The organism is Blautia sp. DFI.9.10, from assembly GCF_024461705.1.
Taxonomy (GTDB): domain Bacteria; phylum Bacillota; class Clostridia; order Lachnospirales; family Lachnospiraceae; genus Blautia_A; species Blautia_A fusiformis.
Genome location: NZ_JANGAA010000003.1, coordinates 57,341 through 111,916 on the forward strand (window position 1 = coordinate 57,341; position 54,576 = coordinate 111,916).

77 protein-coding genes (2 of these 77 only partly in view) are annotated in these 54,576 nt (G+C 46.3%); 5 read left to right on the plus strand and 72 right to left on the minus strand.

Features of this window, described 5'->3' with window-relative positions; all coding sequences use genetic code 11:
• The 65 genes from NE671_RS02550 to NE671_RS02870 form a co-directional block, all read right to left on the minus strand.
• Positions 1–208: the 5' portion of a hypothetical protein gene (locus NE671_RS02550; protein WP_256163617.1), read on the minus strand. It extends 44 nt beyond the left edge of the window; only the first 208 of its 252 coding nucleotides appear in the window; the start codon lies at positions 206–208; its stop codon lies beyond the left edge, outside the window.
• A gap of 61 nt (positions 209–269) precedes the next feature.
• On the minus strand, positions 270–554 hold the full coding sequence (locus NE671_RS02555) for a hypothetical protein (RefSeq protein WP_117687958.1): 285 nt from the start codon (positions 552–554) through the stop codon (positions 270–272).
• Positions 555–645: 91 nt separating this feature from the next.
• Positions 646–867, minus strand: a complete 222-nt coding sequence (locus NE671_RS02560; RefSeq protein WP_227081142.1) for a helix-turn-helix domain-containing protein — start codon at positions 865–867, stop codon at positions 646–648.
• The gene (locus NE671_RS02565) at positions 854–1,114 is read right to left on the minus strand and encodes a hypothetical protein (protein ID WP_117687957.1); all 261 of its coding nucleotides are present in this window, start codon (positions 1,112–1,114) and stop codon (positions 854–856) included. Before NE671_RS02565 ends, NE671_RS02560 begins: the two co-directional genes overlap by 14 nt.
• 3 nt (positions 1,115–1,117) lie before the next feature.
• Positions 1,118–1,645, minus strand: coding sequence for a hypothetical protein (locus tag NE671_RS02570; RefSeq protein WP_227081143.1), 528 nt, complete (start codon positions 1,643–1,645; stop codon positions 1,118–1,120).
• Entirely contained in the window at positions 1,642–1,962 is a 321-nt protein-coding gene (locus NE671_RS02575) for a hypothetical protein (protein ID WP_256163618.1), read from the minus strand. Before NE671_RS02575 ends, NE671_RS02570 begins: the two co-directional genes overlap by 4 nt.
• Positions 1,963–1,974: 12 nt before the next feature.
• Entirely contained in the window at positions 1,975–2,391 is a 417-nt protein-coding gene (locus tag NE671_RS02580; protein ID WP_227081145.1) for a hypothetical protein, read from the minus strand.
• A complete protein-coding gene (locus NE671_RS02585; RefSeq protein ID WP_227081146.1) occupies positions 2,391–2,603 on the minus strand; it encodes a hypothetical protein in 213 nt (70 codons plus the stop codon). Before NE671_RS02585 ends, NE671_RS02580 begins: the two co-directional genes overlap by 1 nt.
• On the minus strand, positions 2,603–2,869 hold the full coding sequence (locus NE671_RS02590; RefSeq protein WP_173878327.1) for a hypothetical protein: 267 nt from the start codon (positions 2,867–2,869) through the stop codon (positions 2,603–2,605). The genes NE671_RS02585 and NE671_RS02590 overlap by 1 nt, the downstream gene beginning before the upstream one ends.
• Positions 2,870–2,880: 11 nt before the next feature.
• On the minus strand, positions 2,881–3,300 hold the full coding sequence (locus tag NE671_RS02595; protein ID WP_227081147.1) for a hypothetical protein: 420 nt from the start codon (positions 3,298–3,300) through the stop codon (positions 2,881–2,883).
• On the minus strand, positions 3,300–3,464 hold the full coding sequence (locus NE671_RS02600; protein ID WP_158563048.1) for a hypothetical protein: 165 nt from the start codon (positions 3,462–3,464) through the stop codon (positions 3,300–3,302). Before NE671_RS02600 ends, NE671_RS02595 begins: the two co-directional genes overlap by 1 nt.
• An 81-nt stretch (positions 3,465–3,545) precedes the next feature.
• Complete coding sequence (locus tag NE671_RS02605; protein WP_227081148.1) at positions 3,546–3,710, minus strand: hypothetical protein; 165 nt, start codon at positions 3,708–3,710, stop codon at positions 3,546–3,548.
• A 719-nt stretch (positions 3,711–4,429) separates the two neighbouring features.
• Positions 4,430–5,986, minus strand: a complete 1,557-nt coding sequence (locus NE671_RS02610) for a phage tail tip lysozyme (protein ID WP_256163620.1) — start codon at positions 5,984–5,986, stop codon at positions 4,430–4,432.
• Between the two features lie 53 nt (positions 5,987–6,039).
• Complete coding sequence (locus NE671_RS02615; RefSeq protein ID WP_101872209.1) at positions 6,040–6,360, minus strand: hypothetical protein; 321 nt, start codon at positions 6,358–6,360, stop codon at positions 6,040–6,042.
• 22 nt (positions 6,361–6,382) lie between these two features.
• Positions 6,383–6,733: a hypothetical protein gene (locus tag NE671_RS02620; protein WP_101872208.1), complete on the minus strand. Its 351-nt coding sequence runs from the start codon at positions 6,731–6,733 to the stop codon at positions 6,383–6,385.
• A gap of 128 nt (positions 6,734–6,861) precedes the next feature.
• Entirely contained in the window at positions 6,862–7,212 is a 351-nt protein-coding gene (locus tag NE671_RS02625) for a hypothetical protein (protein ID WP_064786094.1), read from the minus strand.
• 38 nt (positions 7,213–7,250) lie between these two features.
• Positions 7,251–7,475: a hypothetical protein gene (locus NE671_RS02630; RefSeq protein ID WP_256163624.1), complete on the minus strand. Its 225-nt coding sequence runs from the start codon at positions 7,473–7,475 to the stop codon at positions 7,251–7,253.
• Complete coding sequence (locus tag NE671_RS02635; protein WP_064786096.1) at positions 7,472–7,915, minus strand: putative ABC transporter permease; 444 nt, start codon at positions 7,913–7,915, stop codon at positions 7,472–7,474. Before NE671_RS02635 ends, NE671_RS02630 begins: the two co-directional genes overlap by 4 nt.
• Positions 7,915–8,613, minus strand: coding sequence for a DUF4376 domain-containing protein (locus NE671_RS02640; RefSeq protein ID WP_256163625.1), 699 nt, complete (start codon positions 8,611–8,613; stop codon positions 7,915–7,917). The genes NE671_RS02635 and NE671_RS02640 overlap by 1 nt, the downstream gene beginning before the upstream one ends.
• Positions 8,573–9,829, minus strand: coding sequence for a Reverse transcriptase (RNA-dependent DNA polymerase) (locus NE671_RS02645; protein ID WP_256163626.1), 1,257 nt, complete (start codon positions 9,827–9,829; stop codon positions 8,573–8,575). The genes NE671_RS02640 and NE671_RS02645 overlap by 41 nt, the downstream gene beginning before the upstream one ends.
• 383 nt (positions 9,830–10,212) lie before the next feature.
• Positions 10,213–11,892, minus strand: coding sequence for a hypothetical protein (locus NE671_RS02650; RefSeq protein WP_256163627.1), 1,680 nt, complete (start codon positions 11,890–11,892; stop codon positions 10,213–10,215).
• A 10-nt stretch (positions 11,893–11,902) separates the two neighbouring features.
• A complete protein-coding gene (locus tag NE671_RS02655) occupies positions 11,903–12,757 on the minus strand; it encodes a hypothetical protein (RefSeq protein WP_256163628.1) in 855 nt (284 codons plus the stop codon).
• On the minus strand, positions 12,758–13,123 hold the full coding sequence (locus NE671_RS02660; RefSeq protein ID WP_256163629.1) for a hypothetical protein: 366 nt from the start codon (positions 13,121–13,123) through the stop codon (positions 12,758–12,760).
• Positions 13,089–13,220: a hypothetical protein gene (locus tag NE671_RS02665; protein WP_256163631.1), complete on the minus strand. Its 132-nt coding sequence runs from the start codon at positions 13,218–13,220 to the stop codon at positions 13,089–13,091. The genes NE671_RS02660 and NE671_RS02665 overlap by 35 nt, the downstream gene beginning before the upstream one ends.
• A gap of 15 nt (positions 13,221–13,235) precedes the next feature.
• Positions 13,236–16,469 (minus strand): phage tail protein, encoded by a 3,234-nt coding sequence (locus tag NE671_RS02670; RefSeq protein WP_256163633.1) that lies wholly within the window; start codon positions 16,467–16,469, stop codon positions 13,236–13,238.
• Positions 16,470–17,183 (minus strand): hypothetical protein, encoded by a 714-nt coding sequence (locus tag NE671_RS02675; RefSeq protein WP_173813351.1) that lies wholly within the window; start codon positions 17,181–17,183, stop codon positions 16,470–16,472.
• A 2-nt stretch (positions 17,184–17,185) separates the two neighbouring features.
• Positions 17,186–20,719, minus strand: coding sequence for a phage tail tape measure protein (locus NE671_RS02680; protein WP_256163634.1), 3,534 nt, complete (start codon positions 20,717–20,719; stop codon positions 17,186–17,188).
• Positions 20,720–20,951: 232 nt separating this feature from the next.
• Positions 20,952–21,560: a bacteriophage Gp15 family protein gene (locus tag NE671_RS02685; protein WP_256163636.1), complete on the minus strand. Its 609-nt coding sequence runs from the start codon at positions 21,558–21,560 to the stop codon at positions 20,952–20,954.
• A complete protein-coding gene (locus NE671_RS02690; protein ID WP_256163637.1) occupies positions 21,557–21,988 on the minus strand; it encodes a DUF6673 family protein in 432 nt (143 codons plus the stop codon). The genes NE671_RS02685 and NE671_RS02690 overlap by 4 nt, the downstream gene beginning before the upstream one ends.
• A gap of 19 nt (positions 21,989–22,007) precedes the next feature.
• The gene (locus NE671_RS02695) at positions 22,008–22,529 is read right to left on the minus strand and encodes a hypothetical protein (protein WP_064786117.1); all 522 of its coding nucleotides are present in this window, start codon (positions 22,527–22,529) and stop codon (positions 22,008–22,010) included.
• The gene (locus NE671_RS02700; RefSeq protein ID WP_064786119.1) at positions 22,519–22,962 is read right to left on the minus strand and encodes a hypothetical protein; all 444 of its coding nucleotides are present in this window, start codon (positions 22,960–22,962) and stop codon (positions 22,519–22,521) included. Before NE671_RS02700 ends, NE671_RS02695 begins: the two co-directional genes overlap by 11 nt.
• An 8-nt stretch (positions 22,963–22,970) precedes the next feature.
• On the minus strand, positions 22,971–23,348 hold the full coding sequence (locus tag NE671_RS02705; RefSeq protein WP_256163638.1) for a minor capsid protein: 378 nt from the start codon (positions 23,346–23,348) through the stop codon (positions 22,971–22,973).
• Positions 23,348–23,827 (minus strand): DUF6751 family protein, encoded by a 480-nt coding sequence (locus tag NE671_RS02710; protein ID WP_256163639.1) that lies wholly within the window; start codon positions 23,825–23,827, stop codon positions 23,348–23,350. Before NE671_RS02710 ends, NE671_RS02705 begins: the two co-directional genes overlap by 1 nt.
• On the minus strand, positions 23,811–24,212 hold the full coding sequence (locus NE671_RS02715; RefSeq protein WP_173813357.1) for a hypothetical protein: 402 nt from the start codon (positions 24,210–24,212) through the stop codon (positions 23,811–23,813). The genes NE671_RS02710 and NE671_RS02715 overlap by 17 nt, the downstream gene beginning before the upstream one ends.
• A 43-nt stretch (positions 24,213–24,255) precedes the next feature.
• Positions 24,256–24,447 carry a hypothetical protein gene (locus NE671_RS02720; protein WP_064786130.1) on the minus strand — a complete coding sequence of 64 codons (192 nt, stop codon included), beginning with the start codon at positions 24,445–24,447 and terminating at the stop codon, positions 24,256–24,258.
• Between the two features lie 10 nt (positions 24,448–24,457).
• Positions 24,458–24,805 (minus strand): hypothetical protein, encoded by a 348-nt coding sequence (locus NE671_RS02725; protein ID WP_256163640.1) that lies wholly within the window; start codon positions 24,803–24,805, stop codon positions 24,458–24,460.
• A 61-nt stretch (positions 24,806–24,866) separates the two neighbouring features.
• A complete protein-coding gene (locus NE671_RS02730) occupies positions 24,867–25,763 on the minus strand; it encodes a capsid protein (RefSeq protein WP_173813359.1) in 897 nt (298 codons plus the stop codon).
• Positions 25,764–25,778: 15 nt separating this feature from the next.
• Positions 25,779–26,465: a phage scaffolding protein gene (locus NE671_RS02735; RefSeq protein WP_173813360.1), complete on the minus strand. Its 687-nt coding sequence runs from the start codon at positions 26,463–26,465 to the stop codon at positions 25,779–25,781.
• Between the two features lie 334 nt (positions 26,466–26,799).
• Positions 26,800–27,111 carry a hypothetical protein gene (locus tag NE671_RS02740; protein ID WP_117963885.1) on the minus strand — a complete coding sequence of 104 codons (312 nt, stop codon included), beginning with the start codon at positions 27,109–27,111 and terminating at the stop codon, positions 26,800–26,802.
• 11 nt (positions 27,112–27,122) lie between these two features.
• Positions 27,123–27,617, minus strand: coding sequence for a DUF2829 domain-containing protein (locus NE671_RS02745; RefSeq protein WP_117963903.1), 495 nt, complete (start codon positions 27,615–27,617; stop codon positions 27,123–27,125).
• On the minus strand, positions 27,590–28,867 hold the full coding sequence (locus tag NE671_RS02750; protein WP_256163642.1) for a phage minor capsid protein: 1,278 nt from the start codon (positions 28,865–28,867) through the stop codon (positions 27,590–27,592). The genes NE671_RS02745 and NE671_RS02750 overlap by 28 nt, the downstream gene beginning before the upstream one ends.
• A 12-nt stretch (positions 28,868–28,879) precedes the next feature.
• Positions 28,880–30,307, minus strand: a complete 1,428-nt coding sequence (locus NE671_RS02755; protein ID WP_256163644.1) for a phage portal protein — start codon at positions 30,305–30,307, stop codon at positions 28,880–28,882.
• Positions 30,308–30,342: 35 nt separating this feature from the next.
• Positions 30,343–31,302 (minus strand): hypothetical protein, encoded by a 960-nt coding sequence (locus NE671_RS02760; protein ID WP_330588847.1) that lies wholly within the window; start codon positions 31,300–31,302, stop codon positions 30,343–30,345.
• Between the two features lie 424 nt (positions 31,303–31,726).
• The gene (locus NE671_RS02765) at positions 31,727–32,188 is read right to left on the minus strand and encodes a hypothetical protein (RefSeq protein ID WP_064786146.1); all 462 of its coding nucleotides are present in this window, start codon (positions 32,186–32,188) and stop codon (positions 31,727–31,729) included.
• An 8-nt stretch (positions 32,189–32,196) separates the two neighbouring features.
• The gene (locus tag NE671_RS02770; protein WP_227081161.1) at positions 32,197–33,102 is read right to left on the minus strand and encodes a ParB N-terminal domain-containing protein; all 906 of its coding nucleotides are present in this window, start codon (positions 33,100–33,102) and stop codon (positions 32,197–32,199) included.
• Positions 33,069–34,466: a putative antirestriction adenine methyltransferase gene (locus NE671_RS02775; protein WP_101872186.1), complete on the minus strand. Its 1,398-nt coding sequence runs from the start codon at positions 34,464–34,466 to the stop codon at positions 33,069–33,071. The genes NE671_RS02770 and NE671_RS02775 overlap by 34 nt, the downstream gene beginning before the upstream one ends.
• Positions 34,467–34,614: 148 nt before the next feature.
• Positions 34,615–35,115 (minus strand): hypothetical protein, encoded by a 501-nt coding sequence (locus NE671_RS02780; protein WP_117687932.1) that lies wholly within the window; start codon positions 35,113–35,115, stop codon positions 34,615–34,617.
• A gap of 284 nt (positions 35,116–35,399) precedes the next feature.
• Complete coding sequence (locus NE671_RS02785; protein ID WP_243284744.1) at positions 35,400–36,017, minus strand: MerR family transcriptional regulator; 618 nt, start codon at positions 36,015–36,017, stop codon at positions 35,400–35,402.
• 100 nt (positions 36,018–36,117) lie between these two features.
• Positions 36,118–36,366: a hypothetical protein gene (locus NE671_RS02790; RefSeq protein WP_233435063.1), complete on the minus strand. Its 249-nt coding sequence runs from the start codon at positions 36,364–36,366 to the stop codon at positions 36,118–36,120.
• A complete protein-coding gene (locus NE671_RS02795; protein ID WP_256163645.1) occupies positions 36,363–36,668 on the minus strand; it encodes a hypothetical protein in 306 nt (101 codons plus the stop codon). The genes NE671_RS02790 and NE671_RS02795 overlap by 4 nt, the downstream gene beginning before the upstream one ends.
• Positions 36,669–36,680: 12 nt before the next feature.
• Positions 36,681–37,313: a hypothetical protein gene (locus NE671_RS02800; RefSeq protein ID WP_256163646.1), complete on the minus strand. Its 633-nt coding sequence runs from the start codon at positions 37,311–37,313 to the stop codon at positions 36,681–36,683.
• Positions 37,314–37,480: 167 nt separating this feature from the next.
• Positions 37,481–37,945 carry a hypothetical protein gene (locus NE671_RS02805; protein ID WP_256163647.1) on the minus strand — a complete coding sequence of 155 codons (465 nt, stop codon included), beginning with the start codon at positions 37,943–37,945 and terminating at the stop codon, positions 37,481–37,483.
• Positions 37,946–38,635: a hypothetical protein gene (locus NE671_RS02810; protein ID WP_256163648.1), complete on the minus strand. Its 690-nt coding sequence runs from the start codon at positions 38,633–38,635 to the stop codon at positions 37,946–37,948.
• Between the two features lies 1 nt (position 38,636).
• Positions 38,637–39,653, minus strand: a complete 1,017-nt coding sequence (locus NE671_RS02815; protein ID WP_211133377.1) for a DUF1351 domain-containing protein — start codon at positions 39,651–39,653, stop codon at positions 38,637–38,639.
• A 13-nt stretch (positions 39,654–39,666) separates the two neighbouring features.
• A complete protein-coding gene (locus NE671_RS02820) occupies positions 39,667–40,095 on the minus strand; it encodes a RusA family crossover junction endodeoxyribonuclease (RefSeq protein ID WP_177290655.1) in 429 nt (142 codons plus the stop codon).
• Positions 40,096–40,104: 9 nt separating this feature from the next.
• Positions 40,105–40,500: a helix-turn-helix domain-containing protein gene (locus NE671_RS02825; RefSeq protein ID WP_101872440.1), complete on the minus strand. Its 396-nt coding sequence runs from the start codon at positions 40,498–40,500 to the stop codon at positions 40,105–40,107.
• Between the two features lie 19 nt (positions 40,501–40,519).
• Positions 40,520–41,173: a replicative helicase loader/inhibitor gene (locus NE671_RS02830; RefSeq protein WP_101872439.1), complete on the minus strand. Its 654-nt coding sequence runs from the start codon at positions 41,171–41,173 to the stop codon at positions 40,520–40,522.
• Positions 41,173–41,982, minus strand: coding sequence for a phage replisome organizer N-terminal domain-containing protein (locus tag NE671_RS02835; RefSeq protein ID WP_177290654.1), 810 nt, complete (start codon positions 41,980–41,982; stop codon positions 41,173–41,175). Before NE671_RS02835 ends, NE671_RS02830 begins: the two co-directional genes overlap by 1 nt.
• An 11-nt stretch (positions 41,983–41,993) precedes the next feature.
• A complete protein-coding gene (locus NE671_RS02840) occupies positions 41,994–42,791 on the minus strand; it encodes a PD-(D/E)XK nuclease-like domain-containing protein (protein ID WP_101872437.1) in 798 nt (265 codons plus the stop codon).
• A 13-nt stretch (positions 42,792–42,804) separates the two neighbouring features.
• Positions 42,805–43,644, minus strand: a complete 840-nt coding sequence (locus NE671_RS02845; protein ID WP_256163651.1) for a RecT family recombinase — start codon at positions 43,642–43,644, stop codon at positions 42,805–42,807.
• Between the two features lie 10 nt (positions 43,645–43,654).
• Complete coding sequence (locus tag NE671_RS02850) at positions 43,655–43,870, minus strand: hypothetical protein (protein ID WP_256163652.1); 216 nt, start codon at positions 43,868–43,870, stop codon at positions 43,655–43,657.
• Positions 43,863–44,156, minus strand: coding sequence for a hypothetical protein (locus NE671_RS02855; RefSeq protein WP_177290652.1), 294 nt, complete (start codon positions 44,154–44,156; stop codon positions 43,863–43,865). Before NE671_RS02855 ends, NE671_RS02850 begins: the two co-directional genes overlap by 8 nt.
• Positions 44,153–44,287 carry a hypothetical protein gene (locus NE671_RS02860; RefSeq protein ID WP_256163653.1) on the minus strand — a complete coding sequence of 45 codons (135 nt, stop codon included), beginning with the start codon at positions 44,285–44,287 and terminating at the stop codon, positions 44,153–44,155. The genes NE671_RS02855 and NE671_RS02860 overlap by 4 nt, the downstream gene beginning before the upstream one ends.
• A gap of 2 nt (positions 44,288–44,289) precedes the next feature.
• Positions 44,290–44,784, minus strand: coding sequence for a helix-turn-helix domain-containing protein (locus NE671_RS02865; RefSeq protein WP_256163654.1), 495 nt, complete (start codon positions 44,782–44,784; stop codon positions 44,290–44,292).
• A 28-nt stretch (positions 44,785–44,812) separates the two neighbouring features.
• A complete protein-coding gene (locus tag NE671_RS02870) occupies positions 44,813–45,232 on the minus strand; it encodes a helix-turn-helix transcriptional regulator (protein WP_177290640.1) in 420 nt (139 codons plus the stop codon).
• 234 nt (positions 45,233–45,466) lie between these two features.
• Here NE671_RS02870 and NE671_RS02875 point away from each other — a divergent pair, with 234 nt between their 5' ends.
• The 4 genes from NE671_RS02875 to NE671_RS02890 are packed head-to-tail and all read left to right on the plus strand — an operon-like array spanning position 45,467 to position 48,555.
• Positions 45,467–45,844: a helix-turn-helix domain-containing protein gene (locus NE671_RS02875; RefSeq protein WP_064786184.1), complete on the plus strand. Its 378-nt coding sequence runs from the start codon at positions 45,467–45,469 to the stop codon at positions 45,842–45,844.
• A gap of 41 nt (positions 45,845–45,885) precedes the next feature.
• Positions 45,886–46,209 (plus strand): hypothetical protein, encoded by a 324-nt coding sequence (locus tag NE671_RS02880; protein WP_064786186.1) that lies wholly within the window; start codon positions 45,886–45,888, stop codon positions 46,207–46,209.
• Positions 46,197–46,769 carry a hypothetical protein gene (locus NE671_RS02885; protein ID WP_256163655.1) on the plus strand — a complete coding sequence of 191 codons (573 nt, stop codon included), beginning with the start codon at positions 46,197–46,199 and terminating at the stop codon, positions 46,767–46,769. The genes NE671_RS02880 and NE671_RS02885 overlap by 13 nt, the downstream gene beginning before the upstream one ends.
• 52 nt (positions 46,770–46,821) lie before the next feature.
• Entirely contained in the window at positions 46,822–48,555 is a 1,734-nt protein-coding gene (locus NE671_RS02890; RefSeq protein ID WP_256163656.1) for a recombinase family protein, read from the plus strand.
• Positions 48,556–48,617: 62 nt separating this feature from the next.
• On the opposite strand, the gene queA is transcribed toward NE671_RS02890, so the two are convergent.
• From queA to ylxM, 7 genes are read right to left on the minus strand one after another with little or no spacing between them, the layout of a single operon-like run.
• On the minus strand, positions 48,618–49,643 hold the full coding sequence (gene queA / locus NE671_RS02895) for a tRNA preQ1(34) S-adenosylmethionine ribosyltransferase-isomerase QueA (RefSeq protein WP_256163657.1): 1,026 nt from the start codon (positions 49,641–49,643) through the stop codon (positions 48,618–48,620).
• Positions 49,644–49,645: 2 nt separating this feature from the next.
• A complete protein-coding gene (trmD, locus tag NE671_RS02900) occupies positions 49,646–50,398 on the minus strand; it encodes a tRNA (guanosine(37)-N1)-methyltransferase TrmD (RefSeq protein ID WP_015525216.1) in 753 nt (250 codons plus the stop codon).
• Positions 50,399–50,905, minus strand: coding sequence for a ribosome maturation factor RimM (gene rimM, locus NE671_RS02905; RefSeq protein WP_059085894.1), 507 nt, complete (start codon positions 50,903–50,905; stop codon positions 50,399–50,401).
• A 59-nt stretch (positions 50,906–50,964) separates the two neighbouring features.
• Positions 50,965–51,195 (minus strand): KH domain-containing protein, encoded by a 231-nt coding sequence (locus tag NE671_RS02910; protein ID WP_015525219.1) that lies wholly within the window; start codon positions 51,193–51,195, stop codon positions 50,965–50,967.
• A gap of 55 nt (positions 51,196–51,250) precedes the next feature.
• Complete coding sequence (gene rpsP / locus NE671_RS02915) at positions 51,251–51,496, minus strand: 30S ribosomal protein S16 (RefSeq protein WP_015525220.1); 246 nt, start codon at positions 51,494–51,496, stop codon at positions 51,251–51,253.
• Positions 51,497–51,541: 45 nt separating this feature from the next.
• Positions 51,542–52,894, minus strand: a complete 1,353-nt coding sequence (gene ffh / locus NE671_RS02920) for a signal recognition particle protein (RefSeq protein ID WP_256163658.1) — start codon at positions 52,892–52,894, stop codon at positions 51,542–51,544.
• 3 nt (positions 52,895–52,897) lie between these two features.
• Positions 52,898–53,221, minus strand: coding sequence for a YlxM family DNA-binding protein (gene ylxM / locus NE671_RS02925; protein ID WP_015525222.1), 324 nt, complete (start codon positions 53,219–53,221; stop codon positions 52,898–52,900).
• A gap of 359 nt (positions 53,222–53,580) precedes the next feature.
• Between ylxM and NE671_RS02930 the strand changes: the two genes are divergently transcribed.
• Positions 53,581–54,576: the 5' portion of a PucR family transcriptional regulator gene (locus NE671_RS02930; protein WP_256163659.1), read on the plus strand. The gene runs 543 nt beyond the window's last position; 996 of the gene's 1,539 nt are visible here — the first part of the coding sequence; its start codon is at positions 53,581–53,583; its stop codon lies off the right edge, out of view.

The following is a 54,576-nucleotide window of genomic DNA, read 5'->3' on the forward strand; positions in this document are numbered from 1 at the left end:
TCCCTTTTCCAATTCTGAACTTCTGCTTGTGTCCGCATCTGGTCCCCATATAATTGACAACCGTTCTTTCTGGAAACTCATGCTTTATGTACTGGATTATGTAATAATGACCATCTCCATGATGAACAACGTCTATGTATTTGTGCTCATTCCGGATGTTCTGGTATGTAGCCTTTTCAGTTCTGTTTGCTCTTGATCTCTTTGCCATATGTTTCGCTCCTTTGAATTATTACTTCGATTTTGCGAACCTTGCAGGTAAAAAAATAAGCCTACTTCCAACAAAGCTCTCTTACTTTGTCTGCTCGGCTACCAAATCCATACTTTTCAAGCATCTCCAAATCTGCTTTCACTGCTTCATCTTCCAGCGTGCATCCACAATCACTCAAAGAATACAGCTCATCTACGATTTCATCAGCAATGCTTTCTTCTCCAGCTTCCAGGGCTTTTTCAATGAACACCCACAGCATCTTCTGTGCTGCATCCCATTCCGGATAACCAAATTCATTTTTATCTCTTTCACTTAACAGGCTTCTGTATATTACTAATGCGTTCATCTTGACTACCTCCGTTTGTATCGTGTATTTGTTTTGTTATTTTGTAACTTTATTATACTTCGATAACTCGAACGTGTCAAGTGTTTTACTTCTATTTTTCAATTATTTTTACCAGGGCGATTTCATATCCCAACGCACTTACGATTTTCTCCAACGTGTCACAGCGAATACCGTATTTGCTTCTGGAAATAATCTGGTTCGCATACTGTCTGCTCACCCCGATTTTCTTTGCCAGGTCCACTGGTCGCAACTCCTCAACTTCCAGAACCTTTTTTATCAGCTCGTTGCAGTCAGTTCCTCTAATTTCTTCCATCCTCTACCTCTCTTTCAATCCAATCAGCAACTATCATTCCGCAGTTATCAGCTATCTGATACAGAATCTCCGTATCATCCCAGGTGTAATTGTTCAGAAAATCTGCCAGGCTCTCCCACCCCATTCTCTTCACAATCCGCTTCGCATCGTTCTTTTTAATCTCGAACCAGGTCAAGTGTTCATCCTTAAATCTGACGTCCCGGCATCTGTCCTGTACATAGGTTTCAAGAATCAGTCTTCCAAACATTTCCTACTCCTCCTCAAACAGCTTGCTTGCTTTCTGGGCCAGCATCTCATTTCTTCCGGATTTATCATCAAATATCCGGTGGCACTCCTTCAACAGCTTGTCTACTCTTTCCTGGGTTACTTCCAGGCCTGTACTCCGGATTGCTTCTTCCAGGTCTTCCAGATACCAATCTTCCCTGTACCAGATAGCGTTTGCCCTGCGGTAAATCTCATCAATTATCTTCTGGCGATTTTCCTCGGTTGCCTCCAACAGCCACTCAAAATTCAGTTTTCCATCCTTGGTTGTCGGATTGTACTTTCCGGAACATCTGCCCTGCCGGTCCGTTACATAGGTCTGAACGCCCCACCACGTTTCCGGTTCTTTATCTATGAATCCCTTTCTCTTCCACATTGCCGGAAGCGAATGCTTTCCATGCGTGTTTTCGTTCTTTCGGAACTCTACTACAATTTCCTCTCCCAACGCATTTCTGTCTGCGAAGGTAAACCACCAAACCGGCGGTACTGTATGCTCACACTGATATACTTTTCTCATTTTTCTGCTCCTTTCGCTAATGATTCAGCAATCGCCTCCATCATACTCTGCGATAATTCCAGATACTGCTCTACGATATAGAATTTAGCACTCTGCCCGTTCTCATCCCATATTTCAAAATACCGGAATCCCCTTTCTTCCTCGGCTTTATCCTCCTGCACCTTCACATACTCTCGTGCCTTGCTCTCAACGATTTCATCCAGTTTCTTCATGACCGCCTCCAGGTCAATCGACACATCCACCACTGTACACCCATTTGTAAATTCGTTCTCCCAGAACCCATGCAGGACATACACTACAATTTTCTTTTCCTCCATTCCGGTGTCCTCCTATCCGTAAATAACATCATCGAATATCGCATACTGGATAATCATGTCTGCCACTGTCGCATCTACCATGCAACAATCCAATTCATAGACTCCTTTGCTGCATCCTACAGAGTCTTCCGCATCCACCAGGATATTGTACGGCTTGTCTTCATCCTCCAGATACTGTTTTACTCCGCTGAGCAACTTTTCCTTGTTCAGTTCTCTCTTCTTGCCATCCACCGAATCATGCAATACCAGGACTCCTCCTCTGCTGATCTGCTCCGATGCAAATTCTCCGAGATACTTTCCTTTGACTTCTGCTCGCCTGCACCAGTAGCAAATACCGCCCTCCAGTGCCGTTGTAACAATATCGTCAATGTCCTCTGTGCTGATTCGCACGCTTATCTCAGCCTTGATTTCCTCATACTCTTTTCCCATCAGTCTTCCTCCTCATATCCTACTCTCTCTACATAGTTTACGCCGTCCGGCTCGCATTCAAATTCCGGACATAAAGAGAACCACAGTTTCTCCAGTTCGTTTATACCATTTGCGGTCAGCTCTGTTTCATCTCCATCGTTGAATCCGATTCTGTATACGCTCGACTTCTTGCCTTTTCTGACAATGCCTTTCGCTGCTCTTCTCAGTCTCATTACTCCTTTTCCTCCACTCCGGCGAACTCCAGGATTTTCTCTCTGGCAAATCCTTCGATTACTTCCAAGTAGTTTCCCGGCCACACATCCTTGTTCGGCTCATAGGTTTCTGTGAACTCATTCGCCCAGTCAACAAATTTCTGTTTCCAAGTTATGCTATCAATGTCTGTCAGTACCTCAAACAGATACTCACTCTCGCCTTTGAGCTGTTCCAGCATCATAGCAATCTCCATCAGATTTTCCGTCTGCTCGTTATATTCCAGCATCACGCCACCTCCTACTCTGTTCTTACTAAGCCGCCATTTGCAGATGCAATTCCAATGCTTCCAAGTTCGGAACAATCCGGAGCGTCCAAATTTGCCACATACGCAAGTGGAACTCTTCCTTCCAGGTCTTCTCTATCCAGTTCCCACTCCTCATCCTCTGCACTAACATACAGCAACGCCAGGCATCTTCCAAACACCATATTGCTCAATATTGCAGCGTATACAATACCGCCACTTTCTTCTTCCCAGTCGGTAACAGCTTTCTTCTCCTCATCGTTCAAATCGTACAGAATACCTGCCGTCTCAGATTTAAGGACCGTTCCCTGCTTTCTGAATTTTGTGATTGCCTGCGGCATCATTCCCAGGCGGCACATACGACCAACCGCTTCTTCTACCATTTTTGCTCTGTCCTGCTGATTCTTTGCATCCATTATTTCTTATCCTCCATTTTCTTCTCTAAATCTTCCAGTCCGAGTGTTGCATTTACGAATGCCAGCGCACATGCGGCTCCGATACATTCTCTGATTCCGGTTGAAACTCCGACAATCAAACACACCAGCATAGCCAGTGAAAACATTCTTCTGCTTTTCTTCATTTACTTTCTGCCTCCTCTGTGATAAACTTGGTAGCACGAGGAGAACTTGTCTCCCCGGCTACCGAGCTGTTTTTCAGAACATTACTTGAACCAGGTCAAAACTGCCGTAACAACTGCTATCAGCATTGTTACTATGGAAATTACGATATGTGTCCAGCATTCATAAATTTCAATTTTGGTCTTCTTCAACTGCTCTGAAAGCAGCTCTTCTTCTTTTTCTTCAATCCTGTGTTTTCTTTTTCCCAACGGGCAATTCCTCCTTTCTCATTTGTTCTGTCCTCTGCATTCCTACGGGGTTGGAACCGTCTGACAAGCATATGTACTATTCCATCAACCTTGCCGCCTGCATTACTTCGTATCGTGTATTTGCTTTGTTTTTTTGTAACTTTATTATACTTCGATAGCTCGAACGTGTCAAGTGTTTTACTTCTATTTTGCAATTATTTTTCGAGCTGTCGAATTAGTGCGTGTAGCATCTTTGCAACGCAAAGTGCTATTCTTTTTTATCTCTTTATCTATCTTTATCTCTATCTCTTACTCTATCTCTAATTATGGTGTAGAAATCATGTAAGAAACCTTACAAGGTTTTATATAGGAAATGTTTTTTACTTCGATTTTTCGACTTATTCACATTATCAACATTCTTCCTGTGGATAACTTCGGAACTCAGATTGAACTTTGCAGAACCGCATTTTCAGCATATATGGCTTTAACATCGTACACGCTTCTATACCGGCTTTTAGCTCTTAAGCATAAGTTAGTATCTAAAAACGTCTATCGTTGCTCAGGCACATTTCGTCAAATTTGAAGGGGATTTTTTGTGAATTTTGTATATTGATTTATTCTGCGGACTTGCTCCGAAATAAAAAAGAAGCCCCGGCGTGATACCGGGGCAATGTGACATATTTTCCTTTTTTGACCATAAGAGGTGTGCTTAATTTTCTTAGTTCCTTGCCTTAAAGGCATTATTTGATGTATACCTTGCCATCGTAATAAGCAGCCATCCAACCGCTCGGTGCTTTCATCCAGATATCGTTTCCGACATTCCGAACTTCCTGGCACGTTACGACCGTTCCTGCATCCAGGCAGCCATCATTGTCCTTATCGTGTTTCTGGCCGTCAGCCGTCAACTGCGAATGTTTCTTTGCGCTGTAGTTTGTTCCTGGACCTGTACGAACTTTCAGTTCTACCTGCAAAGTGTACTCATGTCCAGCAGTGTAAGACGGAGTGTTCTTCTTTTCCGGAACACTGGCTGCTGTCTTTCCGTTGTAAGCAGAAACCAGCTTGCTCTTAGATGCCGGTCCGTACTTGCCGTCCTGCTCCAAACCGTAAAATGCCTGGAACGCAAGCAGAGCTTTCTCTGTGTCTCCGCCAAAAGAACCGTCTACTCCGGAACTTCCGCAGGAGAATCCGCAACCGATCAGCATTTTCTGCATTTCTTTTACTGCGTCCCCGGAATCGCCTTTCTGGAGATAATTTCTCACATTAACCGTTCCGGATGCAGATGCTGTCACTCCGGTGTAACGGTACACATGAATCCACGGCTTATTGTAATAGCTGCGGATGCAGATTTCTCTACCGGTCTGATCTCCAGACTTTCCTCCTGTGACCGTTCCTTTCTCGTTGATACTTGCGTGCACCAGTTTACCATTTCCGCAGTAGAATGCTGTGTGTCCATTTCCGAGCAGGACATCTCCACGGATCATTCCGCTACCGGTTGCCAGATCCACGGATTTTACAACATCCTTGAATCCGATTTTTGGCAGAACCTCCGGCATGTTGCCTGTATAGGTTGCTCCGCTTGACTTTGCCGGGATTCCGGCCTCTTCCAAACATCTGATTACCAGCCCGGAACAATCGTAATTCGGTTTGCCCCAACGGTCTACCTGGTCGTAACCGTGTGAATCGTCCAGGGCGATTGCCTCTGCTCTTGCTACTGCATTTTCAATTTTGCTCACTTTGTTTTCCTCCTTCTTCTGATTCTGGTAAATCTTTAAATACTGCTCCCCGTAAGAAGCCCTTGTTTTCTTCACTGCCGAACCGGTATTCGTCGGAGCCTCGAACTTAACCAGAAAGATATCAGACGCTTCCTGTACTGATGTCGCTGTCTGTAATACCTTCCAGACGCTCTTATAGCTCTTCTGCAATTCGCTCAGCATATACTCCGTCTGCGCCTTCGCATCTCCGATGGACACTCCTCTGGACTTGACCAGATCGTAAAGGCCGGCCTTTCTTCCGGCAGATGTCCACTGGCAGAATCCGTAACCGTACTGCCTGGAATCTCCCAACGGATGCAGGAACAACGCTCTCGTTATCTTTCCGGAGTCTACTGCTTCCGTGTAGGTATCGTCCGTGTATTTATAGTTCAATTTCTTCTCGCAGAGATTTTCCAGATTCCGGGGATTCGCTCCGGATTCTGCGTAAATATTCCCCATAGCCGCACATGCACCATATATCGTGCAACCAGCAGCCATCAAAGCGTCAAACAAAATATCTGTGTATGTATTCCGTTCTATTGCCATTTGTAAATTCTCCTTCATTCATAAAAAAGGGGCAGGGATTTCTCCCCACCCGGTCATAAGTATGTGTCCTCTTCTGGGTCCATCTCATCATCATCTTTCGGATGCAACTGTCCCATCTTGTCCATCAGCAAAAATGTCAACGGAACGAACACCGCAAACAAAATTACCAACGGCCAGAAGATTCCTGCTATCAGCAGCAACACTATCACAAGCGGATAATTCGGCTTGTTTGGCTCATAATACATGCCATTGTCCTGGCAGTATAGTTCTTCGTCTTCATCTTCCATCCGGCACAGTGTCCGGATACCCCAGATATAGACCGGCTGACACAGCAAAATCCCCAAAAGGTACACCAATAGGATTTTTAAGCCCATAGCTCCTCTCTCCCTTCTCCGATCAGTTCTGAGAGCCATTTACCTTTCCATCGTCCAAAAGGTCCTTAACTTCCTTGAACCACCAGTCAATAATTTTCAGCAGCACCTCTTCGGACATGATTACCTGCAACCACTTAGGCAGCAATCCTCTTGCCTGCTGTACTACCCATTTCAGTTTCTGTTCTCCCTGGCCGGACTCTTTGTAGATATGTTCAGCGTGCAGGAACAGCTCGTACACCTCTTTACGGATGCCCTCCAGTCCTTTCGCTTTCGCATACTGATATACGACCACTGCTGTTATAACGACCAGCACTGCGATCACCAGGATCAGAACCGGAATCGGCACCTGGTTTAAAAAATTCAATAATTCCATAGAATCAATCCTCCTAATATGCTTTGTAATCTCTTGATAGTTCCCTGTATCGTTTTTAATTGTTTGAATGGGGAAATTATTGCCTAACCGCTATACGAGCGGATATGAGGCAAATACAGCCTTCCATTTCATTCCCCTGTGATATGGTTTACTCCCTGCCTTGTCAGAAAGTTCTCCAGATCATGTTTCTGCTCCAGCTCATAGTCTAATGCGGCGTGCATGTCCCCGTTGCACTTCGCATCCGGGATTCTCTGTACTGCTTTGGCTGTTGCCTCCGACAAACAAAGAGAACCGTCAAGAGCTTTCAGCATCATGTACTGTAACTCCTCACGGTTCTTCTCTTTGTCATCCTGTTCTTTTTGTCTGCGTGCCCGTTCGTCTTTCTCCGCTTCTGCACGTTCCTGGATCCGTCTTTCCAGTAACCAGAAACAAAATGCTACGATGGCAGATGGCACACCGGCAGCTATCAATAACTGCATTGGTTTCTCCTTTCTGATTTTACTTCGGATTTTCAGAACTAATCTACTTCCGTGGCTCTGCTCGTATCCGCATAGGCTGTCCGTCCTCTGCTCTCAAATGTTATCTCATCATCGTCACAGTCTGCATACTTCCGGCACGCATACTCAACAATGTCAAGATCTGCCTCTATTTCTTCCAGGCTCTTTGTCGGTGTTCCCTTGACCAGAAATACCAGGTCATAGATTGCCGACCAGAGCTTTGAGATAATCTGTAGCTTTGTCATTCTCTTTCTCTTCTCTCTTCCTTCTTCCGGAATAGGTGGTAATGCGGCTTCTCTTCTCCGAAAAATACCCAGCGAATATAATCGTCCAAGATAATTCCCAGTGCAGACAAAAAGAACCATAATGCCGTGAACTGAGGGCATATCTGACCGAGGATATTTCCAGGCATATTGCTATAGTCCCACATACGCAGACCGAGCCATACGTTCAGAACCAGTCCGAACAGAAATTCTATTGCCGTGATCCCTGCCGCCGCAACTAACTGTTGCAAAACCAGTGGCATGCACCGGTTCTTCTCATTGATTGCACCGCAGATAGTGAAGCACAGGCCTCCGCAGATTATCATTGCCGTGAATGAATAGCCACGGAAGATAATTTCCAGCAAATAATAAATGCTCCCTCCGAAAAGAAAGAGCATTGGATATTTGATTATGCTTTTCATTACGAAATACCTCCGGATGCCAGAATCTTCATGTAATCTTTCAGCACTTCATTCTGGAACTCCTCCGGAATTTTCACACCCCACTGAATCTGCTCGAAGTCTCCAGGCTTCGTGATGGACTTAATCCACATATTCATAGCGTTGCAATACGTTGTATTGTACGATACAAAAAACATTGCCCGGTCAACAATATTCTGCATATCCGCCGCCGAGAAATACTTGCATGGCTGTCCGTCCTCGTGGTACTCCAGTTTCTCCTCTCCGGCCAGCAACTGCATTTTCTTTCCAAAGAGATTGATCTGGTCCTTTTCGGTCAGACTGAAATGTTCTACACCAGAAGATGTGCTCACATCTACTCCGGAGTAAATCGTCTGCTCGCATGCTGATGCGATTTCCTGGTATTTCGCTTTTCTGGCATCCTCCAGGCTCAGATCTTCCACACTGGAAGGATCTGGAACCTCCTCCGCTTTTGCGTACCAGTAATCAAAATCAGATTCGATCTCTTCCTGGGTTACTTTGCCCTGGTAATGGAACTGGACCTCCTCGCACTCCCACACCTTGTACTTATTCTTTTTCCCATCCTGGATGTCCTCTTTATCCACCAGCTCAATGTTTTTACGCATGATAACATCTGTTCCGGAAAATACCAGATAGACCTCAACTGCTGAGGGCTGTGATAAGTAAGATTCTCTTCTCATTTTCTACTTCCTTTCCGTGCTTACTTGCACTGTATGAACACATTTTGAATAGCTTATCAAAACAATACTCCATCCGGAATTTCAAACTGTTGCTATGCTTTATCCAGCCTTTGTATGCTGCAATCCGGCAGGCTCTCCACCATGGGATAAATCCTTTCTCCTTGAAATCTTCCCAGGCTCTGAGCACTTGCCTCCGGATTCTCCGGAATACTCTCCCACGGATGATCGTGTATCTCCTCCGGACTACATAGCCCATCATATCAACTCCGGGCGTCCTTTTCTTACTGCCTTTCCTTCGCTCTTCCAGGTTCTCCCGTTCTTCATCAAACGAAGCTACCTGGTAGAATTGCCAGATATCCTTGATTTTCAATCCGAACTTATCATGAGCCCAGATCGTAGCTTTCTTCATTGCCTTTTTCAGCTTTGAAACATCGCCATAGATCGTGAAATCATCTGCATAGCATACAATCGCATATACAAGCCTATTCCGCTTTCCTCTGCGTATCTGAGCTTGCTCATAGATATATCTCAATACATAAGACATCACGTAATTGAATAGCCATGCCGGAAGATATCCGCCTATGCAAAGATGGTTCCCAGGATAATTGCTCATAAGAGCACCCAGGAACCATAGCAGCACTTTATTCTTGCCTATGTCTCTCCTCAGCATCTCCATGACGATTGGAACCGTCACTGAGGGATAAGCCTTTGTTACATCTCCTTTCAAGGCAACTACCTTGCCGTGAAATTTCTTCCGGAGCAGTCTTTCGATCTTTCGCTTTCCGGCTACGCCTCCCTTATTCGGGATGCTCCCGTACTGGATCGGTAAAATCTTTGCTCTGAAAAGAGGTTTCAACGCATATACTCCGATATATTCAAACACCTGCTGTTCTGGAGATTCCTGGCAGATATCACGGAGCTTCTGCGTCAGTCCGTCAATTCTTTGAAATTGGCGAATCGGTTTTAATTGTAAATCTCGGTTGATTATACGTTGCGTCAGCATCTTTGCTACTTCTGATTCAGCTTCCAGGGTTCGTGTAAAATCCTTATTTAACTGATCCTCTACGATCTCACGCTTTGTTATTTTCCCGGTCTTGCATAGCAGACGTTGGAAATCTTTTCTGCTCCGCTTATTCCGGAAGCATTCCACAACGGCAAGTTCATTAAATTTCCAGTCCTCAATATTGACCGTTGCTGGTTTGCAATATGTTTTCACACATCAACCTCCTTAATATTCATCTGGTTACTTCCGTGGCTTTCCCTTTCGGTACTAGCCTCGTTGGTTTCAAGTTATTTTCGCACATAAGCGAGGATTATACGATGCAATGATTTTTAAATACTCTTTTCAAAATTGTACCAGTTGCTCCGAGAGAGCCGTTCCAGTTAGCGTTAGACACCCCATTGTTCGAGTTACGGCAAGGAACGCCAGCATTACCACCGTTGTTCAAGTTACCAAAGCACCAAGCCGCACGAACACCAGACGCCGCAGGTTCGCAATTGAAGCCAGCTCCCAGACACCGTATAACCCTAAAATTATTTTATTTGCAAATAAGACAATAAAGGGGCTTACTGCCCCTCTGCTTCGCATTCACCCCGTTTTTAACCCTCAAGACCAGGTGCTCCGAGAGAGCCGCCCCAGCCAGCGTTAGACACCCCAACGCTCGAGGTACGGCAAGGAACGCCAGCATCACCACCGCCGCTCAAGTTACCACAGCACCAAGCCGCACGAACACCAGACGCCGCAGGGACGCAACCGAAGCCAGCTCCCACTCCAACGCCGCTTCCGCTTGCGTTGGTTGCCTCCGGCCATAGAACATCATCATTGATTGCATTATCAGTAATATACTTCCATGTCCAGGCAGCCGTATCTTTCGGAAATACCAATGTTGGAACATTTACTTTTTCGTAGTTCTCATTGATTGCAAAGCCTACTTTTGACTGATCGTAACATTTGTAGCAATCAAAGCAATAATTCTCATTCGCATCCTGGCTCCACTGCCATAATTCATCGGAGACAATCAGATAGGATCCGTTCATAAACTCAACACCCTGGATCATTCCTGGTTCTTTTCCGGAAGTCGGACTGTATCGGCTACCATCTCTACCCAGTACATTGTCATTCCATCCGGAATAGTACGGAGCGGTAGATAACATCGTGGTTCCGGCTACTGTGTCAAAAGTCTTTCCTCCATTGTCCACGTACACTGCGGAATAGTCTGTGCCGTCAATGTTCACAGTCTCAATCGCTGTGATTACCTTCGCGTCGAAAATGGAATATGCACTGGCAGCGTTTCTGTCGGTCGATGCATTTGTTCCGAGCATGACCGCAGATCCAACAAACAGGTTTGCCGCCTGTGCTGTGGTCAGAATTACTCGCTCCACTCCGGTCTCAGCCACGGCTACCGTGTACTGGAAACTGTAGCTTGAGCATCCTTCAATCTTTCCGGAATTTCCTTTACGTCCATATTTCAGACGCATCATAGCATCCAGGAACTTCAGAAGTGATCCAGATGCTCCGGAATACTGTGTTCCTCTGGCTCTCCATCTGGTTACTCCGGTTGAATGTGAGGTACGGTTGACCGGTGCCAGTCCAGTTCCGCAAGTGATTGCTCCGTCTGCGTCCAGACCGGCGTAATATTTCGGATGTGCCATGTACTCATGCACTTTTCCGGTTCGGTCTGTACCTTCTTTCCAACGTTTGTAGCCTGGAGCCGGTGTACATCTGGTTTTCAGATATTTGTAATCCTTGTCCTGCCATTCACGCTTGTAGGTGTTCTTCTGGATCATCCAACACAGATGTTCTCCACCTCTGACCTTTGCTGTATCGTCAATGTGTTCTACATAGAAAATCTCATGGGAACCATCCGCTTTTTTCTCTGCCGCAACCTCCAGACACCAAAACTGCGGAAGGTGTGCAAACGGATCATTACCAGCTGTAGATTCTGTGGACGGTGTACATGTCAGTCCTGTGGAATCATCCGTTAAGGTTCCGATCATGGACGTACTCTTATCATATCTTGGTGTCGTTACGCCGTGAACTCTGGAATCAACCAGAACATTTCCGAACCATCTCTCCAGCATCTCTGCTTTCGTGAAAAGCTCCGGATTATATTGAATCTTCCACCATTCAGTAAAAAGGGCATCTACCTCCGCTTTGGAAGTAGCTGCCGCAACTTTCTCTTTATATTTCAGATCCATTTCTCCAGCAATCTGATCTCTGTGAACTTTGACCAGTAACTGCATGGTCGTGTCTCTGGGGATATTGATTGTCTCACTCATTTTCTGCCTCCTATGCACTTAAAATGATTGCGTCAAGTCCCTTGTCATCCGGGTTAATCTGGAACGCAATCGTGTTGACCTGGTTAATAAGTATCTCTGTAGCCTCTTTCGCCTTAGCAATGGCATCCGCAGTATTCGCCTGCCTGTCCTTCTCGTTCTGAATCCGGACATTTTCACTGGCGGTTCTTGTCTGCTCCGCAGATGTTCTGTCTGATTCAGCCTGGGATCTCGCCTGCTCAGCCTGGACTCTGGCAGTTTCAGCCTGTGACCTGGACTGTTCTGCTTTATTCGCATTATCAGTAGCCAGGTTGGCGTTCTTAGCCGCCTGGATTGCCACAGAAGTCGCACCATCCGCATTCCCGGCTGCTGTAGATGCCAGACCAGCCGCCTGCTTTGCATCCTGCGTCGCCTGGTTCGCTGTCGTTACAGACTGCTGGATTGCTGAGTCAATCTGTTTTGCAGAATCAACGACTTTCTGTAAAGCTGTCTGCTGTGTTTTGCTGGCCTCTGTAGCTTTCTCGGTTGCAGTCTGCTGTGTCTTTCCGGCTGCGGTAGCTTTCTCGGTTGCAGTCTGCTGTGTCTTTCCGGCTGCGGTAGCTTTTTCATTTGCATCCTGCTGAGCTTTACCATTGGCGATTGCTATAGTCAGGTTCTGCAATGCAGCTTTGACTTCCTCAGACTTCGTGTTGATAGATTCTACCTGCTCTTGCATGGTAGCCGCCGACTGTTTTACTGACTCTTTGATGCTGTTGTAGCTTTCATTTTCCTCGTGAATCTTCTGCATACAGGAGATAAAAGCTCCTCGCACCTCTTCTCCATAGACCGCATTTCTAAGCTGATCTATTTCCTGGGAAATATCTGCCATTTACTCCACCTCCTCGATAACAGGCTCCTCTCCGGCAACATTTTCTTCCGATGCGCCCGGGACTTCTTCCGGATTTTCAAAAAGCGTAATCAGCTCTTCTTTCTCTTTCTCGAAAGTCTCCTGTTTCTCTTTCGCCTCGGTTTCATAATATTCTTTCAGTTCCTCTTCGTATCTGGCCGTATCGTCCGCCAGCTCGTTTGCGGCATTTGCTCTGATTTCTGCAAGCACTCCGCTCAGAATCCCCTCTGCCATGAAAATAGGCAGCCCGTAAGCTGCCATCGTGTTTCCAACCTGCCTTGTGATTGCCTGCTTCGCATCAGCATAAATAACACTAATCGGTCTGTTTGGTTTTTTCTTTTCTTCCATCTTTCTTTACCTCCTGCTCTCTTTTGATGGTTCCTACAGCTACACTGTTTTTCGCTACCTTTTCCGGTGCGTCTCCTCTCGGAAAAATAATTTCCATCTTCTTGCCTCCTTCTTAGTTCCAGTAACCTACTATGATTCCGTTGTAAACTCTGAGATGTGAATACGTCCAACTGTTGCCATTGTTCGTGATCTCACATACAATCGGTATCGCTCCGCTAAAAGCCGTATATCCTCCTGCTGATATGCTTCCAATTTTGAAATTTTTTAACGTATACCAGTTTCCAATCAAATTACATCCCAGGTTTACTCCGTACTCATCGTAGATACTGTTCGCACGGCTGAAACATAACATCGTAGTATAGGAAGTAGCTGAGGAACTTGCTTTTTGTGCAAATGCCATATACTTTCCTTGCGGTTCCAAATCGAACACTAATCCCTTATGAGCATTGTTCCCTGACCACTGGTTTGTGCCAATCGCTCCGACATAATATCCATCTCTGTAAAAGTGATTACCCGTTTCATCGAATACAGCACGTTTCTTAGAGTTCTCTACTCCGTAATTGTAAATAGCGATCTCTCCTGGATTGATCTGCACGTATTTTGAGTTTTTATTGAAAGCTATAATCACGTTGTTGTAATACTGCGTGATGTAAGAGCCCATTTCACCCTTGCTCACTTTTGAAGTGATGCTCTCTGCATTTTGCTTGATAGAAGAAGATAACGTTCCTTCTTGTGCCGTTGCTCTCTTCACTTCGGATTCGATGGAATCTTTTAAAATCGTCAACTGAGATTCCGAGTATGCAGACATATATCCCAGAATCTCCACGTCCGTGATATATACGGTCGTATTTGCTACATAGTTGTAAAAATACGTATAGAAATATGACGGCGTTGCATAAGATGTAAACTCGAACTCCGTCCACTCGTCACTCAGCTCTCCTGCATTGGTATAAAAGTTTTTGCCGTCAATCGTTAATCTTATCCTTGCCGTATCTGCGTCTTCTGCATTACACGCCGCCTTAAACCTAACTGTAATGTCTCCACGCTTCTCCCATGGTCTCTGATACCAGGAGATATTGTATGTCGAAGATGTGTTCTCAATCTTCGCACAGCTCTTGCTGCCAAAGGTTGTCTGTGTGACCTGGGTTGTGTTGCTCCTTCCCCAACCAGTAAACTTATCATCGTTATTTGAGAACTTTCCATTGCTACAATAGTTATGCAGCGAATTTTCATAGAGATCTGACACCGAAGCTGACACTTTGCCAACTTCTACATCTATCCTGGCATTCAGATCATCCAGTAGTTCCTGCATGTCTCTCAGACATCGGATGTTCGTGAGATACACCACTGAACCGGTATATCCGTAAACCGTGATTGCTACAGACTTCGCCGCTTTGGTAATCTTCACTTGCTTACTGTAGGTGTGAAATTCATCCGCACTATATCCGCTGAAATATTCTGTAGACTGGTTCTCTGAGAATCCATACCGTACATAAGACGGGCGGTACTTTGAGCCTTCTGGATATGCAGCCTCAACAGCAATCTTATAATTGCCAGCTTCCATAGTTCCCAGGCTTTGTGTCAATGTCACCGAACCATTTGCGGAGAATGTCAGCTTGATCGCATTCATGTTTAGGAACTCCGCTTGCTCAATCGTGCAGCTACCAGTTATGCCGGATGCAGTGAACTTTCTTTTATCAAGTGTCTCTTGCTCACCACCAACTATATAGTTCTTCCGGGCAACCGTTTCCTTTACACTTCGTACAGATAGCGAAATCTTATTCTCCAGGTTGGAAATGGAATTCTCAATCTCCTCTCTGGCTACTCTGACTTTATTATCAGCATGATTCTTCGCCGCTGTCTCGCTCTCTGATATCTTCGTTTCTACCGATGTCCGGTATCCGGCATCCAGTGATTCCGTTTTGACTGAATTTACCAGAAGCATCTCCCCATTGATTTTTCCATCCATGGTCAGTGCCACTCCGTCTATCGGTCCGTCATACCCCTGGCTGTAATGAGCAAAACCGCCAAGTCCCCATCTCCACAGGTTCTTGGCTTTGTTCTTATAATCCACATCATCAGCAACGATGAACTCATTCGGAACGTGTACTGCATATCCACTGGCTACCTGTTTATTTATTAGGTCCTGTGCACTTCTGAGAGCCTCCTGCAAGATTTCTGTCTTACTCGGCAAGGATTTTATTGTCTCTTCCATTTCAGCCGTACTCTGGCGGTTTGACGAGGTGTAGGACTTAGCACTCGTCTCATCGCCCAACGTAACGGTGTTGTTCTTGAAGCTGGTAATATACACTTTCTTCTTTGTCAGCGGAAATTCCCGGTCTAAACCGTTCGGTGTGGAAACACACTGGATCATGTTGCCGATCTCAAATCTCTGGAAAGATTCATCCGTCAGATTTAAGTCTATCGCTTTCAGCTCCAGTACCATCTTCTCAAACTGTACCGACTTCAAATATTCCTCGGCCTTTTTCTTTAAGTTCTCTGGAACTGTCACATCGTCCCAGGTTACAGTCTTGTAAATCTTGCCGTATTCCTTCACTGCGTTATCGTCTGTGACATAATCCACGCCACCGTTGACGCTCGCAATGGTTCTTCTCTGTTCAGAGATTGCCTCCAGTGCCGGGTCCTGCTCGTCTTCATCCAGCTTCGCTCCCAATGGGATAATACACGTTGCCAAGTCCGAAGCATCCATGTTCTTTGAGAAATCCAACATGTTCTTCCCAAACCGGATGCCCTGCGTGTTCCTGGTGTAATAGTCTTCATCTGACAGGTAATCTAGGATTCTCAGACCGTCCTCATGCCGGATAACCAGATGTCCTCCAAGTCTGCTCGTCAGCTTCTCTTTGAACGCCGTTCTTGTGTCCTCGTAATTGGAATACCGGTACAGTGAATCATTAGAATCCTTTACCGTTACCCTGCCGACAACGAACTGCTTTCTCTCTTCTACCTGTGCATTATGAATGTCTATCAAATCCTGCACATACGCTTTGACCGAAATATTATGATAAACCTTCGGTCTCTGGATGCTGTCGCACAAAAAGGCAAGTTCTCCTTCGACGAAGACTTTCTTTGTTCCAGAAAAATCTTCATCATCGTAGAGAACTCGCCCATAAAACTCCGGCTCATCATCCCGGTAAATCACAATATCTGTTGTCAGCTTCGTAACCTTGTCATAGTACGGGTGTGTCGGAAACACCTTGAAGGTTGCCGAACCGTTGATGTTATCCCCGATTTCAAAATACGGATTTCCGCCAACGGTCAGTGCCTTTACCCTGGCATCGTGAATCGTGTACTCCTTGCTGTCCACATAGGCTTTAATCGTATACATCTACAGCATCCCTCCTCTGTGAATCAGCGTGACTTTGCCCGTTCCCTGGAAGTAAAGGTCATTCACTCCCTTGTACAGAACAATGTCATACATGATATTCTCGCCAGTATATATCGTATAGGTTGAATTACGATACCTTACCTTCATTTCCGCATTGGAAACAATTCTGAGCGTTTCGTTATGAACCCAACCGTCCAGGCTGACTTTCTGCCAACCGGAGCCAGAGCTGATCGTGATGTCTGAGGTGTTACGGATAACGCCATTGATGAAGCTGAACGTATCCCACTTCCAAGGCTCATCCGAAGAATCCACGCTGATTTTATACGGCTCGCATTTACAGCTTATAACAATCTCCGCCGTTACATCGTTATTCTTCTCTGTCTCTATCTCACACCTGCCGGTATAATAATATCCCTTGTCGGTGTCAAGGATGATTCTCTTCGAGATTCCCTGCAAATCAGAAGCGATCTGACTTAACAGACCGCTCCATCTTTCATAACTACAGTTTCTTGCCCCGAATGTGAATTTCAAGGTCCGCATCTCATATTTTACGCCGCCGTTCTGAGCTTCTGAGAGGTCCAGGTCCCCGTTCATGCCGGGGACGCTCACATACTCTGTCTTTGCTTTCGGTATGCCGATAACAATCTTCTTGAGTCTTAAGCCCCAGTCCCGGAACGAATGTGTCTCATCAAACGTAATGCCTACTCCCGACATGATTAACCTCCTCTCTTCTTGTGTGTATCAATTCTTGCCATGTTTTCATCGACAATCGGTGTTGTTGTATCTCCAACTTCCCTACCGTCCAATTCTACATGAACGTGTGTCTCTCCGGTAATCTCTACCGTTGTGTCTCCACTCTCGAAGACACCTTGCTTTTCTTTCTCGACTTTGTATGTTGTGCTGACCTTCTTATCAACAGCAATCTTTCCGGTTTCCACATTAACCGCCGTCTGCATCCGCTTTCCAAGACTGGCCATCTCATCATCCATCTGCTTATACAGGTCTGGCATCTCGGCTTCAATACCTACGCCGATACCAGGCGGAATCCACTTACCAATCTCATCTGCAAAGACTTTGGACGGGGAATGAATACCTAAGGCTCCCTTAACACCATCTACGATGCCAGAGAAGAAACTCTGCACCTGGCGTCTGAACCAACCGGCCGCATTACAGATTCCGTTCCATACTCCCATCACGATGTTGTAGCCTACACTCGCCATCCGGGACGGCAGGTTCGCTACGCCATTTATGACGGCACTACACAAATCAGATGCTGCCTGTTTTCCTTTCGCTACCATATCGGAACCCCACTGGATTACCTTCTGGAGCGTATTACTTAACCAGGTCCAGATTTTTCCTGGCAACTGGGAGAAGAAATTAACGATTGCATCTATCGTGTTAGAAGCTATCTCCTTTGCTTTCTGCAGGGTGTTGGACCCCCACGTTACCAGCTTGTTAAAGGCATCTGTCAGCCAATTCCAAATCTTGCCCGGCAGTTCGGAAAAGAATTTCACGATACTGTCTATACAGTTGCTTGCTATCTCTCCGGCTTTCTGGAGCATCTGACTTCCCCACTCAACCAATTTGTTGTAGGTGTTTACCAGCCAGTTCCAGATTTTTCCCGGCAATTCAGAGAAAAACTTAATGATGCTATCTATCATCTGAGGAACATTCGTTGTGATCCAGTTAATCACATTTGCTCCCCATTCAATCAGCGTACCAATTACAAAGCCTATCGCATAACCGATTTTGTATGGCAGGTCCGTAAAGAACTGCACAATCGAATCAATAATCTGCGATACTACCTCAGATGCCGTTTCCAGCATGGAAGCTCCCCACTCAGCAAAACTGTCTGCTAGTGAGCTAATCGCATATATGATTTTTCCTGGCAATTCGGAGAACCACCCAACAACAGAGTCAATGAATTCTCCTATGCTATCCAGGACACCAGAGCCCCATTCAGCGATAGCCGAACCAAGTTCGCTCAGCTTATCCGGTATGCTCTGGAAAAATTCTACAATCTGGTCCCAATGTTCCTTGATGAGAACAATCGCCGTTGCTACCGCAGCTACAATTCCAGCTACCGCCGCCGCAACCAGTGCAGGTGCTCCAAGGATAACAGCCCCGACAGCCGCCAGTGCAATACCGACTACCATCAGAACCTCTTTTATGGCACTGAAACCATTTACAAACATATCTACGAAATTGGTAACTGCAAGAATCGCTCCTGCAATGATAGAACCAATTCCGGCTATTGATGAACCGAACTCTGCAAAGAATCCGATTGCCTTCTGAACTGATCCTCCGATAGAGGAGAAAATACCTGCGACCTTCGGGAACTCCAGTTCCAGAACTTCCATCAGTGTTCCGGCTCCGCCCTTCCAGAGTGCGAATCCTTCTACAACTTTTCCGATTACTCCAACCAGTCCGGAAACTCCGCCTTTCAGTGTGCCAAGCACCTTGAACAGAGATTTTACAGAGGACAGAACAGAACTTGCAATGCTCAGAGCTGCTATGGACGCCGCAATCACGCCGATTGCATATCCGACAGCCTCCAGCACATTCGGGTCTGCTCCATCAATCACACCGAACAGGTCAGAAACCACATCTACAATTCCTTGGATAATCGTACTTGCCGTATCGATGAATCCATTAAGGAACCCTTCTATCAGTGCAGATACGCCCGGAAATTCTTCACTTAGCCCCTCGCAGAATCCGGCTACGAAATCTTTTGCAGCCCGGATGATAAGCGGCAGATTTTCTTGTACCGCCTCGCCAAGTTTACTCAGCATTTCACCGAAAGAATGGCCTATCTCCTCGGAATGGTCGCTTAATGCCTGCAAAAATTCCGTAAACAAATAAATACCGGCGGACCACATATCCCCGGCAACATTCAGAATCGCTTTTACAAGCTCAGCAACTACAGTTGCTCCGGCCTCTGCAAATTCTTCCTGGTGGTCCATGATGGCATTTATGAACGTACCTACCAGGTCCTCTGCAACCCCTATCAATGTAGGTGCTGCCTCCATAGCCATCTGTGCCAGCTCAGCGAGTGAATTTCCAAACGCCTCAATCAGACCGTCAAATCCTTTTTCCACCATGGCTTCATTCATATCCTCTACCATGCTGGTAATGACTTTGACCGTTTCTTTCATCGGTTCCTGTACTTCTTCGTACAGGGCAATACCTACAGATTCCAATGCACTCTTGCAGAGTGTGATTGCTCCCTGTAGGTTATCATTCATGGTGTCTGCCATTTCCTTGGCCGCACCATCCGCATCGTAAATAGAATCCGTCAACTTCTGGTAGTCTTCATCGGACGCATTCACGATAGCCAGCAATCCACTCATAGCCTCCTGGCCGCCGAGTGATGCTGCAAGCTGTGCTTTCTGTGCTTCTGTCAGGCCTGCAAATCCAGAACGCAGGTCATTCATAATCTCTTTTAGAGACTTCATGGAACCGTCACTGTTCGTCAGTGAGATTCCTAACTGGTCCATAGCCGCCTGTACTTCTTTGGTCGGCTTCGCCATTCTCGTAAAGATGCTTCGTAGAGATGTACCAGCCTGGCTTGCCTTGATTCCGGAGTTCGCCATCAGACCGATTGCCGTAGCACAGTCTTCAACGCTGAATCCTAAGGCTCCGGCTACGGGGGCAACGTACTTGAACGTCTCGCCCATCATTCCTACGTTGGTATTGGAATTGGATGCTGCCTTTGCCAACACATCTGCAAAATGTGTAGCATTGGAAACTTCCTTCGAGTACCCGTTTTTGATGATGGTTGTTGTTCCGTCTGCCGCCAGTCCGAAGGCAGTCATCGCATCGGTAACAATGTCACTCGTCGATGCAAGGTCTTCCCCAGACGCTGCCGCCAGGTTCATAATACCTTCAATACTGTTCAGCATATCTCCGGTTTTCCATCCGGCCATCGCCATGTACTGGAAAGCCTCGGCACTTTCTGTGGCACTGAACTTCGTCTTGGCGCCCATTTCTTTTGCCTTATCAGCAAGCTGCTGAATCTCTGTAGCCGAAGCACCGGAAATTGACTGGACCTTACTCATTCCTGCCTCAAAGTCAGAACCGACCTTGATTGCAGCCGTACCAATACCGGCTACCGCTGTTGCGGCACCGGCCAGAATAGTAGTGGTAGCCTTAATCGCTCCGCTCGCCATTCCAGATAATTTGCTTAGTCCGCTCTGGAAACCGGAACTATCTATGCTGGTGTCAAATTTCAGCGTACCATCATAGCCCATGTTCTCACCTCAATTCTTCGGCTCAATCATCGGCTCATAATGGCACTACTTGATTTGTTTTCCGTCTTTGATTTTTAATTCAAAACGGGCATGACATTTTCTCCCTTTACAGGAGACCATCACGCCCGAACACTCCGCCGTCTCTTCAAAAAACAACGGCATTTTATATTTACACTCCGGGCATTCCACCCGTATCATTTTCTTCTTTACATCTTCAATAGCCAGTCACCTCCTACAGCAGTCCCGTAAGGTCGCCGCCATTCATGAGGGCTTCTGCTATTGCATCTACCTTCTCTTCCTCATCAGCAGGCAACGGTAAAGCATACAGTTCTTTCTTCCTGCGGTAGAAGTCTCTCTGCTCCTTCGTCATGGTCGCATCAATGTCTACGCTTCGATACTCCATAATCTTACTGAACTCCAGGTCAGAGGACAGCGTTCTCAGTAAAGCCTTAAACTTCCACCAGTGCAGATATTCAATATCCTGTAGGTCTATGTAATACTGCGTCAGAAACGCTGAATAGATGTAATCATCGTCATGCTCAAAAGAATAAATCCTTTGCACTCCCGTCGTTCCTTCTACTGCTCCGGCTCTCTTCTCACGCCATCGTTTACCACCGGCATAGAACCACAACAGCCCATCCACCGCAGCATCCAGATTCTCCGGAATCTCCGGATATACCAGTTCCAGACCTTGCCTTGCTTTCTCAGCGTCCGAAAGCTCCGGGTCCTGCATCATCATTTCAAACAGAATGAAGGTACGGAAGTTTGTTTCTATCGCATACTCCGTACCTTCAATCTCTACTGTTTCCGGAAGATAGTCTACAAGCATGTTGTGGTTCATGAATTATCACGCCCACTCGCATTACTAATTGGCGTTACTACTGCTCCGTTCTTGCCATGCTTATTTTTCTTACCTTCCTGGCGTCTCTGGGCCCGGTTCATGTTGTACTTGTTGGTAATCGCATTTACCTGGCCTTTCATCTTACCAGCCTCAGAAGAAACAATTCCGAAAGCATCCATGCAGATTGCCAAGTTGTTTTTACCCTTGAACAGCTTTTCAGCCGTTCCGTCTCCAAATACCTCATCGAAGAAATTTTTCACGATTCCGCACATCTCCCGGATGCCATCCGCATTCGACAGCTCCGTATGCTTCTTGGATTCCTCGGCTCTTTTCACAACCTCATCCATGGATTTCTCATAAACCTCCATAGTATCTGCATCGAACAGATCTAACTCTAATTCCTGTCCACAAATTTTTAACATGCTCATATTACTTTACCTCCAAATTCTAAGCCGCAGCTTCTTCAAATGTCTTTGATTCTGTGTTGAAATATCCGTCAAGCGGATCGCCTACTGCATTGAGATTTCCACTCATGCTCTGTTTCTTCTCTCCAGATACGCCGCTCACTTCGGCGGATACCAGGAACTTTCTGGCCGCAAATGTGTTTGCAACCGGTGTAGATTCACTCTGCTTCTGGTCCCATAACTCTACTCTGCAATACTCAAATTCTGCATCGCTGCCGGTTAAATGATTTCTCCCTACATGGTACAGTGCATTGACCGCATCCTGGCTCTTAATGAGTCTCGCTTCAAACGGAAATACCGATGTGTAGGATACAACAGAGGAAGAGGAAGACGGCTCACACACATACTTCTCAGATTCGCTCTCTGCACCGAATGTTTCATCCAGAGTTGTGAAACCAACGCCCATCAGTACCCAGTTCGGCTTTTCAGATGTTCCGATATTCAGATAATCCGCAAACTGGTGTCTCTGTACCACTTCTCTTGCGCCACTTACATTACCTGCCATTTTTACTTGCCTCCTTAAAATACAATAATCGCAAGGAAATCTGATACCTTGCGTTCTTCATAGCTCCATCAAAGATATATCCAGGGGAAAGAACCTCTATCTCTTCTGCACACATTCCTTCCGGAAGCTCCGGGAGGTTGCCTGCCATGCTGTTCTCCTCTACCCAGTCCGCAAATTCTTCATAGAACGTGCTGTTCTCTATGTTCTGTACCCGGTCCATGCTGTAAAACTCCCTGGAACCGAACTGGAACTGATACTGCCGTTCCGAACTGCCGTCTACATATCTCTGGATTACCGGGTCGAATATCCCGGTCTCTATGGTGTACTCTACTGGGTCTGGCCCAAGGGCATCTACCCGGAATACACCGTCTTTCAAAAGAGGACATTTCAGAAAATACTCTGTTATGCCCTCCAGTACACTATTTACTTCCATGTGACCTCCTAAATCTTATCTGCTCCTCGCAGAATGTCTTCTTTTTCAGCCACCTTCGTTCTCTCAAACCAATGTGCTCCTCGGTTCGCATCATACGGTCTGGTGTCTGCTGTTCCGTAATACTGCATGGCAGCATACGGGGCAATGTAATCTACCTCTCCACTGCCTACATCCGTTCCCAGTTTGCCGGATTTCTCCAGCATACCAGTCTGGAACGGAACCCTCGGACTACACCTTCTCAGTACCTCCGAATCTACAAACATCTGCTTTCTGCTGAACTGAGCATTCCTTCTTGCCGCAAAATCCGAACTCCAGGTCAGCTCCGCTTTCCCGTTTCCGGAATTGATGATTGAACCTTTCGGAGTTGTGATCTTTTTCAATGCCATCACTCGCCCCCTATTCTCCAGTGCTTCGTCCTGTCGGTTCCTCTGATTGTATTGTCGGCATATTCTGTGACAGTCACAAAATCTTCATCGTGCTGTCTAAGCTTTGCCAGCTCCTCAATCGTCTCTTTCAGAATGATGCCCTGGCGGAAACTGAACGTATCGAACAACCACTGTCCGGCCACCACATACTGTCCTCGCACAATATAAGCTCCCTTCTGGATAGTCCAGTATCTCTCTGCCTCTTCATCTGACAGCTTCTTGTATTTTTCTTCGCTTATATACTGCTTTCCGGCTTCTACTGTCGCTGTGACCGGGATTCGGATTACGCATTTTGCCTTATCCCTACGGTCCGTGTCTGATACCGTCTCTCCCTTTGTTCCATACCACGAAACCCCCATGATTCTTGTCGCACAGAGTTTTTCCCGGCGGTCTGCTCCAATTCTCAGATTAAAGATTGTCACATCACTGTTTGTCGTCATACTCTTTCACCCACCCCCTGTTCAGCAGTCCGGTGTTCGCCAGGTATGACCTCACAGCCCTATACATTTCATTATGCAACGCCGTATCATTCATGGCATCCGCATAGCTGATGGAATATCCATCGTTAGATTCCGACTTCACAACAGCTTCTCTCTTTTCGTTCTGCACTGCCACCGTATCAGCTACACAGCAGATTGCATCCTTAATTGAGTCTATAACCGAACTCAGCCTTGCAATCCGGCCAAACGTAACCTGGTTCACGAATGCTTCCGAAATACTCTCGGCTCTCTTGAAATCATTCTCCGTTTTTATCTGCGTGCCACCGTAATCATTCTTGTAGTATGCAAAATCCACATACGGTCTTCTTACGTCCTCCTGGACCATCGAAACACCCCTTTCTGATAAATTGGTAGGCTGCAAAGAAAAATCAGCTATTCGCCGGGTTTACGCCCTCCTGCGTAGCTGAATCTTTTTTGCCGGTCTTCTTTTCTTTCGGAGAAGATGTGCCCGTTCTGACTTCCGGCTCCAGGCTTTCAAGCGAATAGCCCATGCTTTTGTAATATGCTGCCTTTCTTTCGGGAATCCGGCAGGAACTCCCGTCTTTCGTTGCTAAATACATAAGCTACCTCCTACTCAGTTTTCTTTGAGCCTTTGGCTGCTGTTTTCTTTTCAGTTTCTGCCGGGTCTGCATCTCCTGTTGCGGACTGTGCCTGGACTGCCGCTTTCAGCTTATCATTCTCCTTCTGAAGCTCGGCAATCTTCTTGTCTGCATTCTCTGCATACAGGGCAGCCTCTTCCAGTTTGGCTTTCAGCTCGTCATTCTCCTTCTTGAGCTTTTCAGCAGTCGCCTTAATGTTCTCCGGCTCGAACAGCACATTGTCATTCTCATCCCTGATAATGTAGCCCATCTTCTTGTACTCATCGAATTTCTCATCCGGGATTCTGAGAACTCTGTTCTTTTTCTCAACTTTATACATATGGTTTCTCCCTTCAAAAATTGGCTCCATGCACACGCACAGAGCCAGTAATCAGTTTCTCTTATACACTCACATGGAAATCAATAGCGTCCATCTTGTGAGGCAGGATAAATACATCCTCGAAAGACTCCTCGAAGTAATCATACTTACCCTGGGAGCCTGCGGATGGCGGGTCGAGCTGAGCAAACTCGTAAGAAATCGGTGTGATTACCGCCGCCGGATGTACCAGAACCATGTTGATCTGCTTCGCTGTGGAATCTACCTTCCAACCCTCGGTAAAGTCATACTTCGTCTTCATCATGTCACTCGGTACGCTCTCCGGAATCTTCACATCATCAATAGAATTGATTGCTCTCTTGATTGCATCAGAACGGCTACCTACATCAACGGTTCTGTAAATCTGCTTCGCATTGTTGATGAGCGTTCTGACATCCGGTGTCACATACAGAATTCTTCCGGCTCTCGGAACTCTCTTATTATCCATGTTCTTCATCATCTCATCAAAGACGGTCAGCACATTCTCCTCTGTCAGCACTTCACTGTGGGCTGTCTTCGCTCCGTCAGTAGTCCAGTCTGCATACAGCTTGGAAATGCAGTAAGCATTCATTTCCGGGAACTTCTGCTCCTCGTTGTAAACCTTCGTGATATTTCCGATTGCCACAACACCCTTGGTCTCGGCAATGTCTCTCGGATGTACCAGCGTCTGCCACTGTCTGTGATTCTCCAGGGTCAGCGGTTTCCACTCGTTGTTGTAGTTACGCTTTCTGGTTCCAATGGTGTCTCTGTCTCCATCGGTACGGCCAGTTGTGGAGATTGTCGGCACCTCGATAACTCTGGAATTTACCCAACGGAACCTTCCATTGTTCGGTGTCGCAAATAAGTCTCCAAAATACAGGACATACGGAAACATCTGCTCCAGTGTCTGTAAATACTCGGTTGCATAATTTAATTTCGCCATTTCATTCTCCTCCTGTTAGTTTTTGTCTGGCTGTCTGATTAAGTTGAACCCAAACGGATTAAACGGTGCTTCTTTGCCTTTGACTCCTTCGCCTCCGGCTCCACCAGTTCCGCCAACTCCTCTTGCAAAGAACGGCTTTCCTTCCTCATCCTCATGGGAATCGTCTTCCGGATCGTTATCATCTTCGATAACAAAAGCTCCCTTGTAGTCGTCATTCTCCATAAGGGACTTCATAAACTCATCGCCTCCCAGGAACTTTCCATCTTCCAGGGTAAAGTTCTTCTTTTCAAACTCTGCTCTTACACCGTTTTCAGCAGGTTTGCTCGAGAACTTATAACCACCCATGAACATATCCAGTGCATGAGTACGCTCCTGGGCTGCAAGCTGTGCGGTCAGCTTCTGTGTTTCCTGGGTGTACTTCGTCTCCCAGTCCTTTGCAGATTGCTTAATGCCGTCAATATCCATGTCCTTGTAGGACTGAATCGTTGTGTTAGCATCTGACAACTGCTGCTTTACTCCGTCCAGCTCTGTAATCTTGGCATCTAGTTTCTCCTTCGACACATAGCCTCCGGCTTTCACATCTACTACCTGGATTTTCTTGTCGGCATCAATCGCTGCCTCCAGTTCTGCATAGGTCATAGCCTTAGGCTCTTCGCCGTCCTTCGGGGTTCCAAAAAGTTTCTTCAAAAATTCGTAAGCCATTTCACTTACCTTCCTTTCTTCGTTTCGCTGATTTCGTTTAGATTCCGGTTCACTCCGGCACTGCTATCGTGCATTTATATCTCCGCACGCAAGAGAAGGAGACAGTTTATATGCCATATCACAGGGCAAAAAACAACAGCCAGACGTTCCACCAACGGACCGGCTGACTGTTAATTATTTTCGTGGTCTTAAAGGGTGTCTACGAACTTCTGAGAGTTCCCAGGACACGTTTTAAGTGCTTCAATGGTAAATTGTAAGGGTTAATACGTTACGGCCCTATACGGGGCAAATACCATTTAACCCATGGATGGGAGATAGCAGGATCACCTCCTTCCTACTCTGCTGTGTAGTCTTCGATAACCGGAATGCCATACTCAATAGCACATGTATTCTCGATTTTGCATCCTCTGGCCTCCTGCCAGCCTTTAGCAAAGTATGCAATGTCAGCACCAGCCAGAAGTTCCAGGGATTTTCCAAGGAACCAGAGTGGCTTTGCATCCACCGGAGCTTCCTGGAAGAAAGAATCAATAACCTCTACTGGTTCTCCGATCTTCTCCTCTGCGCTCTTGATTGCTTTCTGGCGTTCTGCCAGGATGTCTTCATCAGACTTTCCTTTCATTGGCTGTGAAATAAACAATTTCTTCATGATTAATCCTCCTAATCTGCAAACACCCAATCATCTGCAAGCATATCTGCCTGACTTGCGAGCCATCCCATCTGTACTCCTGATGTTCCGACAAATGCGATAGCCATGTTTCCGATAGCATCATGTTCGCAGTTTACGATATCTCCATCCGCTGTCTTGTAAGAAATTCCTGTAGCGAGCTGGATGTACTGCTTCTTCCCATTCCATCCTTTTCTTGCTACTTTCATGCCACGTTTCAGATACTTAATTGCTTCTCCAAATGAGAATGTAGCCTCGCCACCCAATTCCGGACAGTTCTTACTATCTGCTAACGTCCATTCATCACTTGCGATATTGGAAAATGTATAGTCCGGAATCTGCGTCTCACGGATATCCATATCAATACCATCTTTGGTGTGCATGATAATCGTCTGCTTTTCCTTTGACCAGTACCAATAACCAGCCCAAGACGGCAGTTTTACCTTCATACCCTGTTTCATCAGTTCAAATGCTTTTCTAAATAACATGTCTTGTTGCCTCCTTGTTTTGCTTTCTTATTCGCCCATACAGCTTTTCCACTGACTGAGCGGTTAAATGATACCAAGTTACCGTTGCCGTCATATACGGCTGATACCTGCGTTCTGGCGGTATCTACGCTTCGTCCGGTTTGCTTGCAGAAATCCTTCATCTGCGATTCTTTCTCTTTCAGCTTCACAGATTCTTTCTGAAACTCTTCTCGGAAGTACGCTCTGTCGGCTTCTGATTGAACCGTCTGGATATACGAATCATAGGCGGCCAGGATTCTCTTATACTCTCTGACCGCCCTTTCATATTCACGCTGCTTCTGCATACACTCATACTCCGTAAGAAGGTTCCCTGCAAACGAATATTTCGGTCTGCTGTAATCCTCCAGATCATCTTTCGTGTATGCCGGTTTGGAAATTCCCGGCCAGTACGGATAGAAGCTATGTCTGCAATTCCAACCACACAAACCGGCTCCCGTTCCATATCCGGTTGCCTCGTAGAAGTTCTCATACCCCGGAGCTGTGCCCTCAATCTTGAATACCTTACCCTGCCAGACTGAGTGTGAGGGTCTGGCTCCTGCATGAGCTGTTGTCTCGTAATACTCAGCCCCAAGCTCCGAAGCATACAACTCTGTCAGCTTTCCGGCTGTCTGATTTACTCCGGTCAGCAGAGCAGTTCTGATTGCCGTATCCAGCTTTGAGATATACCCACTGTCATACATGACCGATGTTCCTTTGACTGCCGCATCCCGGATAGCCTGTCTGATTGCCTCCTGGTACGAAAAAGCACCGGACGTAACCTTCATATAGGCTGCGTTCAGTGTCTGCATATACTCCTGCTGTGTGGCTATTGCCGTTGTCAGCGTAAGGTTTCCAATCTCTCCCCTGCACTTCTCTGCGGCTGCCTCCATAGTTCTCTGCATCGCTCCAGAAAGAACAATATCCGATGTTTTCAGCTTTCCGGCCTGCAATAATGGCTTTGCATCCTGCAACATTCCGCTCAGGCCTGCATCCTGGAACAATCGCAATATTTCTGTATCGGATTTCCCTGTCAGAACACCAACTTCCCGGATTACATCATCCATCAACGCTCCGGACTGCTTCGCCTGTTTCAACTGCCACTCGGCTGTCGGTGTGATCCTTCCGGTCTTTGCTATCCTTCGTGCCACATCTCGGATGATCTGCTCATTCAACACATCGCACATTCCCAGATAACCGGAAGAAAAGCTATTCAAATATTCTGGTGTCAGCACTGCTCACACCTCCTATTCTTCTGTAGGAAATCTGGCTACCGGCTCCGGCATCATGTTCTTTGCCTCTTCCTCCGAGCATCCAAAATACCACGCAAGAAACGCTTCTGTTTTCAGCTTTCCGGCAACCACCATGGACCATCTACGCTGATACTCAGCTTCTGTGTCTTCCAGAACTCCATCGCCCCAGTTACAGTTCAGCTCCGTTTCTCCGTCCGGAACCATATCATAAAGCAATGCCAGAACCCTCATGGCGTATATGATTTTCTTAAATCCCTTATGCCATGCGTCCTGCATCGCCGTTACCGTATGGTATGACCTCTGCTTTGATACCCGGATTTCGTATGCCGTCTTCTCAATGTCCGTTGGTTCAGACAGCGTACCGTAGGCAAGGCCAACCAGGAACTCTATTTTCATTAGCTGCTTATTCAGTCCCTGGAACAACGCTTCGTGGCGAATCTGCGGTGCATACTCTTTTAGCAGTCCCTTGTTGGTTCCGTCCGCACTGTCGAAGTCAAATGTCTTGAACATCCTTTCCTGTCCTGCCGGAAGAACCGGCTTTCCATGCTTATCTGTCTGGAACAACTCAGAATCGCCCAAGATAGCGGCTTCTGTGGCTTTGTACTCCCACAATACACGCCCGTACTGAATGTCAGCTTGTTCTATTATCTCTGTAGCTCTGGAGAACACCGATACCCCCAACGGCGAGTCCGTATCGATATTATTCGCCTTTGGTACTTTGATGTACGCAAAAAGTGGCTTGTCGATGTTACCGATAATTACCGGTTCTTCCGACAGGCCCGCCCATTCATCCACCTCAGACAGTGGCACTTCTTTCCGGAATCTATCCCTCACAGCATAGGTTCCGTCATCGTTGTACTGGTAAATCTCCTCGGATTTGAACGCCTTGTTGATGATCGTATAGGTCATTCCCGTAAGCTCATGGTATTCAAGCCTGGTATACAGGTAATCTCCTATCTTCTTTCCTTCCACAAACACCGCCGCCGTTATCTCTCCCTTGTTGTTGAACGCACATGGGAAGAAATCCACCGCTTTCACGAAATCCAACTCGATTGCCGTTGGTCTTCCGTTTTCATCTATGTTCGTCACGAACGGCTTTACCGCAATAGCCCCACCTTCGCAGTACATCTCAACAAATTTGTTCAAGTCCGTAAGCTGGTCTTTCAACTGTTCATTGATGAAAGCAGCCATCGGACTGCCAGTTACCTCCATGCTGAACTCCGTTAGTATCAGCCTGGCAAATTCCTCCGAGATCGCTGACGGCAGATTCAGAGGAATCACATTGTCTTTTCCGCCTCTCCATGGCGGTTCATTCTTGTACATGTTGTGCCACAGCTCTATGGCATTCTGCATTACTCCGGATTCGCATATATCAACGCCCAGGGCTTTTTCCACACTGTTATTCGGCACCAATCTTCTCAACACCTTTCTCAATATATTTGCAATTCTCAATCAGTTCACCCCGTCTTCTTAATGAATTTCTTTATCCTCTTCTCGAAGCTGTACTCCATAGCATCCAAAGAGTCAATATCACTGGTTCCATCATCCAGACGCTCCAGTTCCATTTTCTTCGGATTCCAAACCGCCATGCTGATAGCTTCGAGAACACTTTCACAATCTGGCGTAAAGAACACACGCCCAGTTGCTGAGAGCGTGGTCATTGTGAAGATACGGTCTGTAATCTTGCACTTGGCAGCATTCGTGACATTGATATTTCCCAGTTCCGCCTCAATCATAGCTTTCTGCAAGCCTCGTTTCAGCACCAGTTCCGCAGAATCGCAGTACACATTCGTAATGAATCCGTACCGGTCCAATATCTTCTCAACGAATTTCATAAACATCCGGTTCAAATCATCGGGGTCTGTTCCGTCTGCATCGTGCCATTCAGAGGACAGCACATACAGTTTCTCATATCCCTGGGTAATACCAGACGCAACAAAAGCGTGGCCGGAGCCGTTACCTCCGAAGTCCACGCCTATATTCAGCTCTATGAACTCTCCACGTTTCGCCATGTCAATCGTCTCTTCCAACGGCACGATGTACTCATCGTCCTCCGCCGCTATGGAAGTTGCCAGCTTAACGTATATCAGGCCTTCTGCAATACTTCTCTTACCTTCAATATCTCGGATGTACCAGATGCTGTCCTTGTCATACTGGCTGACAATCTCAGCTATTCTCTGCTTCGGGATGTTGATATTCTCGAAGATATTGAAATGCTCGTAATTGTAACCACCCAGAAGCTCTCCCTTGGCCGCTTTCTCAGCGTATTTGTCAATGTAATCAACGTATATCGCTGCCTTAGGATGGTCTGGGTTCAAGTCCCAGAAGATTTTTCTGTTCTTGGCTGCCAGTTGTCGGTTGAATGCCTCTTTGATGGTGTTGTCATGATGCAGGTTGATCTCGGTTGCAATCCACATACCGTATGAGTTACCTCGGATTTTCTTGTAACTATCGGACGCTGCACCTCCGGCGAAGATTACAATCTTGTCTTTGTACCCCGTATCCGGGCCATTTATCAGCAGGCAGTCATTCCCTTTGTACTGAGTCCACCTGCACTGCCCACGAAATATATACTCAAGACCGAACCCATTAGCATCTCCAATGTTCAGCTTAGCATTCGCCATAGTCGAACCAGTCGCCAGGTGGATTCTATCCTTCGTCGTTTTTAATTCGTGAGCAAATGCGAAAACATTATCTACCGTCTTACCGGAACGAACAGCACCTTCCAGGATATTGTAGGTACTGTTCGCACAATTTTTGATATACCGCTTGTGCTTGTCGCTGAAATTGAACCCTATACGCTTGCGCCTGTTGACCTTGACATACGGGTTGGATAAGCCCTTATTCTTCGCCGCCATAAATGTCGGCTTCGATACCCTCCATGTCTTCTATCTCGTAAAGACCAATTTCCTGCTTATCTCTCCAGATGTCCGGCCTACGATTCTTCAACCAGAAACAGCACGCTCCTACGTCCGGTATGATGTCCTCTTCGGTCTCAACCGTCTCTATCTTCGCAGGCTTGGTATTACCGTCTTTGTCCATCTCAATAATTTTCCGGGTTACTTTCGTTTTCTTCTTACTTCCTTTTGCTCGCTTATACAGACTCAGTTCGACTTCTGCATCTGCATATTCTTTTCCGGCGGCCAGAGCCTCTGCAAACTCCGGGTAATCCTTTTTCCAACGGTTGATTGTCCTCGGAGATACCTCGAATGCGTCAGCTAAATCCTCATCCGTACCGCCTCTCATGCACAATACCTTGGCAATTTTTACAAATCTCTCATCATACTTCTGCTTTGCCGCCATTCAACCACCTACTTCCCTGCCAGGTAGTCGGCCGCCCAGTATTCAATCATCTGCCATTTATTCTTACTGGTAATCGTGCCGTCCTTCTCTGCTTTTTTCAGAGCTTTTTTGATTACTTCTGCCGATTCTACCGGAATGGCAGCACTGCCAAATACTTTCGCAAGGTACGTCCAATCCATGTCTGGGTCAAAACCGGCATCGTCCATTTTCTCATTTGCAGCATCAATCATGGAATGGACTGCCGCCCCTACGTTCCGGATGTCCGTAAACTGCTGGTACTTATCCAGTGTCTCCACGAACTTCTCACACTGCTCATAGGCAGCAACACCGATAATCTCAGCACAACTACCGTTCAGATTCTTCATCAATGCATCCAAGTCTCTAATCTGGTTCGGAAGAAACGCAAACGCAATGGTCTTGAAATCAAACTGAACCGCCGGAGTATTCAGCTTATCAAACTGCTCCAACGGTTCTTCCAGAATTTCTTTCCCTATATAGCTCTCCATCATATCATCGACGTTATCCATCAGCTTCACAATTTCTCTCAGCGTACTCTCATCATCAAACCCAGAGATTGCATTGTGAGCCAACTGCTTAGAAGCCGCCTTGCTTCGGGTCAGCCCGCTCTTATCCAGGATAACGATAATCTCTTTCAGTCCAGCCTCTCTTGCACTCTTTACTCTGTGATGCCCTGAAATAATCTCCAGCTTCTCTCCCATCAGTGCAATCAGAGGTAAACTCTCCAACTGCCCTCTGTTTTTGATGTTCGCTGTGAGCTGGTCCTGCATCTCATTTTTCATTATTCTGGCATTGATGTCCTGCTCCTTAAGCTCGGCTAACTGCACCTTCGCAATGTACAGCTCCGTACCCATGTCATAAATTATTTCATATTTTGCTTTCTGCTCTTCTGCCACTGTCTTTCCCTCCTTAACCATTCTTCCAATGTTTCCTGCTCTGTTCGGTCAGTCAGCTCCGCTTCGTATGTCAGCTTGAAACCGTTGTTCTTATCCTTCTGCCGGTTTACCAGCTTCATAATGCCCCGGACTTCTTTGTTCTCCGGATACTTCGTCAGCATGGCGGTCCGGACTTTCGTTACCTTCTCACGTTCCAGATCGTCCAGGAGCGTTTCTGTGAAGCAATGATTCTGTGCCAACATATACAGTAGTCTACCGAGCCGATACGTGGTGTGTGGGACCTTCATAACGTACCAGATGAAGAGTGATGTGGCTTGCATCTTTGAAATCCCAAATACGCCCGATACCATCCCGTCAATCAGAACAGCTCTATTGAACGTAGCCGATGAACCAACAAAATTATGCGTCCATAGCTGTCTGTAATACTGTGCCTCTGCTGCCTTAATGGAGATGATCTGTACCTTGCTTTTCTCCGTTATCTCGTAATCTCTCGGCAACATACTACAGGCAATCGGTGCCAACTTACTTTCGGAAGGTCTTTTGATTTTTCTTCCCTCTGCCAGTGCCGCCGCTTCTTCTCCTCTGTTCGAGGTAATGTAGCTGTTCAAATCTGCTCTCGTACCGGCTCTTGCAAATATCGGCTCTCCTACAGCCTCTCCGGTTCTTTTTTCCTGGTAGCAAACAACCAGCGCATTCGCATTCATGCACCGGTCAAACAACTCAACGTGTCCTGTTTCCGGGTCGAACAGCTTATACTCTGGTTCCTTCCAGGTCATTTTCCCCTGTGTGTCATAGAACTTCTCATAGCCGGAGAAGTAGGTCGGTGGATTGGCAATAACCAGCGTGTGTGGATCGTCAAGCACCTCGTCCAGATGATCCCACATATCCAACGGGCGATACGTCATGCCATACATTTCCTTCTTGATATTCTCCAGGCTCTGTCGGATATGCTCAATATGTTCCTCTCTTCTGTCTCTTAAATCTTTCAGCAGATTAAAGAAATACTCATTGCCGGCCGTCTTCGATGTTCTCAGATACATCTGAGCATACAAGGCAACCGCCGGGTCCAACAGTTCCTCATCGGAAAATCCCTGGGCGTGTATCTCCAGTTCATCAAGTGGCTTGCCCGTAATGGCATACCCCATAACCGAACTCATCATAGACACATCGCTCGTCTCAATCTGCTCCGGCTTATACCCGTTCTGGATTGCCAAGTTGCTCATGGCGAATGTTCCGGCACATGGCTCCACAAACCTCGTATACCCGTTCTTCGCAGCATTCTTTATCAGATTTACCAAGTATCTCTGCTCCACCGTACCCAAGCACCCCAAAAACATCTCTCCTGGGTCTCTGAAAAATGCCATTGCTTATCAACTCTCCCTTCTCTCGTTTGCATCAAAAAAGGCACCGTACCCTTTCGGATGCGATGCCGTTGTTTTTGGACCGGAGCCCTGCGATGAACAGGGCCTCAACTATGGAATAGTCGTGTGCTGCCTACACCAGCTCCGGATATTATATTAAAGCGCCCATACCAAACAGACTCATTTGCTGGTAGCCATCATCTGGCTTCGTCTGCACTTCGGGCTTCTTACTTGTCGTTGCTACCTTCTTTCCCTTCGGGGGATTCGGGTCTGGAAGTTCTTCGATAATCTCTCCAGTGTTCTCCACCCACCACTCAGCAAAAACAGTTCTGTGACACCAATCTTCCGGGATTCTCACATCCTCGTAGCACAGGAGGACCAAATCCTTTCCCTGGGCCGCTGCGTCACGTTCCATCTTCATAACCATGTTGATGATTCTGTCCTTGCCTATGCCGTTCAGCTTCTCGTAATAGGCTTTCTTGAAATCTTCCAGGTTCATTCTCAGCATATACCCTTTCGGTGCCAGTGAGTAGCACTGGTTTTCCAGTCTGTACGCCAGTTTGAATTTCGGCGTCCCGATGCTGATTCCTACACAGTAATATTTGCCATCTGCAAGCTCTTTGTTGCTATATCTGCTCGTATAAATTCCCATTGTCCGTCTGCTCCTTTTCCCTTGAAAAACCGTTGTTTTCCATACTTTAATTATACCAGATTACCTACCTAAGTACAGGGAATACAGGCTGTTTACCGTTTTTTAAGAATCCCTTCCTCCGGCTTTGCGGTCCGAAGACCGCCCAGCCATCAGAGAAGGAAAAGTCGATTCACAGTGCTCCATTTTTATGGTGTGACATATGGGCTTTTGGCACTTACTACGTTACCACAGGTATTTTACCCTCGTCAATTCCATATTTTCTACTGTTTTTGAACCCAGTTTTCTCACACACCCAACAGGTACACCGCTATGATTTTGCAGGCGTTACCGATGTCCTTATAGACAGTCTTCTCACTCACGCATTCCTCACTCGCAATCTGAGCAACCGTCTTTTCTTCCTCCGCTATGTAGTATTCGTACACTTCCCTGTAACACCGCATAGCTTCTGGCTTTTTCGATGTTTCGCACTCCTCCCGGTACGTCTCAATCGCACGCTCTATCCGGTTGATGTAATACATATTCTCCGCCCTGCGCTTTTCCTCTTTCTCTACTACGCTTTCCTGGCTATTGATATGTGCCGAACCCATCAAATCTCTTAGGAACGCCCACCGTTTTTCTACTTTCTCGCCTTCCGTAAATTCTTCATCTTCCGGGATTTCCCTTTTCAGTCTACGGTAGTCTGATAACAATTTCTTGGTTCTTTTTACCTTATCAGCGTTACTCTGCTCACGTTTTTCGGTCTTTTTTCGCTCTTCTCTGCACATTTTGACCGCTTCTCTCGCAGATATTTCCGCTATCTGTGTCAGTTCTCTCCCTGTTACCTGGTAGATTCTGTTTCCCTCCAGACTCTCCGTTTCCACAGGTACGATTGCTAACAGTTCCTGCTCACTCTGCCTTTCCATATACCGCCATACCTCCTTGACTTTTCTTGCTCTGCTCCATATAATGAATTTATCTATGAACATTTGAGGAGCTGCCATGGGGATATGGCGGCTTTTCTTTTTATCTCCGGTACTTCTTGCATGAAGCGAAGTGTGAAATATAACCTGCTCCATCTCCACGCTCGCCTACCAGAATTCTTCCTGCCACTACCTCTCCGTCCGGCGTGACGATTTTTTCTTTTCCGGTGCTGTCCTTCTTGTAATTATGCAGTGCCATGTCTACCGGCATATTCTTTCCGGACTTCATCCGCACCCACAGGATTCTTCTGCCACACTGACGACACGTTCCTTCGCTTGCCCTGTTGATCACAGCCGCACCTTCTTTCCCATTCCTGCCGTTCCGTATCTCAAAGCCTCATTCAGAATCGCAACCATCTCCGTAATGCTTACCGCTATTGCCTGGTTCCGGTTTCTGTCATTGATGCTTACCATGCCGGTCTGCAAACTGGCCTTGATTCCGACATCCGTTACTTTCTGATACAGGATTCTCTTCTCTTTCTGAAATGCTCCGGTTCCTTTGAACTTCGTGTATGTGCCCTTCGTCTCAGCGTACACTCCATCCATCGGTCCTTCCTTCTGGTCTGTAACATGCCCTATGGTAAAATCACTCATATCCTTCCTCCTTTACTCCGGCAATGATGTTCCGGTTACCTGCTTTGCTCCTATGCTGCTTAATTTCTTCAACACTTCCGTGATATTCATTCTTTCAATCGTGTCTTTCGCAAGGTTTTCTTTCAAATTCTGTTCCAGTGATTTTATCAGAGATTCCTCTACCTCTCTCTTAGCATTCGCAATCAGCTTTTCAACCTTCTTTCCAAGTTCCTCTTCCAGATACTGACTCGTGAGCAGACCGGCGGCGGATAATTTCCTGTCACTGGAATAACTTGCAATGCGGCCGTCCCTGTCATATCTCTTTTCCGTAAGGAACAGTTCAAATCTCTCTCCCACGTATTCAGACAGAGGCTTGTACGTTACTTCATCGCTCCAGGTGCTTTTCTTTTCCGGGATAACAATCTTTCCAATCTTCTCCTCGCACACATTCGCAATGAACTGGTCTACGGTTGCCTGTATCGTTTCTTCCGCCTCCAGAATCTTCTCTGCAATTTTATTATCCACTGCCTTTACAGCTTCATTCGTTGCCTTTTCCAGAAGGGCGTTTTCCACGCCCTCCACAATCCGTTCTCTCAACTCATCATCGATGGAATATGCCTCTTCATCCATCCAGTCAAGTTCTACTTCGATATTAAATTTTGCCATTCGACTTTCCCTCCTGTTTCTGCTTTTCTGCTTCTGCCGTCATTCTCTGGAAAATACAAAAGCCCTTGCATCTGTCCGGCGGCACTCCGCATGATTTACACGATATGAACAATGACCCATCTTCTTTTCTCGGCCTTTTATCCATTTATTATCCCTTCATTTCCTCTTCAACCTCTGCTCCGCACCGGCAACAGATATTCTGAATCGGCTCGCCCAGCTCCTCTGAAAATCTGGATGTTATCCATGGAGATCACCGCCGTACACATCGGGTCATAATGCTCTGCCAGGAAACGCTTGATAGGTTCCGCCGCTACCTCGAACTCCTTCATCAGCTTTTCAGCCTTTTCCTTCTCTTCCTCTTCCGGATGCAGAAGCCTCTCATAATCCGTCCAGTGTTCATCAACATACTTTCTTTCCAGCAGCTCTCTCTTGCCATCTCTTTCAATAACAACCTGACTTTCTTCCACTGCCACAATTTTTACCGGTTCGTCCATATACCTCTCTCTATCATCAAAAATCGGTACAGGAACCATAAAATCTAAGCGAATCGCACGGTCCGTTTCCCAAGGCGCAAACCCTCTCGCTTTCTGTGTTCTGATTGCCATTTTCCCTACTAAATCTTTCAGCTCCATTTACTCTTCCTCCTCTGGTTCATCATATCCATACTCATCATCTTCGGTGTCGGTTTCGTCTTCCTCAGAGCCGCTTGTAATCTCTGTACCGTCCTCTGCGCCGTCTAAATCGGTTTCATCAGTAAATTGTGTATCTTCCAGGTTATCGCCCGTAGAATCGTCATATACGCTCTCGTCTGCATCCTCGCATTCTTCCACCGGGCCAGGAAGGGCATGTTCATCTACTACCTCTCCCGGAAGTTCCGGATGTTCGATGTATTCCGGACCAATATCCGGCTCGATTCCTGCCGGTCCCGGCTCCGTCACATCTCTGTAGTCTGCATCAAAAATACTTCTCTGTGTTGTATCGGCTACCGGCCGCATCTCGTACTCCCCGGTCTCTTCATTCAAGAACAGCTCCATCTCGGTGTCCAGGTTACCTTTTTTCATATCTTCAACCTTCATCTGGCTCGTTACCTTGTGACTGAACTTCGGCTTCGCAATCTCTCTGCTCTCTCCAGGAATATTCGGATTGTAGTTCGGCACATACTCTCTCGTGAGTGACACATCAAGTTTTAGTGTCAGTGTTCCTTCCTGGCACTCCTTTTCCTGCATATTACCGAGCAGTCTCTGTAAGACAAAATTCATATCTCTCTTCATGTCATTAAAGGTATCGCCATCAAAATTCAATTCCTTCACAAAATCACTCATCCTACTTACCTGCCTTTCCGAACTGGATATTATGTTCTTTCATGTACTCCTGCAAATCCTTCAACTGCTGGAGCGTACCAATCGCATAGAAGGTTGCCTTGTATTTCTTCTCCTCCGGAAGAACTTCTTTTTCGGCCGGCTTTTCTGCAGGTTCCTCACTCTGCGCATCTGCCGTCTTATCCGGAACTGGTGTGTCGTAGCCAGATTCCGAAGCTCTTTCCTCCTGGGTCTGCTGTTCTACCAGTGCTTTTTCTCTCTCCGCACGTTCCGCAGCGATTCTTTCAGCCTCCTGGCGTCTGCGCTCCTCTGCTTCTTTGGCTCTGGCTTCTGCTTCGGCTCTCCGGCGTTCCTCTTCCTCGGCTTTTCTCTTACGGTCTGCTTCCATCTGCTCTTCAAACTTAATCAGACGGGCATTCTCAGCCATGGCCTTGGACATATCAAGTGTCCTCACATATACATCCTTCGCATTCAGCTTGTACTTGCTATCCAGTGCATCAATAGCCGCCAGGTCGCTCTTTACTCTCTGAACCTTTTCCTGGATTTCGGTTGCTGCCTTGCTTTCCTTGAAGCTCACGTTCAGATACTGTGCCTCAAACACTCGCTCAAAAGGAAGAACCTCTGCCAGTTCTCCGATTGCCTCAGCATATACATCCTGCAATCTGGCTTTCTTCTCCTCTTTTACGCTGTTCTCATATTCCTTTACCTGCCCGTCAATGATGCTGATCTGTTCCTTGATGAGTGCCGTTACATCCTTCAAGTCACTCTCGAACACTTCATACGGCTCCATGCACTTTTTCTTGACGAGCTTTCTTCTGTCCTCAATCTCATTGAGCAATTTTCTAAGGGCAGCTCTGTCATTCTTCGCATCTGATACCGTATCTTCCGTATACACCAATCCCTGGTATGCTGCCACAATGCTTCTGACATTCTCCTCCAGCTCTGCTTTGTTCCAATCAATCCTCTGCAAGAACCCGTCTTCCGTTGGATTTACCAGTCTTATCTCCATTTTTTCATCCACTGTGAATTTCCTCCTATTCTTCCTCTGACAAATTTATAATCGTCACTTCTACTCTCGGATTCTCTGAGTAGAACTTCCGGCACTGGCAGTCAACAATCTGCGTATCATCGTAATATGCCAGATTGTTGAGGCTGTCAGCGATAATCTTTACTACGTTATCCATATCCGGTTTCTTAGTCGGGCGTATCTCTCCTGCCAGCATCGCAGCTCTTTTTTTCTTCGATGCCGACTTAGGAATCCGGTAGTACGCCTTAATCCTCATATCCAGCATCGCCTCTTTCGGAAAACTCTCTGTCCCGTAGGCCGTCTGCCATTCCAGCTTTACCAGATTTTCATAGGACACTGTATCTTTCGGGGTTATGGCATGGCCGGTCTTCGTATTGAATCTCGGTCTGCCTTTTCCTTTCGGCTCCCCGTACACCGTAAACTTCGCTTTTTTCATGTCCGCCTCCTACTGACTTCCCAGGTTGCTTTCTTCAAGCATGGCCTGGATGCAGTACCAGCTACTCTTCTTTCCTTCTCTTGCAACCTTGATATGCCGGGTTGTATAACCATTCATTACCAAGATTCCTGCAATAGTCCGTCTGTCCTCCGCACTGAAAATTCTCAGCGTGGCATCCGGCTCAAACTGCTCATCTGCTGTCTGCATACCGAACAGCTTTGCCGGGTGGATTTCCAGGGTTTCTGCAATTTTGATGAGGGAAGATACCGGAATGTCTACTCTGCCTTTTTCATAATCCGCTACCGCCGACTGGCTCTTACCGATTGCTTTTCCCAGCTCCTCCATCGTCATATCCTTTTCTGTCCTGCAACTCCGGATATTCGCTCCAATCTCTGCCATATCCATATGTCACTTCACCTCCATATCACACCTTCCCCTGCAAGTTCCGCATGACCTGTTGGAACTTCGCCCTCGTTTCCTCAGACATTCCCGGTTCCGGTTCTGTTTTTTCTTCTGCCTGCTTCTTAGCTTCGAGCGCAGGCTGCTCTTTCTTTTCCAACTCCAGTGCATTGCCTCTCATGCTGGCAATCAGCAACCGGATTGATTCCGGCAGTTTTTTCTCTTCGCTGATTCTCTGCACTGTTGTCCTGTAATTCCGGATAAAATGAGACTGTTCTACCGTCTCAACCCTTTCAGAATCCATCAACGCCCACTCTTTCAGATTTGCCGCACTTCCTACGGCTCTCTGGCAAGCCTCCGGTAGTTTCTCAAATTCTTCCACTGAATGATACCCGGAATTTCTGACCGCCTTTCTTACCAAAGACCATGCCTCCAACTCACTCATGCTGCTATCCACGCTCTCAACAATCTGCGTTGCCTTTTCTCTGATGTCTGCTATCGTTGGTGGAAACTTCTCTGTCAGCATATACTTCTGGATTGCTACGTTGGCCTGCTGATACGGAATATCTTTCAGCAACTCAAACCATACATTGAAGGCATCCTGGTCTGGAATGAATGTCGGCTGTGCGTATACAGCTTTCATTCCCTTAACAAGCGTTTTGAACTCCTCTCTTGTCATTACCAGTTATCTACCTCACTCACTCTGTTCTGAATCCTGTCCCCGGCTGGTCTCTGCGGAATCTGCGTCATTTTATCCCAGATAATGCCTTTCCAGTTATTTGACATACACTCCTCAATCAAATCACACACCCGGCCTTCTCCAAATTCTGCTACTTTCTTTTCTACCTGCCGGAGAAGGGATTTCATTCCCTGCTCTTTGTAACCTTCCTTGCGTTCAATCTTGTATGTACACCATTCACACATCTTTTCTCTGATTTCGCCGCCAAGTGCATAATCTGGAACCAGGCGCTCATAGAGCTGCATCGTGTCTTCCTTCTTTGCGGTTGCCTTTTTCGGCTTCGGTGGTTTTTCTACTGGCGGTTTCTCCTGCTCCGGTTCCTGCATCTCTGGAATCAATGCCTCCGGCGTCTGGGAGCCGCTCAGTTTCTTCTCATCCTGGATGCGGCGATAATACTTCCTCTGCCGGTCCGCCTCTGTAGAACTCTGTCCGATGAAATTCTGAATGTCCATCATATAGATTGCACCGTTATCCAGTACCTCTACCAACTTCAACTGCTCAAAAATCTTCATCGCACGTTCTACCGTCCCTACCTGGTGCCTCGTAATCGTTGAGATCATCTCCAGACTGTACGGGATGTAGTCCTTGTACATCAACCGCCCTTCATTTTTCAGGCTCCGCAGGTACATCTTCATGAGTATGTCGCTGTACAAGTACCCGTCCTTCATTCCCTGGAGAAGCAGCATTTCATCAGAATCAAAGAAATCCTCTTTCAGTTTCAAATAGTAATATTTCTTATTGTCTGCCATCTACTCACCGCCTAAATTCCGGCTACCAGATTCGTAATTGAAATCGGTCTCTTCAAAACCTTTGTATGCCTACAACAATCGCACATCTCGCATCTGTCCGGTTCAGCCTCCCCATTCTTCACTCTGAGGATTCTCGGCATATTCGTTTCTACCATGTGTTTCGCTTCATCGAGATAGTTCTGCGTCACTTGAATCACTTCGATGTTTGGCTCCTCTTCCTTCGTTCCGGCCGCAATGTAGAATGGCAGTCTCTCTCCAGTATTCTGGTACACAATTTCCTGGTATATTGCACCCTGGATATCGTAGCCCCAGTACCGCACAAAATCTAGATAACCGATGTCTTTTACCCACTCCAGCTTAGTGATCGATGCCATAACCTTAAGATCCGTAATGGCGATTCCTCTCACGAAGCTGTCAATTTTGATTTTCCATTCTGCCCCGAACAGCTCTCCAGTCATAATGACCTGTTTTTCTCCGCTCATATACTGCATGAACAGTGGGTCTCTCTCCATTCTGGCGATGATTCTCTCTGCTTGCTTATAATTTGCTTTCAACTCGCCTTTCTGAGTGAAGATTTCTGGATTCTCTTTCTTGAACTCTTCGAGCGTTCCTTCAAAGTAGGAATCCACGTAGGAACCCACCAGAAGCGGTGTGGTCTTTTTCTGCTCCCACCGTTCTTCCAGCTTCTCAACCGCCGAAAATTCACACGCCATCTTTCCGTATGTTCCTGCGAAATCCTTATACTGGGACACGCTCATGTACTCTTTGTTCGCTTCTTTGCTATAATAATTCTCTGCCGTCAAAACCATATGCCACTGCCTCCTACGCCTCTTCCAAAACCATTCCGTCAATAACCGGTTCTGCCTGCTTCTGGGCTTTTATCGCCGCAAATGCGTCTACCGGCTTATCATTCTCCGGCAGCAATGCCTGTCCTGTTGTTGCTCCTGGAAGAGACTGCTGATTGAATACCACGTCTCCACCGTCTTCGTAAGCTTTCTGCTGCTCTATATTGTCAAAGTCCAAATCAATCAACTTGCACAATCTTCTCAATACCGTTTTCTTGTACATCTCACCAGTGCTGCTTTTCCATGCCTGGCTGTCTTTTGCTTTAGAGTATGTGTTTCTGACATTTTCAATGTCTTCCGAACTCATCGTGTCATACATCATCGAACCATCTTCAAAAACCACAATAGCGAATGCTCCAATCATCTGTTCATTGGAAAACGGCTTCGGTCTGTACTGCACATTCTGTTTGCCTCCATCTACCTCTTCCATGAAGAAATCGCCCTGCCGTACTACTTTCGCAAAAATGTCTTTAATCTTATTTTTGCTGTACCGCTTGCACAATTTGATCTCGCCCTTATAATCGGTCTGAAAGCTGAGGTTTCCGCCATACGGGATGGCGTAACACTCGCCGTTGAAGAAGTCCAGTCCCAGGTACGCTGCTTTCGCTAAGCAAACCGGGATGGTTTCCGGATTGATTTTCTCCAACTGTGCTTTCTTCTTATCGTCCTTCATCATATCCTGGATCACTGTAATGCAATTCAGAATAAATCTCTGCTGATTAAACCCGGCCGGTAACGCTTCTTTGTTCTCGGTCAGTTTCTTCGTCAGTCCGGTTTTTATCGTGCCGTACCACTGTTCTACGGTCATCTGTCCCATATCCTACCTCCTATGCTTTTTCCAGGCTCTCGCCCAATAATTCAAATATTTCATCAATCGTCATGCCTTTTAAGCACTCCTCGCACACATAACTTCCGCAGCTCTCATAGAATCTGTCACTCGGATAAATTCCTTCCAGACATTTCGAACAGATATGAACCTCTTTCGGTTCCGGAGCATTCGGGCATCTCGGATGGCAAGGATTCTGTCCGCATATCTCACACATTATCCTCTTCCTCATCCAGCATCTCCAGAACACCAGTCACACTCTGTATCATTTCCGGAATCCACATTCTTGCAAGTATCGCCGCCGGAAGAATCAAATACTCTCCTCCAAAAGCTACCCTGTCTCTCTGCTCACAAGCTATCACGATACAGAAGCACTGGAAAATTCCCACGATGCTTATGTATGCTATCCAGCCCAGGACCTCTGCCATATCCACTGTGTAGATTCTGCTCAGTTTCTTCCACAGAACCCTGTGCATCCTACGTCTCATAGCCCTGCTTCTCATGCTGTCTGCCTCCGTTCAGTGAAAATTCCGATGTCGATTCCCTTGCTGGACTCAAATCTTTCTATCAGTTCCTCTTTGCTCTCAATTCCGTAATCTCTTTTCAGAATTTCAAGCATTTTCTGTACGTCCATACTCACACCTTCTTCAAATACTTCTCGCCTACGATTTTCAGCTCACTGATGGACTCCGCAACTTCATCTAAAAAAGCCAGGATCTTTTTCAGCTCCGGCTTCTCCGTTTCGTCGATGATTCCATCTTCTGTAATGTCTACGAGTTCTTTTTTGATGCGGTTCAGCTCATCGCAATCCAGTCTCTTCATCAGCCGAAGGGTTATCCCTTCCAGGCCTTTCGCCTCTGTTGCAACCGGAAGATAACTGCATATCGGGCATTCATGCTTGCAATACCCAGTTTTCAGCTCCGGTGCATTATAGAGGTCCGCCATGAGAACCACCTTGTCTACTGGAACTACCTTCGTATTTCCCAACTCATAATCTGCGAGTGTTGAAACAGATATGCCAAGCAACTCCGCCGCACCTTCTCTGGAGTATAGCCTCTCGTTGTACATTGCTGCCCTTTTTCTGGCAACAAAATACACATTTTCATTACCTTTCGTAGAGCCTCTTCCCATTTCTTCACACCATCTTTCCTGTTACAATTTAACTGTCTTTAGAGGAATCCTGTTTCCCTTGATATTCCTGGATTCCGAGCGCACCGCTTATCACTTTCATAACCGGTGGCGAATAGCATCTGCCACAGATAATTGCATTCAGATATTGTGTGGAGTAACCAGTCTTCTCAGCCAGCTCCGCTGTATTCATATCCAGGTCAATCATGGCTTTTCTTGCATCCATACACCAATCTCTGGTTGCTTCTTTCATGGACGCTGATGCCTTTTCGATATTGAGAAGGTCACTGATTGCACTTGCAATCGAATCCGAGTAAATCCGGCCATTCACAACTCCGGATACCCTGGTTCTTGACTTGCCGATTCTCTCAGCCAAATCGTTGATAGACCAGTCTCGTTCAATCAGACCTTTCTTAACTTCCTTGCCCCAGTCAGTGATATTGCCCTGCATTATGCTTTTCCTCCTTTCTGATGGATTTTTGCATATGTAGTTTACTTTCTCGAAGTAAAATGATACAATTTAACGGTACAAACATACACTACATACGCAATCACAAACTACTTATGTGATTTAGCACTTCCCATTTGCGAATCATTTGCAGCTTGTGATTGTATTGTAGCTCGAAAATTCGAATTTGTAAAGAGTTATTCTTCGATTTCTCGAATTATTTTACGGAGGTGCTACATGGAAGCAATCGACAGAATCGAAACAGTTCTCGAACAGAGGGAACAAACGCCTTATGCACTGTGCAAATTTCTTGGCATTAACCAGTCTTCCTACTCTACCTGGAAGGCTCGAAACACTCTGCCGCCAGCCAAATACATCGCAGACATCGCCCGGTTTCTGCACGTCTCTACCGACTACATTCTGACCGGAAAAGAATCTGCTTACACTGACGTCCAGGCCGAAACTTACACTGATGATGAGAAGGAGCTGCTGAGTATTTACAAGGCTCTGCCAACAGAAAAGCGTTATGAATTTAAAGGGGAAATGAAGGGCTACCTCAAGGCTCTTGAGGAAAGCAAGAAATACCTTGACGGCGAAAAAAGATTATCCGTTTAGATTGGTATCGTCGTTTCAGATGATACCGGACAGGAGGGCTTATGGACTCAAAGAAATACTTTTTCCTGGCCCGGACCGAAGAACAACTGAATTGCGATGCTGCGGCTCTACTGCTCTATCTCTCTTCCTTCTGTTCTTCTCTGGAGGAAGGGCCTGCATCGCTGTCTGCCGGAACGATTAACAAAATAGCGCACCTACGGAAGAAACTCTCGCTTTCGGTTCGTGAGTTCTTGCCGTTGGTTCATACCTATTCCGATACTCTGACAGACACTGACTGCCGCCGGGCGTTGGTTTTCGCTCTTGACGGCAATATTCATGGCATAACCTCTCTCTGCGAAGGGAGGATTCCTGCATGGAGCAATTAACATCCAATAACAAATTTACTTTTCATGGGGAAGACACCGGCTTGTCAGTAGTAGATTTCTGGTCCTGGGCTTACAGTGATCTGCTCAACAACACAGACCGGGGCGTACTTGCAGAATACATAGTACACAGTGCGTTATTCCCCCCCGATTCGAAAATGCGAACTGATTGGCTCCCCTTTGATTTGACCAGTCCTACCGGACAGCGAATCGAAGTCAAATCCGCTTCTTATCTTCAATCCTGGGATGAAGCGTACCACGAGCATATACAGTTCAGCATAGCACCTCACAAAGCCTGGGACCCGAAAGCCGGATATTCTCCGGACATCAAGCGTCATTCTGACCTCTACGTTTTTTGCCTTTACAAAGCACTGACAAAAGACGTTTCGCCGCTTGCCCTGGAATACTGGGAGTTCTACGTGCTACCTACCTACGTGCTCAACGAGCAAAAGCCCAACCAGAAAAATATTTCTCTTAATTCGCTGAAAGCTCTAAAACCTTACATAACGGATTTTGCCGGATTAAGGGATGTAATATTGAATTGCCCGACTAAAAGGGCGTAGAAATGGACATACGCCGTTCTGTAATGGGACGGCGTATTTTTGGAGGAAAAATATGATTTCAAACAGTTCCGCCACTCACGCAAAAGTGGCTATATACATACGAGTCTCTACGCTGCATCAGATTGACAGGGATTCTCTGCCTATGCAGCGTCATGATTTGATTGCCTACGCCAAGCTGATACTGAACACTGACGATGTGACAATTTTCGAGGATGCCGGGTACTCCGGCAAAAATACCATCCGGCCAAAATTTCAGAAAATGATGTCTCAACTCCGGACCGGCACGTACACACATCTTCTGGTCTGGAAGATTGACCGAATCTCCAGAAACCTTCTGGACTTTGCCGAGATGTACCAGGAGCTTAAAGACCTGGGCGTTACCTTCGTCTCGAAAAACGAGCAGTTCGACACCAGTACGGCTATGGGAGAAGCGATGCTCAAAATTATCCTTGTCTTTGCGGAGCTGGAGCGTAACATGACTTCGGAACGTGTCACTGCCACTATGATTTCCAGAGCCAGCAACGGGCAGTGGAACGGCGGACGTATTCCTTACGGCTACGATTATGACCCGGAAGAACAGGGTTTCAGCTTCAACTCCGATGAGTACAACATCGCCCATCTGATTCATGACAAATACGAAGAACTCCGCTCCCTGGTTTATCTGGCCCGGTATCTGAACGAACATGGCTACCGGACTCGTGCCGGTAATGACTGGTCCCCAGTCTCTCTGGATATTATTCTTCGCAGCGTATTCTACTGCGGCGATTACCAGTACAACCGCCTTAAGGAAGGGGACCGGCAGCGTCCTAAGGATAAATCCGAATGGATTACCGTGAAAGACCACCACCCGGCCATCGTAAGCCGAGAACAGAAAGAACGCATCCTTGCACTCCTGGAATCCAACCGCAGGCTCAAATCATTTCGCAAGAGTGGCAAGAGCAAATACACGCACATTTTCTCCGGCCTGCTCATCTGTGGAAATTGCGGTCAACCTATGACCAGTTCCATTTCCACCATAAAGAAGACTACCGGCAGACGCTATTCTCTCTACTTCTGCCCTACGCACAGGAAAAGCAAGCTGTGGTGTACCGGAAAATCTACCTCAGACCCAATCATTGGCGAGTTCGTCTTCAACTACATTCTCAATATGCTCAACGCTCAAAAGGCGTTCTCTCCGGAAACGAGCATGCAGGAACTGGAACAGCAGCTACTCTCCGGCGATACTTTCTCCCCGGTGGCCGCCATTGCCCCGGACGGATTGCAGGATCTGTTTCATACGCTCCGCACCGGAACCATCAAGGGAGAGGTCTTCGGAAAAGACGTCAAAATCAAAACAGGCTCCGAGCCACCATTGCAGCTATCAAAGCTCAAAAAGGAAAAGGTCCGTCTGGAAAGAGCTATTGACCGTCTGAACAAACTTTTCCTCTATTCCGAAAAAGCCATGTCGGAATCTGAATACCTCACTCAGAAGATTCAGCTTTCGGATGCTCTGGAAGAAGTCGAGGACAAGCTGACGTTCCTGGCATCGGAAGACAGCCTGCAACAATCTATCACTGATAATGAATTTATCGCCAAAGCAAGCAACTTCATACTCTCCCAGAAACTCACTGACCGAAACTACGTCAGCTTTCAGTCGCTGAGTGCTACCGTCTCTCCGGAGGTCCTTGATTCTTTTCTCAGCAGCATTATAGACAACATCGTTTTCAAGGACGGAGCTATTCACTCTATCACATTCCGCAACGGATTATCTCACACATTCATTTACAAAGAAAAGCCAGAGGTTTAATTGCCCCTGGCTTTCTTCATATCTCCATATTCCGTTGTATCGCTATTTTGTAGTGAATCGCTCTACAAAATCATCATTGCATCCCCGAAACTGAAGAAACGATATCTTTCCTTAACAGCTTCTTCATAAGCAGCCATAATATGTTCTTTTCCGGCAAGGGCTGAAACTAACATCAGAAGCGTGGACTCCGGCAGATGGAAATTAGTGATCAGTCCATCGATAGCTTTGAATTTATATCCAGGATAGATAAAGATCTCTGTCCATCCGCTTCCGGCCTTCACGATTCCATCTTCTCCGGCTGCGGACTCCAGGGTACGGCAGCTGGTAGTTCCCACAGAAATCACTCTTCCGCCGTTTTTCTTTGTATCATTGATCAGTTTTGCCTGATCTTCTTCCACAATATAAAACTCCGAGTGCATGTGGTGCTTTTCTACATCATCTACCTTTACCGGGCGGAAGGTTCCGAGACCTACATGCAAAGTTACATGTGCAATATTCACACCCTTCTCCTTTACTTTCTCAAGAAGCTCCGGCGTGAAGTGAAGTCCTGCGGTAGGTGCGGCAGCAGATCCCTCATTCTTTGCATATACAGTCTGATAACGGTTCTTATCCTTCAGCTTGTGGGTAATATACGGCGGCAACGGCATTTCTCCCAGCTGATCCAGGATCTCTTCGAAAATCCCCTCATAATGGAACTGGATCAGACGGTTTCCCTCATCTACAATATCAATGATCTCACCCTTCAGGATACCGTCACCAAAAGTGATCTTTGCACCGGGACGTGCTTTTTTTCCCGGCTTTACAAGACACTCCCAGATATCATTTTCGCGGCGTTTCAGAAGCAGGATCTCGATCAGCGCTCCAGTTTCTTCCTTGTGACCATAAAGACGTGCCGGGATAACCTTGGTATCATTGATCACAAGACAGTCTCCCTTATGCAGGTAATCCAGTATATCGGTAAAATGACGATGTTCGATACTTCCATCTTTCAGGGACAGATGCATCAGTCTGGAAGAACTTCTGTCCTCCAGCGGATCCTGAGCGATCAGTTCCTGTGGCAGATCATAATAAAAATCTGATGTTTTCATAATTATTTTTCCACTTCCTCTTTCCACTGTTTGCGAAGCCTGCGGACCTCGTTCCACTCTTTGTTGGTCAGATCAGCTTTTGGTAAAAGATCCGGCCTCCATTTGGCTGTACGGATGATAGACTGCTCTCTTCTCCATTTATCCACATTGGCATGGTGTCCGGAAAGCAGCACCTCCGGAACCTTTTTGCCATGCCATTCCTCCGGGCGGCTGTACTGGGGATACTCCAGAAGATTCCCGGAAAAGGATTCCGTCTCACCGGATTCCTGATTATTCAGAACACCTGGTACCATTCTGGAAATAGAATCCATCATGACCATAGCCGGAAGTTCTCCTCCGGTAAGTACATAATCACCAATGGAAACATAGTCTGTTACGATTTCTTCCAGAACACGCTCATCAATTCCCTCATAATGACCACAGAGGAAAACCAGGTCTTCTTCCAGGGCAAACTCTTTTGCCATATCCTGATTGAAGGTTTTTCCCTGAGGAGTCAGAAAGATCACGCGGGGTTTCCTTCCAATACGTTCTGCAATGGATTCATAAGACAGATATACCGGCTCCGCCTGCATCAGCATTCCGGCTCCACCGCCATAAGGATAATCATCTACCTTCTGGTGCTTATTGAATGCAAAATCCCGTATATTGATTGCTTCCAGTGATAACAGTCCCTTTGTAATGGCACGGCCTGTAATACTTGTGTTCATTCCGTTCTCGATCATTTCCGGAAATAATGTAAGTACATGATAATTCATTTAAACAAGCCCTTTCATCAAATGTACAGTCATGGTATTTTTTTCCACATCCACATCAAGAACACAGTCATGGATCGCAGGAAGCAGGATTTCCTCGCCATCCACACGATCTACAATATAAACATCATTGGCGCCGGTCTCCATCACATCACGGAGCACTCCGAATTTCTCCCCATTCTCCAGAAGTACCTCCATTCCGATGAGATCCGCCACATAATATTCGTCCTCGCCAAGCTCCTGTGCCTCTTCACGTGGGATCCAAAGCTCACGGCCCTTATACATTTCAATATCATTGATGTTGTCAATGCCTTCAAACTTCAGGATCGCAAGATTTTTAAAAAACTTTACATTCTGAATATTCAGTCTGCGAAGCTCTTTTCCTGTGTCCAGAAGCACATATTCAATATCAAGAAAACGCTCTGCGTCATCCGTTGTCGGAAAAACTTTTACTTCACCACGGACGCCATGGGTCGTTGTAATAACTCCTACCTTTAATAAATCTTCCATTTTTGCTCCCTTTCAGAGTAAAAACAGGAGCCATGGAATCCACAGCTCCTGTCTCTTTTTCATTGCAGAATATCTACAATCACTTTTTTGCTGCTTTTTGAAGAAGCCGCTTTCACAACAGTACGGATTGCCTTGGCAATTCTGCCCTGTCTTCCGATAACCTTACCCATATCGGCCGGTCCGACCTTCAGTTCAACAACAATCGCGTCGTCTTTTTCAGTCTCAGTAACGACTACTTCATCCGGATTTTCAACAAGAGATTTTGCAATTACTTCTACAAGTTGTTTCATTACATACCTCCTTGCTCCTGCCTCATTGAGGCCACAGATCCAAATCTGTCAGGTATTATTTCTCGATTCCGGCAAGTTTAAGAAGCTTAGCAACTACCTCTGTAGGCTGAGCACCAGCTGCAAGCCATTTTTTTGCTGCCTCTTCATCAATTTTGTATACGCTTGGGTCGAGGTTCGGATCATATGTTCCGATCTCTGCGATGCATCTTCCGTCACGTTTGCAGCGAGAATCTGCTACTACGATTCTATAGAAAGGTGCTTTCTTCTGTCCCATTCTTCTTAATCTGATCTTAACTGCCATTTTTGTTTTCCTCCAATTATCTTTCTGAAAATTTATTGTTATTTATTAAAAGGGAAGCTTAAAGCCGCCTCTTTTTCCCATATTCATCTTGCCGCCTGTTAATCCCGGCATCTGTTTCATCATCTTCTTGCTCTGCTCAAACTGCTTCACAAGACGATTTACTTCTGTAATATCCACTCCGGCGCCTCTGGCGATACGGTTCTTGCGTGAGATGTTCAGAATGTTGGGGTTACTTCTCTCCTGAGGTGTCATGGAAAGAATGATGGACTTGGTACGGTCCATAGCCTTTTCATCGATCATACCCTCGATATCCTTCATCTTACCGCCCATTCCGGGAAGCATGTTCAGGATACTGGAAATACCACCCATCTTGTTCATCTGCTCCATGCTGGTAAGATAATCATTGAAGTCGAAGTCCATTTTCTTCAGCTTCTTTTGCATCTCCTGAGCCTGTTCCTGATCCACAGATGCTTCCACCTTCTCGATCAGACTCATTACATCGCCCATTCCAAGGATCCTGGAAGCCATACGTTCCGGATAAAACTGTTCCAGATCAGAAAGCTTCTCTCCCATACCAACATAGAAGATCGGTTTGCCGGTCACGGCTTTAATGGAAAGCGCAGCGCCGCCTCGTGTATCACCGTCCATCTTAGTCAGGATCACACCGTCAATGCCGACTTTATCAGAAAAGTTCTGCGCCACATTTACCGCATCCTGTCCTGTCATGGCATCAACTACAAGCACTGTAGCATCTACATTCACATTCGCTTTGATATCCTCAAGCTCCTGCATCATATCCTCATCAATGTGAAGACGTCCTGCTGTATCGATGAGCACAACATTCTGCTGATTGGATTTCGCATGCTCGATAGCTGCTTTTGCAATATCCACGGGATTCTGCTTATCTCCCATGGCAAAGACCTCGACGCCCTGTTTCTCACCGTTTACCTGCAGCTGTGTGATCGCTGCCGGACGGTAAACATCACAGGCCACAAGCAGTGGTCTCTTTCCCTTGGATTTCAGTTTGCCTGCCAGCTTGGCAACCGTCGTTGTCTTACCTGCACCCTGAAGACCGACCATCATAAGAACGGTAAGATCCATTCCCGGTTTGATCGGAAGCTCTGTTGTCTCACTTCCCATCAGGTTGACCAGCTCATCATTTACGATCTTGATCACCATCTGTCCCGGATTCAGACCATTCATAACATCCTGTCCGATAGCCTTTTCCTGAACGGATTTCGTAAACTGCTTAACGACCTTAAAGTTAACATCCGCTTCCAGAAGCGCCATCTTAACTTCCTTCAGTGCTACCTTGACATCAGCCTCTGTGAGACGGCCCTTGCCCTTCAGCTTCTTAAATACATTCTGCAGTTTATCTGTTAAACTCTCAAATGCCATTGATCATAACTCCTCTAATATCACATTGGAAATCGCCGCAATATCTTCGGCGTGGTACTTGTCAGCCAGTTCATGGATCTTTATGACCTGACTGCGGATGTTCAGGAATTTCTCGACCAGATGAAGCTTCTCTTCATATTCTTCCAATGTCCGATTGCACCGTCTGATCATATCATGCACACCCTGTCTGCTGATGCCAAGTTCCTCAGCAACCTCACTTAAGGAATAATCCTCAAATACCACACTGGTGTACACCTGCCGCTGCCTCTCTGTCAGAAGCTCTCCATAAAAATCAAATAAAAATGTCTGCTCTACAAATTTCTCCATCTGTAATCACCTTGGCTATCATACACGATTCCATCATACCTGTCAAGGGTTTTTGCTTTACAAATTTATTTTTTCCTGAATTTCACAAAAAAAGGCCGGAAAAGCACTTTTCTGCTGGGTTTTGCAGGCTTTTCCGACCTTTGTTATTCTATTTACTTCTTATTAATAAATGTGATATCTTTTCCATATTCTTTGATTAGCTTCGGAAGATCATTAACAGACATACAGCCCTGCCCTTTTTTCTGCACTTGTTTTTTCCTTATGATTCTATTATACTGTAAATCAAAAGAATCACAATTCCACATAACACGGCTATTATTCCTGTTTTTTCCTACAAAATATAGGAGGGAGGATTTTCCTTGAAACTCAGTGCAAAACTCATCTGCTATCATTTACAGAAATCTTTTCCCCTGCATACATCCAGGCTGGATACATTCCCCACCCTTTCCTGCCCTTCCCGCTTTGAAAAGAACACCTCTCTTCAGGATGGGCGTGTTTACCTTATCACAGATCCGGATTTTCAGCTCACTTTTCATCATCCCAAAAATATTCTGTTCCTGATGATTGGAAAAATCTATCAGAACTACGAATTAACTCAGCCAAACATGTGTATCATCCCTGAAGATATTCCGGTCAATATTGTCTTTAACAGGATTCAGGATATTTTTATCCTCTATGATCAGTGGAATCAGTCCCTGATGGATTCCCGTCTCCGGAACGCATCTATCCAGGAGCTTCTAGATCTTACAGCTTCCGTTATCCCTAATCCAATAATGCTGATCGGTATGGATTTTACTATCATTGCCTCCAGAGACTGGAATCTAAGTGATCTTTCCAATTCTGTTTTGGGTTCCACTGAAAATTCCTGGGCTATTGTGGACAGCCTGAAGCAGGATCCTCATTACGAAGAGACTTTTTATAAAACCGGATATTTTTATTATCCGGGAAATGGCCTTACTGCTCCTTCTCTTTGCGTAAATATCTCCAATAGTGATAAAGCAGTATACAGGCTGATGTTTTCCGAAGGTGAGGTTCCCCTGGATGATACGTTTGGTTTTGTTCTGGAGTACCTTTCCCAGATGGTATCCCATGCACTTTCCACAGGTATCATGCACAGTCGGGATAAAGCTTTTCCTCTTCATCAGATTTTTATGTCCATTCTGACAGATCCCGGAGCTGATTATGTAAAAATCAGTCAGCAACTGACAAATGTGGGATGGCTTTCTTCCCATATGTATCAATGCATCCTGATCCAGACCGGACTGATCGACCAGAAAAATCTGACACTTAATGCCATCTGTAACTATCTGGAAAATACAATTCCTGCCACCTGTGCCACGGAACATAAAGGCAAT

Bases quoted from the DNA above. Each gene is read 5' to 3' on its own strand.
- NE671_RS02555 (WP_117687958.1), bottom strand. From the start codon at position 554: ATGAACGCATTAGTAATATACAGAAGCCTGTTAAGTGAAAGAGATAAA.
- NE671_RS02560 (WP_227081142.1), bottom strand. From the start codon at position 867: ATGGAAGAAATTAGAGGAACTGACTGCAACGAGCTGATAAAAAAGGTT.
- NE671_RS02565 (WP_117687957.1), bottom strand. From the start codon at position 1,114: ATGTTTGGAAGACTGATTCTTGAAACCTATGTACAGGACAGATGCCGG.
- NE671_RS02570 (WP_227081143.1), bottom strand. From the start codon at position 1,645: ATGAGAAAAGTATATCAGTGTGAGCATACAGTACCGCCGGTTTGGTGG.
- NE671_RS02575 (WP_256163618.1), bottom strand. From the start codon at position 1,962: ATGGAGGAAAAGAAAATTGTAGTGTATGTCCTGCATGGGTTCTGGGAG.
- NE671_RS02580 (WP_227081145.1), bottom strand. From the start codon at position 2,391: ATGGGAAAAGAGTATGAGGAAATCAAGGCTGAGATAAGCGTGCGAATC.
- NE671_RS02585 (WP_227081146.1), bottom strand. From the start codon at position 2,603: ATGAGACTGAGAAGAGCAGCGAAAGGCATTGTCAGAAAAGGCAAGAAG.
- NE671_RS02590 (WP_173878327.1), bottom strand. From the start codon at position 2,869: ATGCTGGAATATAACGAGCAGACGGAAAATCTGATGGAGATTGCTATG.
- NE671_RS02595 (WP_227081147.1), bottom strand. From the start codon at position 3,300: ATGGATGCAAAGAATCAGCAGGACAGAGCAAAAATGGTAGAAGAAGCG.
- NE671_RS02600 (WP_158563048.1), bottom strand. From the start codon at position 3,464: ATGAAGAAAAGCAGAAGAATGTTTTCACTGGCTATGCTGGTGTGTTTG.
- NE671_RS02610 (WP_256163620.1), bottom strand. From the start codon at position 5,986: ATGGCAATAGAACGGAATACATACACAGATATTTTGTTTGACGCTTTG.
- NE671_RS02615 (WP_101872209.1), bottom strand. From the start codon at position 6,360: ATGGGCTTAAAAATCCTATTGGTGTACCTTTTGGGGATTTTGCTGTGT.
- NE671_RS02620 (WP_101872208.1), bottom strand. From the start codon at position 6,733: ATGGAATTATTGAATTTTTTAAACCAGGTGCCGATTCCGGTTCTGATC.
- NE671_RS02625 (WP_064786094.1), bottom strand. From the start codon at position 7,212: ATGCAGTTATTGATAGCTGCCGGTGTGCCATCTGCCATCGTAGCATTT.
- NE671_RS02630 (WP_256163624.1), bottom strand. From the start codon at position 7,475: ATGACAAAGCTACAGATTATCTCAAAGCTCTGGTCGGCAATCTATGAC.
- NE671_RS02635 (WP_064786096.1), bottom strand. From the start codon at position 7,915: ATGAAAAGCATAATCAAATATCCAATGCTCTTTCTTTTCGGAGGGAGC.
- NE671_RS02640 (WP_256163625.1), bottom strand. From the start codon at position 8,613: ATGAGAAGAGAATCTTACTTATCACAGCCCTCAGCAGTTGAGGTCTAT.
- NE671_RS02650 (WP_256163627.1), bottom strand. From the start codon at position 11,892: ATGAGTGAGACAATCAATATCCCCAGAGACACGACCATGCAGTTACTG.
- NE671_RS02655 (WP_256163628.1), bottom strand. From the start codon at position 12,757: ATGGCAGATATTTCCCAGGAAATAGATCAGCTTAGAAATGCGGTCTAT.
- NE671_RS02660 (WP_256163629.1), bottom strand. From the start codon at position 13,123: ATGGAAGAAAAGAAAAAACCAAACAGACCGATTAGTGTTATTTATGCT.
- NE671_RS02665 (WP_256163631.1), bottom strand. From the start codon at position 13,220: ATGGAAATTATTTTTCCGAGAGGAGACGCACCGGAAAAGGTAGCGAAA.
- NE671_RS02670 (WP_256163633.1), bottom strand. From the start codon at position 16,469: ATGTATACGATTAAAGCCTATGTGGACAGCAAGGAGTACACGATTCAC.
- NE671_RS02675 (WP_173813351.1), bottom strand. From the start codon at position 17,183: ATGTCGGGAGTAGGCATTACGTTTGATGAGACACATTCGTTCCGGGAC.
- NE671_RS02680 (WP_256163634.1), bottom strand. From the start codon at position 20,719: ATGGGCTATGATGGTACGCTGAAATTTGACACCAGCATAGATAGTTCC.
- NE671_RS02685 (WP_256163636.1), bottom strand. From the start codon at position 21,560: ATGAACCACAACATGCTTGTAGACTATCTTCCGGAAACAGTAGAGATT.
- NE671_RS02690 (WP_256163637.1), bottom strand. From the start codon at position 21,988: ATGAGCATGTTAAAAATTTGTGGACAGGAATTAGAGTTAGATCTGTTC.
- NE671_RS02695 (WP_064786117.1), bottom strand. From the start codon at position 22,529: ATGGCAGGTAATGTAAGTGGCGCAAGAGAAGTGGTACAGAGACACCAG.
- NE671_RS02700 (WP_064786119.1), bottom strand. From the start codon at position 22,962: ATGGAAGTAAATAGTGTACTGGAGGGCATAACAGAGTATTTTCTGAAA.
- NE671_RS02705 (WP_256163638.1), bottom strand. From the start codon at position 23,348: ATGGCATTGAAAAAGATCACAACTCCGAAAGGTTCAATCATCAATTCC.
- NE671_RS02710 (WP_256163639.1), bottom strand. From the start codon at position 23,827: ATGACGACAAACAGTGATGTGACAATCTTTAATCTGAGAATTGGAGCA.
- NE671_RS02715 (WP_173813357.1), bottom strand. From the start codon at position 24,212: ATGGTCCAGGAGGACGTAAGAAGACCGTATGTGGATTTTGCATACTAC.
- NE671_RS02720 (WP_064786130.1), bottom strand. From the start codon at position 24,447: ATGTATTTAGCAACGAAAGACGGGAGTTCCTGCCGGATTCCCGAAAGA.
- NE671_RS02725 (WP_256163640.1), bottom strand. From the start codon at position 24,805: ATGTATAAAGTTGAGAAAAAGAACAGAGTTCTCAGAATCCCGGATGAG.
- NE671_RS02730 (WP_173813359.1), bottom strand. From the start codon at position 25,763: ATGGCGAAATTAAATTATGCAACCGAGTATTTACAGACACTGGAGCAG.
- NE671_RS02735 (WP_173813360.1), bottom strand. From the start codon at position 26,465: ATGGCTTACGAATTTTTGAAGAAACTTTTTGGAACCCCGAAGGACGGC.
- NE671_RS02740 (WP_117963885.1), bottom strand. From the start codon at position 27,111: ATGAAGAAATTGTTTATTTCACAGCCAATGAAAGGAAAGTCTGATGAA.
- NE671_RS02745 (WP_117963903.1), bottom strand. From the start codon at position 27,617: ATGTTATTTAGAAAAGCATTTGAACTGATGAAACAGGGTATGAAGGTA.
- NE671_RS02760 (WP_330588847.1), bottom strand. From the start codon at position 31,302: ATGTGGATTGCAACCGAGATCAACCTGCATCATGACAACACCATCAAA.
- NE671_RS02765 (WP_064786146.1), bottom strand. From the start codon at position 32,188: ATGGCGGCAAAGCAGAAGTATGATGAGAGATTTGTAAAAATTGCCAAG.
- NE671_RS02775 (WP_101872186.1), bottom strand. From the start codon at position 34,466: ATGGCATTTTTCAGAGACCCAGGAGAGATGTTTTTGGGGTGCTTGGGT.
- NE671_RS02780 (WP_117687932.1), bottom strand. From the start codon at position 35,115: ATGGGAATTTATACGAGCAGATATAGCAACAAAGAGCTTGCAGATGGC.
- NE671_RS02785 (WP_243284744.1), bottom strand. From the start codon at position 36,017: ATGGAAAGGCAGAGTGAGCAGGAACTGTTAGCAATCGTACCTGTGGAA.
- NE671_RS02795 (WP_256163645.1), bottom strand. From the start codon at position 36,668: ATGAGTGATTTTACCATAGGGCATGTTACAGACCAGAAGGAAGGACCG.
- NE671_RS02800 (WP_256163646.1), bottom strand. From the start codon at position 37,313: ATGGCAAAATTTAATATCGAAGTAGAACTTGACTGGATGGATGAAGAG.
- NE671_RS02805 (WP_256163647.1), bottom strand. From the start codon at position 37,945: ATGGAGCTGAAAGATTTAGTAGGGAAAATGGCAATCAGAACACAGAAA.
- NE671_RS02810 (WP_256163648.1), bottom strand. From the start codon at position 38,635: ATGAGTGATTTTGTGAAGGAATTGAATTTTGATGGCGATACCTTTAAT.
- NE671_RS02820 (WP_177290655.1), bottom strand. From the start codon at position 40,095: ATGAAAAAAGCGAAGTTTACGGTGTACGGGGAGCCGAAAGGAAAAGGC.
- NE671_RS02825 (WP_101872440.1), bottom strand. From the start codon at position 40,500: ATGGATATGGCAGAGATTGGAGCGAATATCCGGAGTTGCAGGACAGAA.
- NE671_RS02830 (WP_101872439.1), bottom strand. From the start codon at position 41,173: ATGACAAGAGAGGAGTTCAAAACGCTTGTTAAGGGAATGAAAGCTGTA.
- NE671_RS02835 (WP_177290654.1), bottom strand. From the start codon at position 41,982: ATGGCAGACAATAAGAAATATTACTATTTGAAACTGAAAGAGGATTTC.
- NE671_RS02840 (WP_101872437.1), bottom strand. From the start codon at position 42,791: ATGGTTTTGACGGCAGAGAATTATTATAGCAAAGAAGCGAACAAAGAG.
- NE671_RS02845 (WP_256163651.1), bottom strand. From the start codon at position 43,644: ATGGGACAGATGACCGTAGAACAGTGGTACGGCACGATAAAAACCGGA.
- NE671_RS02850 (WP_256163652.1), bottom strand. From the start codon at position 43,870: ATGTGTGAGATATGCGGACAGAATCCTTGCCATCCGAGATGCCCGAAT.
- NE671_RS02855 (WP_177290652.1), bottom strand. From the start codon at position 44,156: ATGAGAAGCAGGGCTATGAGACGTAGGATGCACAGGGTTCTGTGGAAG.
- NE671_RS02860 (WP_256163653.1), bottom strand. From the start codon at position 44,287: ATGGACGTACAGAAAATGCTTGAAATTCTGAAAAGAGATTACGGAATT.
- NE671_RS02865 (WP_256163654.1), bottom strand. From the start codon at position 44,784: ATGGGAAGAGGCTCTACGAAAGGTAATGAAAATGTGTATTTTGTTGCC.
- NE671_RS02870 (WP_177290640.1), bottom strand. From the start codon at position 45,232: ATGCAGGGCAATATCACTGACTGGGGCAAGGAAGTTAAGAAAGGTCTG.
- NE671_RS02875 (WP_064786184.1), top strand. From the start codon at position 45,467: ATGGAAGCAATCGACAGAATCGAAACAGTTCTCGAACAGAGGGAACAA.
- NE671_RS02880 (WP_064786186.1), top strand. From the start codon at position 45,886: ATGGACTCAAAGAAATACTTTTTCCTGGCCCGGACCGAAGAACAACTG.
- NE671_RS02885 (WP_256163655.1), top strand. From the start codon at position 46,197: ATGGAGCAATTAACATCCAATAACAAATTTACTTTTCATGGGGAAGAC.
- NE671_RS02890 (WP_256163656.1), top strand. From the start codon at position 46,822: ATGATTTCAAACAGTTCCGCCACTCACGCAAAAGTGGCTATATACATA.
- queA (WP_256163657.1), bottom strand. From the start codon at position 49,643: ATGAAAACATCAGATTTTTATTATGATCTGCCACAGGAACTGATCGCT.
- trmD (WP_015525216.1), bottom strand. From the start codon at position 50,398: ATGAATTATCATGTACTTACATTATTTCCGGAAATGATCGAGAACGGA.
- rimM (WP_059085894.1), bottom strand. From the start codon at position 50,905: ATGGAAGATTTATTAAAGGTAGGAGTTATTACAACGACCCATGGCGTC.
- NE671_RS02910 (WP_015525219.1), bottom strand. From the start codon at position 51,195: ATGAAACAACTTGTAGAAGTAATTGCAAAATCTCTTGTTGAAAATCCG.
- rpsP (WP_015525220.1), bottom strand. From the start codon at position 51,496: ATGGCAGTTAAGATCAGATTAAGAAGAATGGGACAGAAGAAAGCACCT.
- ffh (WP_256163658.1), bottom strand. From the start codon at position 52,894: ATGGCATTTGAGAGTTTAACAGATAAACTGCAGAATGTATTTAAGAAG.
- ylxM (WP_015525222.1), bottom strand. From the start codon at position 53,221: ATGGAGAAATTTGTAGAGCAGACATTTTTATTTGATTTTTATGGAGAG.